61 protein-coding genes and 2 tRNA genes (2 of these 63 only partly in view) are annotated in these 54,975 nt (G+C 64.5%); 29 read left to right on the forward strand and 34 right to left on the reverse strand.

From position 1 onward, the window contains the following. Positions 1-228 carry the 3' portion of an SOS response-associated peptidase gene (locus tag P9239_RS12775; RefSeq protein ID WP_309751311.1) on the forward strand. 480 nt of this gene lie to the left of the window's left edge, so the window shows 228 of its 708 coding nt (coding positions 481-708); its start codon lies beyond the left edge, outside the window; the stop codon is at positions 226-228. On the opposite strand, the gene P9239_RS12780 is transcribed toward P9239_RS12775, so the two are convergent. Together P9239_RS12780 and P9239_RS12785 are read right to left on the reverse strand one after the other, a co-directional pair. Then, positions 225-389: a hypothetical protein gene (locus P9239_RS12780; RefSeq protein WP_309751313.1), complete on the reverse strand. Its 165-nt coding sequence runs from the start codon at positions 387-389 to the stop codon at positions 225-227. The genes P9239_RS12775 and P9239_RS12780 overlap by 4 nt on opposite strands. 124 nt (positions 390-513) lie before the next feature. After that, complete coding sequence (locus P9239_RS12785; RefSeq protein ID WP_309751315.1) at positions 514-1,452, reverse strand: LysR family transcriptional regulator; 939 nt, start codon at positions 1,450-1,452, stop codon at positions 514-516. A 226-nt stretch (positions 1,453-1,678) separates the two neighbouring features. Between P9239_RS12785 and P9239_RS12790 the strand changes: the two genes are divergently transcribed. From P9239_RS12790 to P9239_RS12805, 4 genes are read left to right on the forward strand one after another with little or no spacing between them, the layout of a single operon-like run. Next, entirely contained in the window at positions 1,679-3,148 is a 1,470-nt protein-coding gene (locus tag P9239_RS12790) for an efflux transporter outer membrane subunit (protein WP_309751317.1), read from the forward strand. A gap of 11 nt (positions 3,149-3,159) precedes the next feature. After that, the gene (locus P9239_RS12795; protein ID WP_309751319.1) at positions 3,160-5,340 is read left to right on the forward strand and encodes an FUSC family protein; all 2,181 of its coding nucleotides are present in this window, start codon (positions 3,160-3,162) and stop codon (positions 5,338-5,340) included. Further along, complete coding sequence (locus P9239_RS12800) at positions 5,330-5,530, forward strand: DUF1656 domain-containing protein (protein ID WP_309751321.1); 201 nt, start codon at positions 5,330-5,332, stop codon at positions 5,528-5,530. Before P9239_RS12795 ends, P9239_RS12800 begins: the two co-directional genes overlap by 11 nt. A 41-nt stretch (positions 5,531-5,571) precedes the next feature. After that, positions 5,572-6,435, forward strand: a complete 864-nt coding sequence (locus tag P9239_RS12805; RefSeq protein WP_309751323.1) for an HlyD family secretion protein — start codon at positions 5,572-5,574, stop codon at positions 6,433-6,435. 66 nt (positions 6,436-6,501) lie between these two features. Here P9239_RS12805 and P9239_RS12810 read toward each other — a convergent pair whose 3' ends face one another. The 13 genes from P9239_RS12810 to P9239_RS12870 form a co-directional block, all read right to left on the reverse strand. Then, on the reverse strand, positions 6,502-7,314 hold the full coding sequence (locus tag P9239_RS12810; protein WP_309751324.1) for an ABC transporter substrate-binding protein: 813 nt from the start codon (positions 7,312-7,314) through the stop codon (positions 6,502-6,504). A gap of 262 nt (positions 7,315-7,576) precedes the next feature. Beyond that, positions 7,577-8,590, reverse strand: a complete 1,014-nt coding sequence (astE, locus tag P9239_RS12815; RefSeq protein ID WP_309751326.1) for a succinylglutamate desuccinylase — start codon at positions 8,588-8,590, stop codon at positions 7,577-7,579. After that, positions 8,574-9,950: an N-succinylarginine dihydrolase gene (gene astB / locus P9239_RS12820; RefSeq protein WP_309751328.1), complete on the reverse strand. Its 1,377-nt coding sequence runs from the start codon at positions 9,948-9,950 to the stop codon at positions 8,574-8,576. Before astB ends, astE begins: the two co-directional genes overlap by 17 nt. Positions 9,951-9,965: 15 nt before the next feature. Continuing rightward, a complete protein-coding gene (astD, locus tag P9239_RS12825; RefSeq protein WP_309751329.1) occupies positions 9,966-11,438 on the reverse strand; it encodes a succinylglutamate-semialdehyde dehydrogenase in 1,473 nt (490 codons plus the stop codon). A gap of 12 nt (positions 11,439-11,450) precedes the next feature. Further along, on the reverse strand, positions 11,451-12,479 hold the full coding sequence (gene astA, locus P9239_RS12830; RefSeq protein ID WP_309751333.1) for an arginine N-succinyltransferase: 1,029 nt from the start codon (positions 12,477-12,479) through the stop codon (positions 11,451-11,453). Further along, the gene (gene aruF / locus P9239_RS12835) at positions 12,476-13,522 is read right to left on the reverse strand and encodes an arginine/ornithine succinyltransferase subunit alpha (protein ID WP_309751335.1); all 1,047 of its coding nucleotides are present in this window, start codon (positions 13,520-13,522) and stop codon (positions 12,476-12,478) included. The genes astA and aruF overlap by 4 nt, the downstream gene beginning before the upstream one ends. Positions 13,523-13,556: 34 nt before the next feature. Further along, positions 13,557-14,786 (reverse strand): aspartate aminotransferase family protein, encoded by a 1,230-nt coding sequence (locus P9239_RS12840; protein ID WP_309751337.1) that lies wholly within the window; start codon positions 14,784-14,786, stop codon positions 13,557-13,559. A 132-nt stretch (positions 14,787-14,918) separates the two neighbouring features. Continuing rightward, positions 14,919-15,887, reverse strand: coding sequence for a GlxA family transcriptional regulator (locus P9239_RS12845; RefSeq protein ID WP_309754033.1), 969 nt, complete (start codon positions 15,885-15,887; stop codon positions 14,919-14,921). A 70-nt stretch (positions 15,888-15,957) separates the two neighbouring features. Next, on the reverse strand, positions 15,958-16,773 hold the full coding sequence (locus P9239_RS12850; RefSeq protein WP_309751340.1) for an ABC transporter ATP-binding protein: 816 nt from the start codon (positions 16,771-16,773) through the stop codon (positions 15,958-15,960). 33 nt (positions 16,774-16,806) lie between these two features. Then, the gene (locus P9239_RS12855; protein WP_309751341.1) at positions 16,807-17,520 is read right to left on the reverse strand and encodes an ABC transporter permease; all 714 of its coding nucleotides are present in this window, start codon (positions 17,518-17,520) and stop codon (positions 16,807-16,809) included. A gap of 13 nt (positions 17,521-17,533) precedes the next feature. Then, complete coding sequence (locus P9239_RS12860) at positions 17,534-18,223, reverse strand: histidine ABC transporter permease HisQ (RefSeq protein WP_309751346.1); 690 nt, start codon at positions 18,221-18,223, stop codon at positions 17,534-17,536. Between the two features lie 275 nt (positions 18,224-18,498). Then, positions 18,499-18,897, reverse strand: coding sequence for a hypothetical protein (locus P9239_RS12865; RefSeq protein ID WP_309751348.1), 399 nt, complete (start codon positions 18,895-18,897; stop codon positions 18,499-18,501). A 32-nt stretch (positions 18,898-18,929) separates the two neighbouring features. Beyond that, the gene (locus tag P9239_RS12870; protein WP_309751350.1) at positions 18,930-20,516 is read right to left on the reverse strand and encodes an EAL domain-containing protein; all 1,587 of its coding nucleotides are present in this window, start codon (positions 20,514-20,516) and stop codon (positions 18,930-18,932) included. Between the two features lie 361 nt (positions 20,517-20,877). On the opposite strand from P9239_RS12870, the gene P9239_RS12875 reads away from it, so the two are divergent. From P9239_RS12875 to P9239_RS12895, 5 genes are all read left to right on the forward strand, one after another. Then, complete coding sequence (locus P9239_RS12875) at positions 20,878-21,405, forward strand: N-acetyltransferase family protein (protein ID WP_309751352.1); 528 nt, start codon at positions 20,878-20,880, stop codon at positions 21,403-21,405. A 32-nt stretch (positions 21,406-21,437) separates the two neighbouring features. Then, positions 21,438-22,031 carry a YigZ family protein gene (locus P9239_RS12880; protein WP_309751354.1) on the forward strand — a complete coding sequence of 198 codons (594 nt, stop codon included), beginning with the start codon at positions 21,438-21,440 and terminating at the stop codon, positions 22,029-22,031. Beyond that, a complete protein-coding gene (locus P9239_RS12885; protein WP_309751355.1) occupies positions 22,028-22,360 on the forward strand; it encodes a 2Fe-2S iron-sulfur cluster-binding protein in 333 nt (110 codons plus the stop codon). The genes P9239_RS12880 and P9239_RS12885 overlap by 4 nt, the downstream gene beginning before the upstream one ends. Before the next feature lie 175 nt (positions 22,361-22,535). Next, positions 22,536-22,748, forward strand: a complete 213-nt coding sequence (rpsU, locus tag P9239_RS12890; protein WP_006999077.1) for a 30S ribosomal protein S21 — start codon at positions 22,536-22,538, stop codon at positions 22,746-22,748. Between the two features lie 280 nt (positions 22,749-23,028). After that, positions 23,029-23,463, forward strand: coding sequence for a diguanylate cyclase domain-containing protein (locus tag P9239_RS12895; RefSeq protein WP_309751385.1), 435 nt, complete (start codon positions 23,029-23,031; stop codon positions 23,461-23,463). A 585-nt stretch (positions 23,464-24,048) separates the two neighbouring features. Here the strand turns inward: P9239_RS12895 and P9239_RS12900 are convergent. The 4 genes from P9239_RS12900 to P9239_RS12915 all read right to left on the reverse strand — a co-directional run bounded on the left by P9239_RS12900 (position 24,049) and on the right by P9239_RS12915 (position 27,799). Further along, positions 24,049-24,125 (reverse strand) — tRNA-Met (locus P9239_RS12900). A gap of 56 nt (positions 24,126-24,181) precedes the next feature. Then, positions 24,182-25,711: an oligopeptide:H+ symporter gene (locus P9239_RS12905; protein ID WP_309751387.1), complete on the reverse strand. Its 1,530-nt coding sequence runs from the start codon at positions 25,709-25,711 to the stop codon at positions 24,182-24,184. Between the two features lie 223 nt (positions 25,712-25,934). Continuing rightward, complete coding sequence (locus P9239_RS12910) at positions 25,935-26,561, reverse strand: LysE family translocator (protein WP_309751389.1); 627 nt, start codon at positions 26,559-26,561, stop codon at positions 25,935-25,937. A 47-nt stretch (positions 26,562-26,608) separates the two neighbouring features. After that, the gene (locus P9239_RS12915; RefSeq protein ID WP_309751391.1) at positions 26,609-27,799 is read right to left on the reverse strand and encodes a porin; all 1,191 of its coding nucleotides are present in this window, start codon (positions 27,797-27,799) and stop codon (positions 26,609-26,611) included. Positions 27,800-28,031: 232 nt separating this feature from the next. On the opposite strand from P9239_RS12915, the gene P9239_RS12920 reads away from it, so the two are divergent. Beyond that, complete coding sequence (locus tag P9239_RS12920) at positions 28,032-28,775, forward strand: SDR family oxidoreductase (protein ID WP_309751393.1); 744 nt, start codon at positions 28,032-28,034, stop codon at positions 28,773-28,775. Positions 28,776-28,778: 3 nt separating this feature from the next. Here the strand turns inward: P9239_RS12920 and P9239_RS12925 are convergent, their stop codons facing one another. Next, positions 28,779-29,471, reverse strand: coding sequence for a ribonuclease HI family protein (locus P9239_RS12925; RefSeq protein ID WP_309751395.1), 693 nt, complete (start codon positions 29,469-29,471; stop codon positions 28,779-28,781). A gap of 168 nt (positions 29,472-29,639) precedes the next feature. Here P9239_RS12925 and P9239_RS12930 point away from each other — a divergent pair, with 168 nt between their 5' ends. Further along, positions 29,640-30,149: a PRC-barrel domain-containing protein gene (locus tag P9239_RS12930; RefSeq protein WP_309751397.1), complete on the forward strand. Its 510-nt coding sequence runs from the start codon at positions 29,640-29,642 to the stop codon at positions 30,147-30,149. Positions 30,150-30,183: 34 nt separating this feature from the next. Here P9239_RS12930 and P9239_RS12935 read toward each other — a convergent pair whose 3' ends face one another. Further along, on the reverse strand, positions 30,184-30,429 hold the full coding sequence (locus tag P9239_RS12935) for a hypothetical protein (RefSeq protein WP_309751399.1): 246 nt from the start codon (positions 30,427-30,429) through the stop codon (positions 30,184-30,186). Between the two features lie 128 nt (positions 30,430-30,557). On the opposite strand from P9239_RS12935, the gene P9239_RS12940 reads away from it, so the two are divergent. Then, complete coding sequence (locus P9239_RS12940; protein WP_309751401.1) at positions 30,558-30,794, forward strand: hypothetical protein; 237 nt, start codon at positions 30,558-30,560, stop codon at positions 30,792-30,794. A gap of 52 nt (positions 30,795-30,846) precedes the next feature. Here P9239_RS12940 and P9239_RS12945 read toward each other — a convergent pair whose 3' ends face one another. Both P9239_RS12945 and P9239_RS12950 read right to left on the reverse strand, forming a co-directional pair. Next, on the reverse strand, positions 30,847-31,398 hold the full coding sequence (locus P9239_RS12945) for a DUF2968 domain-containing protein (protein ID WP_309751403.1): 552 nt from the start codon (positions 31,396-31,398) through the stop codon (positions 30,847-30,849). A 455-nt stretch (positions 31,399-31,853) separates the two neighbouring features. Then, on the reverse strand, positions 31,854-32,435 hold the full coding sequence (locus P9239_RS12950) for a hypothetical protein (RefSeq protein ID WP_309751404.1): 582 nt from the start codon (positions 32,433-32,435) through the stop codon (positions 31,854-31,856). 215 nt (positions 32,436-32,650) lie between these two features. Between P9239_RS12950 and P9239_RS12955 the strand changes: the two genes are divergently transcribed. From P9239_RS12955 to P9239_RS12965, 3 genes are all read left to right on the forward strand, one after another. Beyond that, the gene (locus P9239_RS12955; RefSeq protein ID WP_309751406.1) at positions 32,651-32,926 is read left to right on the forward strand and encodes a hypothetical protein; all 276 of its coding nucleotides are present in this window, start codon (positions 32,651-32,653) and stop codon (positions 32,924-32,926) included. A gap of 203 nt (positions 32,927-33,129) precedes the next feature. Further along, positions 33,130-33,504, forward strand: coding sequence for a hypothetical protein (locus P9239_RS12960; RefSeq protein WP_309751408.1), 375 nt, complete (start codon positions 33,130-33,132; stop codon positions 33,502-33,504). Between the two features lie 125 nt (positions 33,505-33,629). Beyond that, the gene (locus P9239_RS12965) at positions 33,630-33,935 is read left to right on the forward strand and encodes a hypothetical protein (RefSeq protein ID WP_309751410.1); all 306 of its coding nucleotides are present in this window, start codon (positions 33,630-33,632) and stop codon (positions 33,933-33,935) included. A gap of 287 nt (positions 33,936-34,222) precedes the next feature. Here P9239_RS12965 and P9239_RS12970 read toward each other — a convergent pair whose 3' ends face one another. The 5 genes from P9239_RS12970 to acs form a co-directional block, all read right to left on the reverse strand. Next, a complete protein-coding gene (locus P9239_RS12970; RefSeq protein WP_309751412.1) occupies positions 34,223-34,615 on the reverse strand; it encodes a DUF3597 domain-containing protein in 393 nt (130 codons plus the stop codon). A 346-nt stretch (positions 34,616-34,961) separates the two neighbouring features. Further along, positions 34,962-35,051 (reverse strand) — tRNA-Ser (locus tag P9239_RS12975). A 43-nt stretch (positions 35,052-35,094) separates the two neighbouring features. Further along, positions 35,095-37,119: a sodium:solute symporter family protein gene (locus tag P9239_RS12980; RefSeq protein ID WP_309751414.1), complete on the reverse strand. Its 2,025-nt coding sequence runs from the start codon at positions 37,117-37,119 to the stop codon at positions 35,095-35,097. After that, positions 37,116-37,460 (reverse strand): DUF4212 domain-containing protein, encoded by a 345-nt coding sequence (locus tag P9239_RS12985; protein ID WP_309751416.1) that lies wholly within the window; start codon positions 37,458-37,460, stop codon positions 37,116-37,118. Before P9239_RS12985 ends, P9239_RS12980 begins: the two co-directional genes overlap by 4 nt. Positions 37,461-37,540: 80 nt before the next feature. Continuing rightward, positions 37,541-39,523 carry an acetate--CoA ligase gene (gene acs / locus P9239_RS12990; protein WP_309751418.1) on the reverse strand — a complete coding sequence of 661 codons (1,983 nt, stop codon included), beginning with the start codon at positions 39,521-39,523 and terminating at the stop codon, positions 37,541-37,543. A 384-nt stretch (positions 39,524-39,907) separates the two neighbouring features. On the opposite strand from acs, the gene P9239_RS12995 reads away from it, so the two are divergent. The 9 genes from P9239_RS12995 (at position 39,908) to P9239_RS13035 (ending at position 47,315) form a co-directional block, all read left to right on the forward strand. Next, entirely contained in the window at positions 39,908-40,831 is a 924-nt protein-coding gene (locus P9239_RS12995) for a DMT family transporter (RefSeq protein WP_309751420.1), read from the forward strand. A 187-nt stretch (positions 40,832-41,018) separates the two neighbouring features. After that, positions 41,019-41,606, forward strand: coding sequence for a TIGR00645 family protein (locus P9239_RS13000; RefSeq protein WP_309751422.1), 588 nt, complete (start codon positions 41,019-41,021; stop codon positions 41,604-41,606). 48 nt (positions 41,607-41,654) lie between these two features. Beyond that, positions 41,655-43,178, forward strand: coding sequence for a fumarate hydratase (locus P9239_RS13005; RefSeq protein ID WP_309751424.1), 1,524 nt, complete (start codon positions 41,655-41,657; stop codon positions 43,176-43,178). A gap of 212 nt (positions 43,179-43,390) precedes the next feature. Beyond that, entirely contained in the window at positions 43,391-43,864 is a 474-nt protein-coding gene (gene bfr, locus P9239_RS13010; RefSeq protein WP_309751426.1) for a bacterioferritin, read from the forward strand. 14 nt (positions 43,865-43,878) lie between these two features. Further along, positions 43,879-44,745: a glutamate racemase gene (gene murI / locus P9239_RS13015; protein ID WP_309751428.1), complete on the forward strand. Its 867-nt coding sequence runs from the start codon at positions 43,879-43,881 to the stop codon at positions 44,743-44,745. Between the two features lie 146 nt (positions 44,746-44,891). After that, the gene (locus tag P9239_RS13020; RefSeq protein WP_309751430.1) at positions 44,892-45,116 is read left to right on the forward strand and encodes a (2Fe-2S)-binding protein; all 225 of its coding nucleotides are present in this window, start codon (positions 44,892-44,894) and stop codon (positions 45,114-45,116) included. Positions 45,117-45,355: 239 nt separating this feature from the next. Next, the gene (locus P9239_RS13025; RefSeq protein WP_309751431.1) at positions 45,356-46,105 is read left to right on the forward strand and encodes a TonB family protein; all 750 of its coding nucleotides are present in this window, start codon (positions 45,356-45,358) and stop codon (positions 46,103-46,105) included. 28 nt (positions 46,106-46,133) lie between these two features. Then, positions 46,134-46,880, forward strand: a complete 747-nt coding sequence (locus P9239_RS13030) for a MotA/TolQ/ExbB proton channel family protein (protein ID WP_309751432.1) — start codon at positions 46,134-46,136, stop codon at positions 46,878-46,880. Positions 46,881-46,892: 12 nt separating this feature from the next. Continuing rightward, positions 46,893-47,315 (forward strand): biopolymer transporter ExbD, encoded by a 423-nt coding sequence (locus P9239_RS13035; protein WP_309751435.1) that lies wholly within the window; start codon positions 46,893-46,895, stop codon positions 47,313-47,315. A 343-nt stretch (positions 47,316-47,658) separates the two neighbouring features. Here P9239_RS13035 and P9239_RS13040 read toward each other — a convergent pair whose 3' ends face one another. Further along, positions 47,659-48,621, reverse strand: coding sequence for a LysR family transcriptional regulator (locus P9239_RS13040; protein WP_309751438.1), 963 nt, complete (start codon positions 48,619-48,621; stop codon positions 47,659-47,661). Positions 48,622-48,787: 166 nt separating this feature from the next. Between P9239_RS13040 and P9239_RS13045 the strand changes: the two genes are divergently transcribed. The 4 genes from P9239_RS13045 (at position 48,788) to hemP (ending at position 51,105) form a co-directional block, all read left to right on the forward strand. Beyond that, positions 48,788-49,654, forward strand: a complete 867-nt coding sequence (locus tag P9239_RS13045) for a pirin family protein (RefSeq protein ID WP_309751440.1) — start codon at positions 48,788-48,790, stop codon at positions 49,652-49,654. A 146-nt stretch (positions 49,655-49,800) separates the two neighbouring features. Continuing rightward, complete coding sequence (locus P9239_RS13050) at positions 49,801-50,208, forward strand: OsmC family protein (RefSeq protein WP_309751442.1); 408 nt, start codon at positions 49,801-49,803, stop codon at positions 50,206-50,208. Positions 50,209-50,241: 33 nt separating this feature from the next. Continuing rightward, positions 50,242-50,730 carry an SRPBCC family protein gene (locus P9239_RS13055; protein WP_309751444.1) on the forward strand — a complete coding sequence of 163 codons (489 nt, stop codon included), beginning with the start codon at positions 50,242-50,244 and terminating at the stop codon, positions 50,728-50,730. Between the two features lie 123 nt (positions 50,731-50,853). Beyond that, positions 50,854-51,105, forward strand: a complete 252-nt coding sequence (hemP, locus tag P9239_RS13060; RefSeq protein WP_309751446.1) for a hemin uptake protein HemP — start codon at positions 50,854-50,856, stop codon at positions 51,103-51,105. A gap of 231 nt (positions 51,106-51,336) precedes the next feature. Here hemP and P9239_RS13065 read toward each other — a convergent pair whose 3' ends face one another. From P9239_RS13065 to P9239_RS13085, 5 genes are all read right to left on the reverse strand, one after another. Next, complete coding sequence (locus tag P9239_RS13065) at positions 51,337-51,750, reverse strand: heme-binding protein (protein WP_309751448.1); 414 nt, start codon at positions 51,748-51,750, stop codon at positions 51,337-51,339. 24 nt (positions 51,751-51,774) lie between these two features. Further along, a complete protein-coding gene (locus tag P9239_RS13070; RefSeq protein ID WP_309754035.1) occupies positions 51,775-53,166 on the reverse strand; it encodes a 4Fe-4S binding protein in 1,392 nt (463 codons plus the stop codon). Positions 53,167-53,198: 32 nt separating this feature from the next. Next, positions 53,199-54,050 carry an FTR1 family protein gene (locus P9239_RS13075; protein WP_309751450.1) on the reverse strand — a complete coding sequence of 284 codons (852 nt, stop codon included), beginning with the start codon at positions 54,048-54,050 and terminating at the stop codon, positions 53,199-53,201. 70 nt (positions 54,051-54,120) lie between these two features. Continuing rightward, complete coding sequence (locus P9239_RS13080; protein ID WP_404980013.1) at positions 54,121-54,453, reverse strand: cupredoxin domain-containing protein; 333 nt, start codon at positions 54,451-54,453, stop codon at positions 54,121-54,123. 69 nt (positions 54,454-54,522) lie between these two features. After that, positions 54,523-54,975 carry the 3' portion of an iron transporter gene (locus P9239_RS13085; protein ID WP_404980012.1) on the reverse strand. 93 nt of this gene lie beyond the right edge of the window, so the window shows 453 of its 546 coding nt (coding positions 94-546); its start codon lies beyond the right edge, outside the window; its stop codon occupies positions 54,523-54,525.

Consider the following 54,975-nt stretch of genomic DNA (forward strand, 5'->3'; position numbering starts at 1 on the left):
AAGGCGGACGAAGGCTTAGTCGACGTGCACGACCGCCGTCCGCTCGTCTTCTCGCCTTCAACGGGCAGACGCTGGCTCGACACGGCGGCGACGCCAGCGGACCTGCATTCGCTCGTGAAGACGGACGGCGTGCCCGCCGCGCATTTCGTCTGGCATCGCGTGACGACGGACGTCAACCGCACGCTGAACGACGAGCCGCGGCTCATCGAGCCGCTGGAAGCGGCTTAGCGGCGGTAACGGTCGCGCTCGTCGTCGATCCGAACGGGCACGAGGCGCCGCTTCGCCTCACGCTCGGACTGTGCGCGCATTGCCTGAAAAAGATCGCGCGAGGCCGGCACGGCGATCAACACCAGAAGCGCGGCAAGGGCAAAGAGAAGAGGCGTGCTCATTCGACTTATTCCCGAAAAGCTGCGTTGAGGGAAGCTCAGACCTTATCAAGCTGCGGTCGGATCGGGAGTAAGCAAGTGTTGCACCGCGCTTTATTCCGTAACTGAAAAGCGCGTCAAACGCCCATCACGTCGCCACGAATTCCTTGAGCGACTCTTCATCGGCGGCGAGCGTCGCGGGCAGCGCCTCGCGCAGGAACTCGACCCACGTGCGGATCTTCGCATCCAGATACTGACGCGACGGATACAGTGCATACACGATCAGCTCCTGCATCGTATATTGCGGGAGCACTCGCACCAGCGTGCCGGCGCGCAATGCGGGTAGCGCCGAGGACGTCGGCAGCACGCCGATGCCCATGCCCTCGCGAATCGCGACGACCATTGCCTCCGCGACGTTCACCGTGAAGGTCGACGGCCCGAGCGTCACGGTCTCCTGTCCGCTGGGGCCGTCGAAGACCCAGCGGCCGGGCGGAAACACCGGCGTGACCAGGTGCAGACACGTGTGGTGCACGAGATCGGACAAGACGTGCGGCGCGCCGTGTTTTTCGATGTACGCAGGCGACGCACACGCAATGCTGAACACCGTGCCGAGCCGAGCGGACACGAGTCCCGAGTCCGGCAGTTCGGAAGCAAGCACGAGCGACACGTCGTAGCCTTCGTCCAGCAAATCCGGCATGCGCTGCGCAAGCGTCAGATCGACCTGCACGGACGGATGCCGCTCCTGATAACGCGAAATCATCGGCACGACATAGTGCTGGCCGAAGCTCGTCATCGAATGCACTTTGAGCCGGCCGGCCGGGCGCGCGTGGGCGTCGCTGGCTTCGGCTTCGGCCTGATCCACATACGCCAGAATCTGCTCGCAGCGTTGCAGATAACGCTCGCCCGCCTCGGTCAGCGCAATGCGGCGCGTCGTGCGATTCAAAAGGCGCGTGCGCAGATGCGCTTCCAGATCCGATACGGCCCGCGACGCGTAAGCCGTCGTCGTATTCAGATGCTGCGCCGCGCCAGTGAAGCTCCCGGCTTCGACCACGCGCACGAAAACGCGCATGTTTTGGAGCGTGTCCATAACCTCTTCGACCCTGATCTGTCTTTCTGCCCATGCATTTTTGCACGAGCTGCAAGATTCGACTTTCTCATGGATTGCAAGAATCCTTTGCGACAGCGCCGGTTATTCGCGGATCGTTGCAAAAATATAATCGCCGCTTGATCGACTCGAGGGTTGGGAGCGGAACGTGCAAGGCCGGGGGTTCAGAATCGCGAGTTGCGCCGCGTTGCTTACAACAATACTAACGATGGCGGGGTGCGCAAGCACCGGCAAGATCGCGCCGCAAGACTCGCTGAAAGACGCTTCGACGCTCGATGCCGGCCGCTCGATCGAAGCCGCCATGCGCGCCGCGAACGCCGACGCCGCCTGGCCGGACGCGCAATGGTGGCGCGCCTATCGCGACCCGCAACTGGACGCATGGATCGCGCGCGCGACGGCCGGCAATCCGTCGCTCGCCATCGCCGCAGCGCGCGTGCGCGAAGCGCGGGAACAAGCGGGCGTCGCGCGCTCCGCGCTGCTTCCGCATGTCGACGGCACCATGAGCGTCACGCGCAAGGCGTGGCCGGACAACGCGTTCTACGGTCCCGGCCCCTACGCCGACGCCACAACGTGGGACAACACCGCCGGCCTCTCGCTTTCCTACGATCTCGACCTCTGGGGCCGCGACGAACACGCCGCCGAGCGCGCGCTCGATGTCGCCCATGTGCGTGCCGCCGACGCGCGGGCCGCGCAACTCGAACTTGAAACGAACGTCGTGCGCGCCTACATCGGCTTTTCGCAGTCGTTCGCGCTGCTCGACATCGCGCAGCAAACGTTCGAGCAGCAGGAGCGTATAGCCGAACTCGCGCGTCGGCGGCTCAAAGGCGGGCTCGGCACGCAACTCGAAGTGAGTCAGGCCGAAGCGCCGCTGCCGGAGTACGAACGCCAGATCGATCTGTACAAGGAAGCGATACAGCTCGCGCGTCATCAACTGGCGGCGCTCGCCGGTGAAGGCCCCGGCGCGGGCGAAGCCCTGACGCGCCCGGCGCTGTCGCTCGCGACGCCGCTGCCGCTTCCCTCTTCCTTGCCGGCGGAACTGGTCGGGCATCGGCCGGATATGGTCGCGGCGCGCTGGATGGTGGCGGCACAGGCGCGCGGCATCGACGTCGCGAAGGCGCAGTTTTATCCGAACATCAATCTGGCGGCGTCCCTTACGCAGATGTTCGCGGGCGGCGCACTGCTCAGTTTCCTGACGAGCAAAGCGACCGGTTATGCCTTCGGGCCGGCAATCTCACTGCCGATCTTTGAAGGCGGACGGCTGCGCGCGCAGCTCGGCGCGGCGTCGGCGCAATACGATCAGGCGGTGGATCACTACAACGCGACGCTCGTCGCGGCGCTCAAGGATATCGCCGATCAGGTCGTGCGCGTGCAATCGCTGGATACGCAACTGGACGCGTCCGGCCGCTCGGTCGCCGCCGCGCGCAAGAACTACGACCTCGCCAACGAAGGCTACAAGCGCGGCCTGACCGATTACGTCAACGTGCTGATTGCGCAATCGCAACTTCTGCGCGCGCAGGACGGCCAGGCGCGCGTACGGGCGCAACGGCTCGGCGCTTACGCGACGCTCACGGCGGCGCTCGGCGGCGGCATCGACGATCCCGCGAACGGGCCGGACGAAGCGACGCTCGCGCCGTCGAAGCACATCGGGCGGTTCGCCCGCGCCGGCGGCGAGAAGTAGAGGCAACGCGCATGTCATCCTCCACAGCCAAGCCCGCGCGCATCACGCCGATGGCCGCGTTCGCCGACTGGGCACGCACCGACGGCCTCGCGTGGGTCTACATCTTCAAGGCCGTGCTCGCGGCGCTGCTCGCGCTCTGGATCGCCATGCGCCTCGACATGCAGCAGCCGCGCACCGCCATGACCACGGTCTTCGTCGTGATGCAGCCGCAAAGCGGCATGGTGCTCGCAAAGAGTTTCTATCGTTTCTGCGGCACGATGGTCGGGCTCGTCGTGATGCTCGCGCTGATCGGCCTTTTCGCGCAGCAGCCCGTCCTTTTCTTGTCGGCGACGGCGCTGTGGGTCGGCATCTGCACGGCGGGCGCGGCGCGCAACCGCAATTTCCGCTCTTACGGCTTCGTGCTCGCGGGCTATACGGCGGCGCTCATCGGCATTCCGGCCGCGCAGCACGCGGACGGCGCGTATCTGTCGGCGCTCACGCGCGTGGGCGAAGTGACGCTCGGCATCGTCTGCGCGGGCGCGGTGAGCGCGCTCGTGTTTCCGCAGCACGCGGGCGAGCAGATTCGCGCGACCGTGCGCCGCCGCTTCACGCAGTTCGTCGATTACGTGTGTCGCGCGATGTCCGGCCACATGGAGCGCGCGCAGATCGAGCGGGCGAATCTCGGCTTCGTCGCGGATATCGTCGGCTTCGAGGCGGCGCGCACTGTCGCCATGTTCGAGCACCCGGAATCGCGGCGTCGCGGCGGGCGGCTCGCGCGCCTCAATAGCGAATTCATGACGGCGTCGACGCGCTTCCACGCACTGCATCAGTTGATGAACCGCCTGCGCGACAGCGCGTCCGCGACGACCATCGCGGCGCTGACGCCGTTCATCCACGAAGTGCCGCCGCTTTTGCTCGACGCAGGCGTGCCCGTGCGCAACGCCGCAGAAGCCGCGCACGCCGCCGCGCGATTGCGCGACTTCAAGGCCGCGCTTCCGAAGCGCGTGCGTTCGGCGCGCGAGACGCGCACGAGCGATCCGGCGTTCGCGCCGCTCGAATTCGATACCGCGACCGAACTGCTGTATCGCTTCGTCGACGACATGCTGGCCTATGCGGAGACCTACGCATCGCTGGCTTCGCCGTCGCATGAACGGGAACGCTCGGCCGCGCGCTACGTGCCGAAGACCAACCTCGTCGCGGCTGCCATTGCCGGCGTGCGCGGCGCCATCGTGATGTTCGTGCTGAGCGCGTTCTGGATCGCGACCGCGTGGCCGAGCGGCGGCACCATGGTGCTGAACGCGGCGGCCGTCTGCGCGCTCGCGTCGTCGTCGGCGCGCCCGACGCTCATGTCGGCGCAAATGGCCATCGGCACCGCACTCGCCGCCGCGGTCGGCATGATCGTGGTGTTCGGCGTGTTTCCGCACATGGACGGCTTCGTGCTGATGTGCGTCGCGCTCGTGCCCGCGCTGCTGCTCGGCACGTTCCTGAGCACGCGGCGTCCGGTGGCCGGCGTGGGCATCGGCTATTGCATCTTTTTCTGTTTTCTCGCAGGACCGGACAACCTCGTTCACTACGATCCGACCGGCTTCATGAACGACGCCATTGCGCTCGTGCTGTCGATGATCGTGTCGGCCGTCGCGTTCGCGATCTTCCTGCCCACCGATGCGCCGTGGCTGCGGCGTCTCTTGCTCGCGGACCTGCGCCGCGAAGTCGTGCTCGCGCGACGCGGCCGGCTCGCGAGCGTGGCGACGCGCTTCGAAAGCCGCACGCGCGATGTTCTTTCGCAGATCGACGCGCTCGCCGCCGGACGGCCCGCGCTGCAACGCGAAGCGCTGCAGTGGCTTTTCGCGGTGCTGGAGGTTGGGCGCGCGGTGATCGATTTGCGGCGTGAAATCGCGGCGCTGTCGGATGCGCCGGATCACAGCGCCTCGCTGCCGTGGCGACGCGAGATCGACGCCACGCTCGATGCCGTCGCGCGCCTCTTCGACCGGCCCGGTGCCGCGCGCTTCGACGCCGCGCTCAAACAAGCCGGCACGGCCATCGCGCAAGTGCAGCGTCTCATCGCCGCGTCGGAGCATCCGCGCGAAGAGCGGCATCGGCTGCAACGCATGCTCAGTCATCTGCATTTCATTCGCACGGCGCTGCTCGACCGCGAGTCGCCGTTCGCCACGCTCGAACCCGATTCACCCCAAGGAGCGCCCCATGCCGCGTGACACCGCGATTCTCGAAGCCTATGTGCCGACGCTGCTCGTCCTCTTTGCCGCGGGCGCGCTCATCACCTGGGTGATCGACCGCGCGCTCGGGCTGACGGGCATCTATCGCGTGGTCTGGCATCCGGCGCTGTTTCGCGCGAGCCTGCTCGTCTGCATTTGCGGCGCGCTCGGGCTCGCGGTGTATCGCTGAAACGCAGGCATTCGCTCACACACGTTTAGAAGAGTTGCATCATGGTTCTCAGGAAAATCATCGGCTTCGTCATGACGATCGTCATTTTCGCGGCCGCGCTCGTCATCGGTCGCATGCTGTGGGTGCATTACATGGACGAGCCGTGGACGCGCGATGGCCGCGTGCGCGCCGATGTCGTCAATGTCGCGCCGGACGTGTCGGGCGCGGTCGTGCAGATGCCCGTGCGCGACAACCAGTTCGTTGCGAAAGGCGATTTGCTGATGGAGATCGATCCGTCGCATTACCGGATCGCGGTCGAACAGGCCGAGGCGAACGTCGCGGCGCGCGCCGCCGAGTTGCGTATGCGCCGCTCGGACGCGGCGCGACGCGCGGACATGGACAGCCTCGTCGTCTCGAAGGAAGCGCAGGAAAACGCGATGCAGACGGCATCGACGGCGGCTGCGCAGCTTCAGCAGGCGCAGGCCGCGCTCGATGCGGCGAAGCTGAATCTGGAGCGTACGAAGGTCTATTCGCCGGTGGACGGCTATGTGACGAACCTGAACGTGTATCGCGGCGACTACGCGACGGCGGGCACGCCGAAGCTCGCCATCGTCGATAGTCATTCGTTCTGGGTCTACGGCTACTTCGAGGAAACGAAGCTGCCACATGTGCGCGTCGGCGACCGCGCGCAGATTCGCCTGATGAGCGGCGGCGAGCTGACCGGACATGTCGAGAGCATCTCGCGCGGCATCTATGACCGCGACAATCCGCAAAGCCGCGAACTGCTTGCCGATGTGAACCCGACGTTCAATTGGGTGCGGCTCGCGCAGCGCGTGCCGGTGCGCGTGAGAATCGACGACGTGCCGCAAGGCGTCATGCTCGCGGCGGGGACGACGTGCACGGTGGTGATTGCGCCGTCGATGTGAGCGAAGGGAACATGCAAAAAAGCCCGCCCCGCCCAAAACCGAAGCGGGCTTTCCCAACTCACGCCCTTACTTCAACACCACCTTCACATCGAAGTACTTCGCGGCGAGCCGGTCGAGCGAGCCGTCGTCCTTCAGTTCCTTCAGCGCGCGGTTGAGCGCATCCTTCAGTGCGTGGTCGTTCTTGCGCACGCCGAAGCCCACACCCGAGCCGAGCAGCTTGTCATCCGTCACTGCCGGACCCGCGAACGCAAACCCCGCGCCCTGCGGCTGCTTCAGGAAACCCTTCGACGCCGCCTCGGCATCCTGAAACGCCGCATCCAGACGCCCGGAGCCGAGATCCGCGTAGATCTGATCCTGCGCCTGATACGACTCCACATCGATGCCCGCGGGCGCCCACTTGGCCTTCGCGTAGGTCTCCTGAATCGAACCCTGCAGCACGCCGACGCGCTTGCCCTTCAGTCCATCGACCGTCGGCAGGATCGCGCTGCCCTTCTTCGCGATCAACTGATTCGGAATCGTGTAGATGGGATCGGTGAAGTCGATCGCGACCTTGCGCTTGTCGGTGATCGTCATATCCGAATTGATGCCGTCGAACTTACGCGCCTGCAAAGCCGGAATCAGCCCGTCGAACGAGTTTTCGACCCACACGCACTTCATCTTGAGCTTCGCGCAAACCGCGTTGCCGATGTCGATGTCGAAGCCCGTCAGTTCGCCTGCCGGCGTCTTCGACTCGAACGGCGCATACGACGCCTCGACGCCAAAGCGCAGTTCCTTCATGTTGTCGGCGGCGTGCGCGGTAAGCGACGCGGCGCCCGCTGCGGTCACGGCGCCGAGCACGGCGAACGCCGCGAGCTTGCGGTTGATCCATTGCGATTTCATCTGCTGCCATCTCCTTCCAGTTGTTTCGTGATCTGTCGTCCGATGCGGCACAAGGCCGGCTACTTCAGCATCGCGGCGTCAATAAAAACGCTCAAACGACGCACAGACTTTTGATGCACCGCATCAAGCACAGGGTCGCGATTGTAGCGCGCGTGCGCCGCGGCCCGAAGGCGGCGGCCCGTGGCCTTCGCTAGAAAAGAGTGGAATGAAAAGAGGCAAACGGATGTCGCGCTCATGCAAGTTCGAGCGCGACGTGGAGACCTTATTGGAGCGAGGCGAGCGTCGCGTCCGTGGTATCGACGACCATGAGGCCGGCGCGCAGCCCGGGCTTCACCTTCGGATTCGGAAACACGATGCGCTCTTCATCGTGCGTCACGCGATAGGTGTAATCGCCGTCGCGCGCGAGTTCGGTGCCTTTCGGGAAGGCCGTGAAATTCGGCACGTCGGCGGCGACATTCAGCACAAATGCTTCGCTCTGCTTGTCGATCTGCGCGACGACGGAAAACACGCGCAGCGGCGTCTCTTCAACCGGCGCGCTGCCCGCGACGAGCCGCCGCAAAGCCGCATCCGATGCCGCGAAGCGCGCGAGATCGTTCTGACCGAACGGCCGCACCTTGCCCAGTTCCAGCGTGCAGGCGAGCGCGCCACACTGCTCGGCGGTGAAGTGCGTAAACGTGTTGCCCTTCTCCCGATGCAGCAGCACCGCTTCCAGACGCGCATCGCGCAGCCAGTCGAACATCGCGCGGGAAAGCGGCGCGCCGGTGTGCGGCAACAGCGCGAACTGCTCGAAGACGGACGCGCGAATGGCCGTGTGCATGTCGATATGCCACCTGGCGTGCGCGACGCCATCGAAGAAGCTGCGCGCCGCGCGTTCGAGTTCGGCTGCGCGCGGCGCTTCGACGCTCGAAGGCAAGCTCGCATGACGGCCGCCGAACAGGCGATTGAGGTCGTCGTCGGCATAGCGCACGCCCGCACGCATCGCGCCGATGTTGCCGAGAATCACCAGCACGCGCGCCGCCAGCGCCGCCGTTCCGGTCGCGATATCGGCGACAAGGCGCGACAGCATTTCGATCGGCGCGGTTTCGTCGCCGTGAATGCCGGCAGACGCGACCACACTATGCGTCGCGGGTTGAGCGGCCGGTTCCAGCAGCAAGGCGCCTTCGCCCTGCCACGTCCAGCGCACGCCGGATGCCGCCGTGCCGGACCGCGTCGAAGGCTCCTTGCCCGCGAGACAGAACGCGAGAAAGTCGTCGAGAAGCTCAGTGCTGGAAGTCATAGATCGCGCCCAGTCCGAGAAGTGTCGTCAGTTCGTCGAGTGCCGTGCGCGATTGATCCAGCAATTGCGGATCGGCGAGATCGGCAGGCGCGAGTCGATCGCGATAATGCGTGTCGATCCACGCGTCGAGGCGGGCGAAAAGCGCGTCGTTCATCCACACGCCCGGGTTCACGGCCGCGCGCTCGGCACCGTTGAGCACGACGCGCAGCCGCAGGCACGCCGGGCCGCCGCCGTTTTTCATGCTCTCGCGCAGGTCGAAGACGAGCACTTCGTCGATAGGCGTTGCACGATTGGCGAGCGAATCCAGATACGCCGCCACGCGCTCGTTCTCGCGGCATTCCTGCGGCACGACGAGCACTTGCGTGCCGTCCGCGCGCGACAGCAACTGGCTGTTGAACAGATACGACGACACCGCATCCGCCACGCTCACTTCGCTCTGCGGCACTTCGAGCGCCGTGAACGCCGCGCCGTGCTGGGCGAGTTTCGCGGCGAGTTCGTCGTAGACCTTGTGCTGATCGACGAACGCGCGCTCGTGGCAGAAGAGCGTCGTGCGATTGCCGACCGCGATGACGTCGTTGTGGAACACGCCGGCGTCGATCACATCGGGGGATTGCTGTGCGAACACAGTCGATGCGTCCGACAGCCCGTGCAGGCGCGCGACCGCGCGGCTCGCCTCCAGCGTCTGCCGCGCGGGGAAGCGCTGCGGCTGCGGCCCCTGGCCGTATTCGCTGCGGCCATACACGAAGAACTCGACGCCCTTCTCGCCGTATTCCCGCGCGAACCGCGTGTGATTGGCGGCGCCTTCGTCGCCGAGCGCGGGCGTGCCCGGCAGCGCATGATGGATGCGAAAGCGCGCTTCGTCCGCGAAGATCGCTGAGAGCGAACGGCGCGTTTCGCCGTGCTCGATCGCGCGATGGAGCTTCGCCGCGAGATTCGCGGGCGTGAAGTGGACGCGCCCATCCGCCGTATCGGCCGACGGGCTCACGGTCGCAGCGTTGGCGGTCCACATCGCGGAGGCCGAACTCGCGGCGGCGAGCAGCTCCGGCGCTTCGCGGGCGGCGCGCTCGATCACGGCGGCGTCCGTTCCGCCGAAGCCGAGACTCTTCAAGAGCCGGATCGACGGACGTTCGAGCGGCGGCAGCACGCCCTGATGAAAGCCCAGGTCCGCAAGCCGCTTCATCTTGCGCAAGCCCTGCTTCGCGGCGGCCTTCGGATTCGCGACGGATTTCTCGTTATTGCGCGACGCCACGTTGCCGAACGAGAGCCCCGCATAGTTGTGCGTCGGGCCGACGAGCCCGTCGAAATTCGCTTCGCTCGCCGCGCGCGCGTCCTGGGTCAGATTGGCTTGCTGTGCCTGCATGTCGGATTCCGGTGCTTAGAACGTGAGACCCGGCGATACGCTCGCGGGCATCTGCAATTGCGCGCTTTCCACGGACGCCATCGGATACGAACAGTAATCCGCCGCGTAGTACGCGCTCGGCCGATGATTGCCCGAGCGCCCGACGCCGCCGAACGGCGCCGCCGACGACGCGCCGTTTGTCGGCCGGTTCCAGTTGACGATGCCCGCGCGAATCGTGCGCTGGAAGTGCCTCCACGCGGTTTCGTCGTCGGCGAGCAGGCCGGCGGAAAGGCCGAAGGCCGTATCGTTCGCGCGCTCGATGGCTTCATCGAAACTCTTGTAGCGCGTGAGTTGCACCATCGGGCCGAAGTGCTCTTCGTCGGGAACGTCGCGGGCGCCGGTCACATCCAGAATGGCGGGCGTGACGAAACCGAGGTTCGCCGCGCGCTGCTGCATCACAAGCAAGGGCCGTGCGCCGGCCTCGATCAGTTGCGTCTGCGCCGCGACGAGCCGCGCCGCCGCCCGCGCCGAGATGACCGCACCCATGAACGGCTGCGGCTCGTCGTCGTAGGCGCCGGTGCGAATGCCCGCGCTCACTTCCGTGAAGCGTTGCAGGAAGCGCTCGCCGAACGCATCGTCCGGAACGAAAAGACGGCGCGCGCACGTGCAACGCTGGCCCGCCGAAAGAAACGCGGATTGAATCGTGTGATGCACGGCCGCGTCGATATCCGCGACCGGCGCGACGACGAGCGGATTGTTGCCGCCCATTTCCAGCGCCAGCACGATTTCGGGCCGCCCGCCGAACTGGCGATGCAACAGCGTGCCGGTATCCGAACTGCCGGTGAAGAAGAGCCCGTCGATCTGCCGATGATTGGCGAGCGCGATGCCCGTATCCTTTTCGCCCTGCACGAGATTGAGCACGCCCGCGGGCAGCCCGGCCTCGATCCACAGCGCGACGGTCGCCGCCGCGACGCCCGGCGCCAGTTCCGAAGGCTTGAACACGACCGCGTTGCCCGCGATCAGCGCCGGCACGATATGGCCGTTCGGCAAGTGCCCCGGAAAGTTGTACGGCCCGAACACGGCGACCACGCCATGCGGCCGGTGCCGCAGCACCGCGACGCCATCGGCCATCGGCGCGCGCTTTTCGCCGGTGCGCTCGTGATACGCCTGCACGGATATGTCGACCTTCGCGGCCATCGACGCGACTTCGGTGCGCGCTTCCCACAGCGGCTTGCCGGTTTCGCGGCCGATGGCGTGCGCGAGCCATTCCTTGTTCTCGTTCAGCAGCGACGCGAAGCGCTTTGCGACGGCAACGCGCTCGTCGAAGCTCAAGGCGGACCACGACGCGAACGCGCGCCGCGCCGACGACACCGCGCGATCCACGTCGTCGGCGGATGCACTCGCGCCTTGCCACACGGTTGCATCGCTTGCCGGATTGCGCGATGCGAACGCCGGGCCCCGCCCGTCCTGCCACTCACCGCCGATATACAACTGGTTTCGAATATCCATGACGTCTCTCAGTTATTTCGCGCGCTGCGAGGTCAGCACGCGCACGGTGTCGCCGTTCTGCACGCGCAATGCGGCGGCTTCGTCAGCGGTCAGCAGGAACGTGCCGTCTTCGACAGCGCAGGTGGTTGCGCCGCAGCGGAAGTCGTCGAGCGAGGTGTTCGACACGAGGCTCTTCGCATCGCTCTGCGCGTCGTCGCGCTCGCCGACGCGCACCGTCGCGAGCACGCTTTCGCGCACCGTGCGCAAGTCCGCGATGTGGCATTCGAGCACCGGACCGGCGTCGAAAATATCGACGTGGTTCTCATAGCGCAGGCCTTCTGCTTCGAGCATCTTGCGCGCGGGCGCGGTGTCGCGGTGCGTGACGCCGACCGTCTGCTGCGCGGACTCCGGCAGCAAGTCCAGATACACCGGGTAACGCGGCATCAGTTCCGCGAGGAACGACTTCTTGCCGTGCGAGCTCAGGTAATCGGCTTCGTTGAAGTCGATCTGATAGAAGTGCGAGCCGACCGCGTTCCAGAACGGCGATTCGCCGTTGTCGTCGAAATGACCGCGCAATTCCGCGCACAGCCGCTGCGGAAAGCGTTCCCGGAACTGCGCGATGAACATGAACCGCGAGCGCGACAACAACCCGCCCACGCCCGCCGTGCGATAACGCGGGCTCAGGAACAGCGAGCAGACTTCGGCATAGCCCGTGAGATCGTGCGAGATGTTGAGCAGCGACATGCGCGTCCACACGCCCATGTCCTTGCTCGCATGCACGACCGTCGACACGCGATAGTTGTAGAACGGCTGTTCCAGGCCGACTTCCGTTTCGATGCCGCACACGCCCGCGACATCGCCCGTCGCGGTGTCTTCCATCACGAAGAAGTAGCCCGCTTCGAACGGCTCGGCGCCGCCCGCGAGCGTGCGGCGCGCGCGCTCGACGCGTGCCGCCAGCGCGGCGCGATCCGGCTTGAACGTGGTGAGCCCCGGGCCCGTTTCCAGTGCCAGCGCGACGAGCGCGTCGACATCTCCCGGCTGCACGCAGCGCACGACGATCATTGCAATTCTCCCGAGGCTTGATGCAGCGGCACGCAGCGCACCGTGTCTTTTTCCGCGACGCCGAGCGCGCCGCACGCATCGGCGCTCAACGCCGCGCCGTCCGAGCGCGTGCCCGTCAGTTCCGCGACGATGCAGCGGAACTCGTGCGCCCCGCCCGCCGCGACGAGATACGCCGCGCCTTTCGTGTCCGTGCCTTCGCGCACCGCGCGCAGTTCGCCGGAACTCGCGGATGCGCTCTTGTCCACGGCGAGCGTCAGCACCGGTCCGGCGTCGAAAATATCGACGAAACGGTCCGGCTCGAAGCCTTCTTCGAGGTGAATGTCGTAGGCGAGCAGCGTACTTGCGTTCGGCTCGCCGAGCACGCGCTGCGCCTCGCCGGGCAGAAGCGGCACGTAGAGCGGATACGTCGGCATGACTTCCGCGATGAACGTGCGGCTGCGCCCGCCCGACTCCAGTTCAACCTGCTCGAAGTCGCGGCCGAAGAACTTGCGGCCGACGGCTTCCCAGAACGGCGACACGCCGGCGTTATCGGTGACGCCGAGCATCAGCGAGAACACTTCGCTCGAAAAGCGCTTGCGGTTCGCCGCGATGTACATCATGCGGGCGCGCGAAAGCAGATGCGCGGTCGCTTCGCCCTCGGGCGTGCGCAGCGACGGATCGATATAGAAGCCGGTGAGCCGGCTCTTGCCCGTCAGTTCGTGCGACATGGTGAGCGCGTGAATCTTGCGGTTCACCTTGAGTTCGCGCGATGCGTGGATCAGCGCGTCGTTGCGAAACGTGTAGAACGGCTCGGAATAGCCCGCCGACGCGACGATGCTCGACGTGCCGTAGAGCTTGCCCGTGCGCGCGTCTTCCAGCACGAAGAGATAGAACTCTTCGCCGGGAAAATCGACTTCGGCGCGAAACGAATCCTCGGAGAGCGCGACGCGCGTTTCCAGCGCGCGCCGGTCGCGCGGCAACGAGTGCAGCACGGGCGCGGCCGAGCGCGCCATGCGCTCCAGCTCGTCGAGATCGGAGAGTCTTGCCGGACGAACGAATAGCATCGCCGTTTCCTGTAAAGCGGTGGTCAACGATGAATCAGCGTGCGACGGCCGTCGCGCCCACGACCTGCTCGATCGCCTTCTCGATGCGCGCGAAGCCTTCGTCGAGATCGGCCATCGGCATGATGAGCGACGGTGCGAAGCGCAGCACGTTCGGCCCGGCGATCAGCATGATGACGCCGTTGGCCGCCGCCGCGTTGAGCACGTCCTTGGCGCGGTCCTTGTAAGCGTCGGCGAGTTCCGCGCCGATCAAAAGACCGCGGCCGCGAATGTCCTTGAACAGGCCGAACCGCTCGTTGATGCGCGCGAGATGCGCCTTGATTGCTTCGCTGCGCACGCCGACGCCTTCGAGCAGTTTCGGATCGCTGATCAACTCGACCACTTTCTCCGCGATGGACGCGCCGAGCGGATTGCCGCCGTACGTCGTGCCGTGAACCCCGACCTTGAAGTGCTGCGCGATGGCATCGGTAGTCAGCATCGCGCCGATGGGAAAGCCGTTGCCGAGCGCCTTCGCGGTCGTGAGAATGTCGGGCGTGACGCCGTATTGCATGTACGCGTAGAAGGTGCCGGTGCGGCCGACGCCGGTTTGCACTTCGTCGAAAATCAACAAAGCGCCGTGCTTGTCGCACGCTTCGCGCAGGCCCTTCAGAAACGCGGGATCGGCGGGCAGCACGCCGCCTTCGCCCTGCACCGGCTCGACGATCACCGCGCACGTCTTGTCGCCGATGGCGGCGAGCGCCTGCGCAAGATCGTTATACGGCAGATGGCGAATGCCTTGCGGCTGCGGCCCGAAGCCTTCCGCATACTTCGGCTGGCCGCCGACGCTCACCGTGAAGAACGTGCGGCCGTGAAACGACTGCGTGAACGAGATGATCTCGATCTTCTCGGGACCGAACTTGTCGATGGCATAGCGGCGCGCGAGCTTCAACGCCGCTTCGTTCGCCTCCGCGCCCGAGTTCGCGAAGAACGCGCGATCCGCGAAAGTCAGGTCCGTCAGGCGTTTCGCGAGACGCAATACCGGCGCGTTCGTATAGCCGTTGCCGATGTGCCAGAGCTTCTCGCCCTGCTCGTGCAGCACCTTCAGCAGTTCGGGATGGGCGTGGCCCAGCGCTGTGACCGCGATGCCGCCGGCGAAGTCGATGTAATCGCGGCCTTCGGTGTCCCATACGCGCGAGCCGCGGCCTCTGTCCGGCACGAAACTGGCGGGCGAAAACACCGGAACCATTACTTCGTCGAACGTACCGCGATTCACATTGATGTCGGTCATGAGCCACTCCTCTACGGGTTCTTGCTGCAGTCGTATTGCAATGCTTTCGATATTAGGCGCTTGCGTGCGTTCCGTCTTGCGCGTTCGCGACATGCTTTCATGCGCTTTCACGCTACGTTTCAGCGCGCCGCCTCAACGCGATTCGGGCGGCTCGATCAACGCCCCGCCGCGCGGTTCGTCGAGCGCGCCGCGCTGCTTTTCAATCCAATTGCGCCGCTCCTCTCGCGGCGTCACGCCGAAGCGGTCACGATACGCATTGGAAAAATGCGCCGCCGAAGAAAACCCGCACGCGAGACTGATCTGCACCACGGACTTGCTCGTGCGCTGCAATTGCGTGCGCGCCTTCGTCAGACGCAGATTGAGGTAATACTTCGAGGGCATCGCGCCGAGATACTGACGGAAGAGCCGCTCCAATTGCCTGCGCGAGATACCGACGAGATTCGCGATGTCGTCCGTCGACAGCGGGTCTTCGATATTCGCTTCCATGAGTTGCAGCGCGTCGTTCAGGCGCGGATGCCGCTCGCCCGGCGCGGTCACGAACGGTATGCGCTGGCGCTCGGTGCCCGCTCGCAACGCGCCGACGCCGAGCGAATCCGCGATGCGCTCCGCCAGATCCTGACCGTGATCGCGAGCAATCATCGCGAGCATGAAGTCGATGCTCGCCTGACCGCCGGCGCAGGTCGCGCGGTCGCGGTCGATTTCGAAAATCTGCTGCGAGACGATCGCGCGCTCGAACTGCTCGGTGAACTGCTGGTACGTCTCCCAGTTCACGGCCACGCGATATTGCGCGAGTTGCCCGGCCATCGCGAGCCACCAGACGCCGTGATGGATGCCGGAGACGAGCGGCGTGCGCGGCGCGACGCGCGCGAGGCTCGCGAGAAAGAGCCGGTAGTCGGCGAACTGCTGGTAGCGCTCGGAGATAACGATCAGCCAGTCGCAATGAACGGCGTCGTTAAACGCGCAGTCGGCGGGAAGCTGCGCGCCGCCTGAAAGCGGCACCGGACGGCCGTCCCACGAACAGACGCGCCAGTCGTAGAGACGATGCCCGTCGATTTCGTTGGCGAGCGTGAGACTGTCGATGATCGGCGCGATGCCGCTCATCGACACTGGCGGCAGCGCCACGATCGCCACTTGCAGCGGCCCGCGCGCCGCGCCTGAAGCACTCGCCACGTTACTTGAGACTGCCCGACAGGAACTGCTTGAGGCGCTCGCTCTTCGGCGCGCTCAACACCTCGGACGGCGCGCCTTCTTCTTCCGTGCGCCCCTGATGCAGGAACATCACGTGATTCGACACGTTGCGCGCAAAGCCCATTTCGTGCGTCACGACGATCATCGTGCGGCCTTCTTCAGCCAGCCGCTGCATCACCTTCAGCACTTCGCCGACGAGTTCGGGATCGAGCGCGGACGTGGGTTCGTCGAAGAGCATGACGTCGGGATGCATCGCGAGCGCGCGTGCAATCGCGACGCGCTGCTGCTGCCCGCCCGAAAGATGCGACGGATACTGCTTTTCCACGCGCGGCGGCAGACCGACTTTCTCCAGATACTCGCGCGCGCGTTCCTCGGCTTCCTTCTTCGAGATGCCGAGCACGTGAATGGGCGCTTCCATCACGTTCTCGATGGCCGTCATGTGCGACCACAGATTGAAGTGCTGAAACACCATCGCGAGCTTCGTGCGCACGCGCTGAAGCTGCTTTTGATCGGCCACTTCGAGATTGCCGTTGCGGTCGGTCTTCCTGCGCACGGCTTCGCCATCCACGACGATCTGCCCCGCGTTCGGCTTTTCCAGAAAGTTGATGCAGCGCAGAAACGTGCTCTTGCCCGAGCCGCTCGCGCCGATGATGCTGATGACATCGCCCGCGCGCGCCGAGAGCGACACGCCCTTCAGCACTTCGTTGTCGCCGTAGCGTTTGTGGATGTCCTCGGCGACGAGCTTCGTCGCGACGTCTTTGGCTTTCGGCTCCAACGCAATCTCCTCGGGTGATGACATGATTCTCCGCACGGCTTGGAATTTTACCGCTCGTCAGGCGCGCGACGGGCTCAGGTACGCGAGCCAGCGCCGTTCCGCGCGTCGAAACGCCGCGACGAGCGCGAACGAAATCGCCAGATACAGCAGCGCCGCGATGCCGAACGAGCCGAACGATTCATACGTGGCGGAATTCGCGTCGCGCGCAACCTTCAGAATGTCCGGCACCGTCGCCGTGAACGCGACGGTGGTCGCGTGCAGCATCAGGATCACTTCGTTGCTGTACAAAGGCAAGGCGCGGCGCAGCGCGGACGGCAGGATCACACGGCGATACATCGTGAACGTGCCCATGCCGTAGGCGCGCGCGGCTTCCACTTCGCCGTGCGGAATCGCGCGGATGGCGCCGGCGAAGATTTCGGTCGTGTAGGCGCATGTGTTCAGCGCGAACGCGAGCACCGCGCAGTTGAAGCCGCTGCGAAAGAACGCTTCGAGCAACGAATGCGTGCGCACGAATTCGAGGCTGTACATGCCCGTGTAAAGCAGCAGCAACTGTACGTAGAGCGGCGTTCCGCGAAACACATAGGTGTAGAGGCGCACGGGTGTGGAGAGCCAGCGGCGCTTCGAAACTCGCGCGCAGGCGAGCGGCACGGCCGCGCAGAAGCCGATGACAATGGACGCCGCGAGCAGCCACAGCGTCACGACGAGGCCCGAGGCGCGCATGCCATCGGAATACAGAAACGGACGCCAGTATTCGGCGAAGATCGAGATCATGTTCGGCTCCTGCTCAAAGATCGGCGTGACGCACGCCCGTCGAATAGCGTTGCTCCAGCGCCATCAGCACGAAGTTCGACGCCGTGGTGATCGCGAGATAGATGAGCGCGGCGATCAGAATGAAGAAGAACATGTTGAAGGTGCTCTTGCCCGCGTCTTGCGCGGCCTTGACGACATCCGCGAGGCCGATGATCGACACGAGCGCCGTCGCCTTCACGAGCACTTGCCAGTTGTTGCCGATGCCCGGCAGCGCGAAACGCATCATCTGCGGAAACAAAATGCGGCCGAACACGCGCATGCCGCTCATGCCGTACGCAATGCCCGCCTCGAGCTGGCCGCGCGGTACTGCGAGAAACGCGCCGCGAAACGTCTCGGTGAAGTACGCGCCGTAGATGAAGCCGAGCGTGAGGACGCCCGCCGTGAACGGATCGATATCGAACTGCTCCCAGCCGAAGCTGTCGGTGACGTGGTTGATCGCGATCTGGATGCTGTAGAAGAGCAGCAGCATCAGCACGAGATCGGGCACCGAGCGGATGAGCGTGGTGTATGCGGTCGCGATGCCGCGCAAGAAGCCGTGCCGCGAGAGCTTCGCCGACGCGCCGATGAGCCCGAGCACCACCGACACCGCGAGCGAAAGCAGCGCGAGCGCGAGCGTCTCTTTTGCGCCCGCCCAGAGCAGCGGACCGAAACCGTACAGCGACATGAGCGCCTCCCTTCGTCGATGAGAGGCGCCCGTCCTGCCGCTGCGTGCGCCTCTGAATTGGCGCGGATAGTCGCAAGCGAAAAATAATCGCTCAAAGAAGATGCGTCATTTTGCTGCGACGCAACATTCTGCACGCGGGCGCGGCGTGCTGTTCGTGCGCCCGCGCGGCAACGTCGCTGCTGTGCGACAGCCGTGAAAACCCGCATCGGTGTGACGTGCGGAATTCGTGCTTTTGCGTCGCTTTTTCGATAGCGGCGATGCGCCGGCCGGCTATCTTAGGCCGAAGCCACGCCGCGCACAATCTGCACGACATGGCCGTTGGCTACCGCGATGTCGGCGCTTTCCTGCAAGAGCGGCAGGAAGCGCTCGGCGAAGGCGGCGTCGCGCGTCTCGGCGCGGAACATCGCGATGACCGCCTTCGCATGACCGACGCGCGCGTCGGACGTGGCTTCCTCGTCGTCCAGCACGTCGTCGAGGGCGGCGATGAGCGTCGACAGCGGCGAGAGCCAGCGATACGCGCTGCCGTTGATCACGATCTGCAGGAATTCGCCGGGCGACACGGGTCCGGACTCGGACTCGTGCGCGTGACGAAGGTGCGCGAGCACCGCGCGATGCAGCGCGAGCAGCGGATGCCGCACGTCGCGGAGAAAGGAAACGGCGGTTTGATCGTCCATGTAGGTGTCCAGTTGGGCTAAACGGTGGCGGCTCAGCGGGCGCGCGTGCTGCCCGCGTAGCGGATGAATTCGGCGGCCGTGAGCGGCGGCGAAAAGAGCCAGCCTTGCCCGAACTGCGCGCCGCGTGCATGCAGATACGCCGCCTGCGCTTCGCGCTCGATGCCTTCGGCGATCACTTGGACGCCGAGCGTCGCGGCCATCTCGATGATATGCGAAGCGACACTGCTCGATGCCGCGTCCTGCCCCACCGTGTCGACGAAAGACTTGTCGATCTTCAGGCCGTCCACGCGAAACGTCTGCAAATGCGACAGGCTCGAATAGCCCGTGCCGAAGTCGTCGAGATAGACCGCGTGGCCCGCCGCGCGAAACGCGCTGATGACGTCCTTCGCGGCATCGGCGTCGAGAAAGCCGCGTTCGGTCGCCTCGATGCGTATCTGCTGCGGCCGCACGCCCTGCCGCGCGAGCGCCGGTTCCAGCACGCCGACAAAGCGATGCGTGGTCAGGTCCGGCGCGGACACATTCACGGAGATGTAATAGTCGGTGTAGCGGCGGAGAAAGTCGCCGAGTTCGAGCAGCACGGTATCGAGCACCTGATCGGTGATCGCCTGAATCAGGCCGCGATGCTCCGCGAGCGGAATGAAGTGGTCCGGCCGCACGATGCGGTCGTGGTGCTTCCAGCGCACCAGCGCCTCCGCGCCGACGCAGCGGCGCGTGGCGAGATCGACGATCGGCTGATACGCGACGATGAATTGATGGCGGCGCACGGCATCGCTCAACTGTCCGCGCGGCGACAGCCTGCGCACGATGAGATGCGCCGCCCAGCCCGCACACAAGAGGCCGGTCGCGATGCCCGTGAGCAGCCACGCCCACGGCAGCGTGCGAGCGCGCCTGCGCCACGTCTCGCGCGGCGTGCTGACGACGACTGCGAGCGGCATCGTCGCCGAGCGGCGCACGGCTACCGACGCGCAATCCAGCACCGACGGCGACGCCCGAAAGGCGGCGAGGACCGCGGACGCATCCGTGGCGGGCGTGCCGGCGATCACGCGCCGCGCTTCGGTGTTGATGACGGCGACATCGCCTGCCCGCGCGATGCGCGCGTCGATGCCGCCCACGTAAAGCGACGGATCGGCGGCGATGTAGACACCGTCCCGACCCATGACGAGCGAGTCCTTGCCGCCGGGCAGCCGCGCGAGGCCGTACCACGCGCTGACGCCATCGCGCGAGCGCCAGTCGGGCGGCGGCAACGTGAGGCCGTCGGCCGCACCCGTCGACACCGCGCCGAGGAGCGACGAGCACTGCCACCGGCCGTTGCCGTCGTACGCACCGGCGTCGCGCAGTGGCGCACGCGCGAGCGAAATCTGGCGCAGCGCGCGCAGATACGACGTCGAACAAGGCGCGTCGCTCACCCTGACGATCTCGCCGAGCGCGCCTGAGAGACGGCGCGTCACCTCTTCGGCGCGGACGAGCGCGGCATCGGCTGTGCGGCCCAAACGCTCGACGCGCGCCTGCCGCTCGCTGCGAGCCGCCAGCGTCAAGCCGATTCCCGCCGGCGCGAGCGCCGCAATCATCACGATGACGATCAGGAGCGCCGCCAGCGCCCCGCGTTGGAGTGTGTTCATTCCGTGTTGTGGTCGCGCGCCGCGAGGCAGGAGGCTCGGGCACGATGTTGCGCCAGGTTGCGCCGCGCATGGTGCTGACGCGGCTGCGTTGCGACGGCTGGCCGGAAGCGCGGCGAACCGGACCGTGAGAAGCAGCCTTGGCGCGTGCTGCCGCGAAACGGCGCGCGAACGCCGGCTCCTTCGACAGGCGCCTTAGTGTAGAGGGCGGCCATGACACGACTCAATGCTTATTTAGTCGAAAAGTCGCCGCTAGAGTGGGCTGACGCACGGGCCGCACGCAATTTCTCCGGCGTGGCGCGGCGTGCGAGAATTCCCGCTTCGAAGCGCGCGCGCTTCCCACCGCCGCCCACCGGAAACCGCCATGACATCGAGCCGCGCGCCAGCGCCTTTCATCCGCGACGCAGTTCCCGGCGACTTCGACGCCATTGTGCGCATTTATTCGCACTACGTGCTTCAGGCGCTCGCGACCTTCGAGGAAACGCCGCCCACGGTCGACGACATGCGCGCGCGCCACGCCGCGATTTCGGCGGCGGGCTTGCCCTATCTCGTGGCGGAACTGAACGGCGAGGTCGCGGGCTACGCGTATGCTTCGGTGTACCGCACGCGCTCGGCGTATCGCCATACGATCGAAGATTCCGTTTATGTCGCCGACGGCTCCGGCGGACGCGGCATCGGACTCGCGCTGCTTTCGGCGCTCGTCGAGCGATGCGAGCGCGGCCCGTGGCGGCAGATGATCGCGGTGATCGGCGACAGTGGCAACGCCGGGTCCATCGCCCTCCATGCGCGGCTCGGCTTCGAGCATGTCGGCGTGCTGCGCGACGTCGGCTTCAAGTTCGGCCGATGGGTAGATACCGTGCTCATGCAGCGCGCGCTGCGCACCGCCGCCTGATTTTCTCTTTGTTTTTGTAGACGCTGCCTGCCTTGCCCACTTACACGCTCGCCTCCTCCGTCAGCGCCGAAATCGACGTGCGCAAGAGCCGCTTCATCGCGCTCGCGATCCCGGTACCCGACCGCGACGCCGCCATGCACGAACTCGAACGCCTGCGCGCCGAGCATCCGGCAGCCACGCACGTGTGCTGGGCATTGCTCGCGGGCGGCCAGTCGGGCATGTCCGACGACGGCGAACCTTCCGGCACGGCGGGGCGTCCAATTCTGGAAGTGCTGCGCCATCACGAAGTGGACGGCGTGCTCGCGGCGGTCGTGCGCTACTACGGCGGCATCAAGTTGGGCGCGGGCGGACTCGTGCGCGCGTACACCGACGCGATCGCCACCGCGATGCAGTCGGCCGAGCGCGTGGAGCGCATCGAGCGTGGCCTGCTCGGCATCGAGATCGACTACGCCGACGAAGCGCGCGTGCGCCGCTGGATCGAACAGCACGAAGCCGAGCTTGTCGACAGCGTGTACGGAATGACGGTGCGGCTCGTCGTGCGCATGGCCGCCGCCGCACGCGGACCGGCGACCGCCGAATTGCGCGATCTCACGCACGGTCGCGCGAACGTGGAGGTGCGCACGTGAGCGAACCGCGCGCTTACAGGATGACGGTCGAGCCGGCCGGCGATACCGTCGACGTTCAGCCGGGCGCGACGCTGCTCGAAGCGGCGTGGCGCGCGGGACTCTCGCTGCCCCGCTCGTGCCGCAACGGAACCTGCCGGACCTGCATGTGCCGGTTGACGTCCGGCGAGGTGGGTTATCGCGTCGAGTGGCCGGGGCTCACGGCCGAAGAAAAAGCCGACGGCTGGATTCTGCCGTGCGTGGCCCTCGCGCGCTCCGACGTGAAGATCCATCAACCGGAGGCGGCGCCACGCGAGCCGGAAGCCAGTCCGCGCCGCTCTCGCGGCTTCTGAGCGAAAACGAGGCCGGGTTAGTCAGGATTTGTCGTCTCGATTCAACGACCTACGATGTGAGTCCCGAGCCGTGTCGCATGAATCCCAGTGCAAAGAGGATGCAGCGCGCCGCTCAAAAAGTGTACAATTGCGCTTTGCCCCAAATTCTGGCAGGGCCAGATCAACCGAGATTTCAATGACTAAAGTACTGTTGAAAGAGAACGAGCCTTTCGACGTCGCCATGCGACGTTTTCGCCGTACCGTCGAACGCACGGGCCTGATTCAAGAACTCAAGTCGCGCATGGCATACGAAAAGCCGACGACCGAGCGCAAGCGCAAGAAAGCTGCTGCTGTCGCCCGTCTTCGCAAGCAGATCCGCCGCGCGCAACTGCCGAAGAAGTTTTATTGATCGATGCGCGCGGCCATCGACGCTGGGTTCGATGCCCGCGTCTGCTGGTATAGCGTGTTCGGTCGGACGGTCGAGGTCGAACGGGTCGCGGTTTCGCTGAATTGGCGGTAAGCACGCCAGGCGCGAAAGCTCGCGGATAGCACGTCTAGCGCGTGCGCCCGGTCGGCCAGCAGCCGAGAGATTCGCAGAAAGCCTGCATGAGTGAATGCTCATGCAGGCTTTTCGTGTTTGGGATTGGGCTCGTGCGCTGCGCCGGGGAAGTAGGGGGTGACTTTTTGCGGTGACGGCGAAGCGATGTGCCATCGTCATGGTCGACCTCGATCGCTTCAAGCAAGTCAACGACACGTTCGGTCATCCCACGGGCGACGACATCCTCGTGCGCATCGCGCAGCGATTGCAGGCGATCGACGGCGAAGAGCGTGAGCTTTGGAACGCGGGCGTGGCCAGTTTTGTCGACAAATGCGTTGAAACTCGACTGCTAGGCGCTTTGCAGCTGCGCTGTGGGTACTGCGCTGCTTTCCCCGTCGTCAGCTTGGCCATGACGCTGACAAAATGGATTTTGACGGCCAGTGTTTTGCGTGCAAAGAACAGGTTGGAAATTGCGTCCGAAATCAGCGCTGCCTTCGAGCAACCGACGATATGCAGAGCGCGTCAGGCCGCACCGAACAGTCACTCCGTGCGGTTAGCGCGCGGGTGGCATGGCGCAGGCACCTAGGCCGAGCGATTCGACGGTGCTTGCGGCACGAAGAGTGTCTGCGACGTTTGTGCGCTCGGCAGTGACCTCAGTCAGCCCGCACCAGACGTCATGGCTAACGCGATAGCAGCGCGGTACCTCCGACGCCTAGCGAGCCATCGCGCCGCTCTTCTGCGACATGCACTCACGTGCCGGAGCGGCGCTGCATCGCTTGCTGATAGACGACAGCGACCGCGGCGCAGCCAAGCACGCGAAGGCGCAATTCGACGCGCTCACGACGGAAATGGACAACTGAGTCAGGCCATCGCCGAACTTGGCATGGCTCCCGCGCTCATCGAGCGGTTCAAGCGCACGCGAGGCGTTACAACGAAGCTTGGCAAACAGGAGAATAGGTAACGAACACTACGCGAAGAGTGCGCAGCGCGTGCGTCGGAGAACCGCTGAACTGAAGGAGGTGCTAGCTGGACAATCAGGAGGAATCCGGCGAACTATCGCCACCCTGTTCGGGTCATCACCGTAGTCAAATGTGATGGGCTTATTACGCTAGCTTCTGCGACATTCCCGAGCGGCTAATAGCGTCAACCGCCGGGAATGTGCAACTGAATGTGGTTGCGGGGGTAGGATTTGAACCTACGACCTTCGGGTTATGAGCCCGACGAGCTGCCAGACTGCTCCACCCCGCGTCTGAAGAAAAAGATTATAGACCGTACCGCTTCGCGCAGTCAAACATTGTTTTTGCTTACGATACCGAAACCGGCTGCATCCGCTCGGCATCATCCACCTTCGCACCCGCCCTCGCCGCGCGATGATGCGCCCGCGACAGCTTGCCCAGCAGCGGCAACAGCACCAGCGCGATCACCGCGCCGCCTGTGGCCAGCCAGCCGAGCGACACGAAAAGATGCGTGTACAGCGGCAAGGACTGCATCGGATCGAGATGGCCGGGCGGCACGCGCGCATAGTTCGCCACGACCGTGCCGAGATATTGCGACACCCCTGTCGCCACGAAGTACGCGCCCATCATGAAGCCGCTCATGCGCGCCGGCACGTAGCGCGCGATCATCGCGAGGCCGAGTCCGGAAACCAGCAGTTCGCCGAGCGAATAGAGGCCGTAGCCCGCCACCATGAACCACGACGACACACGCCCCTCCACCGCGTAGCGTCCGCTCACGCCGAACACGAAGAAGCCCACCGCCACCACCACGAAACCGAGCGCGTATTTCGCCGCCACCGAGACATCGCGGCCGCGGCGTGCGAGCCCCGCGTATCCGACGGCAAGGACCGGACTCAGAATCATGATCCAGATCGGGTTGAGCGCCTGAAACTGCGCCGCGCTCCACGAGAAGAGCCGCACGCCTGCAATCGAAAACGCGGGATCGACATTGCGCAGCGCGAAGAGCGTGAGCGACGTCGACATCTGCTGATAAAAGACGAAGAACAGGATGACCTGCAGCGTCAGAATCAGCGCCGCCAGAAGGCCCGCGCGCTCGCTGCGATCGCATCGGGCGAGCATGTAGCCGAAGATCGCCAGAATGCCAAGCGCGGCGGCCCAGACGCAGCCTCTGGCCACCGTCTGGTGCTGAAGGATGAACACTGTCGCCGCCGCGAATGCCGCGCCGCCCGCCGCGACCGCGAGCAAGCGGCCCCAGCGGATCGGCTGCTCGTCCGGCGCCGAGCCGACATGCGCGAGCGTGCGGCGCATGATCGCGAAATTCAGCATACCGAGCAACATGCCGCCGCAGCACACGGCGAACGCCGCATGCCAGCCCCAATGGTCTTTGATCCACGGCGTCGCGAGCATCGAGAATGTCGACCCGATATTCACCGCCATGTAATAGATCGTGAATGCGCTGTCGATTCGGGCGTCATCGCCTTCGTAAATGCGCCGTACGAGATTCGCCGCGTTCGATTTGAAAAGCCCGTTGCCCACCACGATCACGCCGAGCGACGCATACATGAAGCCGAGCGCATCGCAGGGAAGCGCCAGCATGAAGTAACCGAGCGACAGCACGAGCGAGCCGAATGCCATCGTGCGCCGCGCGCCGAGGATCTTGTCGCCGATCCAGCCGCCAATCGACGGCGCCGAGAAAACGAGCGCGGAAAATGCGCCCCACGTGAGATTAGCGTAGTCGTCGGCGAAACCGGCTTTGTCGATCATAAACAGCACGAGCAGCGCGGCCATGCCGTAATAACCGAAACGCTCCCACATTTCGATCAGGAAGACGGTCGCAAACGCGCGCGTCTGCGACGTGGCGGGCGATTGATTATTCATGGAAAATCCTTCAACCACAAAAGCGATACAGCGCTTTCTGAAACGGGTAGAGATTGAAACGAACTCGTCCTAAAAAGGACGGCGACTGTGCGAAAAGCACGTGATTATCGCTTATCGACGGTCGACAAGGCGTGCATAAGCCGCAACGACTTATTCCGAATCAAAGCGCGAGCCGTTTCGCGCACGAGTGCGGCCACAGGAAAGTGCAAAAGACGCGCGCGTGTCAGGCCGCCGGACGCCGCACAAGAGCGAGCATCACGCCGAAGCCGATCATCAGCGCCCCGCTCACGCGATTGAACCACGTGAAGCCGCGCGCGCCGCGCGAAAGCGACCGGAGCCGCGCGCCGAGCGCCGCGTAGATCACGATCGCGATCAATTCGAACAACAGAAAAATGGCGCCGAGCAAAGCGAAGCTCGTCGCATAGGCGCTGCGGTCGACGAATTGCGGAAAGAAAGCGGTGAAAACGAGAATCGCCTTCGGATTGCCGGCCGCGACGAAAAACTCCTGCTTCGTCAGCTGCGCGAGTCCGGCAGGCGCCGCGCCCGACTCGCCCGTCACGAATTGCGGTCCCGAGCGAATCAGCTTGATGCCGATCCACACGAGATAAGCGGCACCCACGAGCTTGATCGCTGTGAAGAGCGTCTGCGAGGCGAGCAGCAACGCGCCCAGTCCGAGCCCGGCAATCGCAATCATCACGGCGAACGCGGCGAGCCGCCCGAACGACGCGAGCACCGACGCCCGCACGCCTTGTCGCGCGCCGTTCGACAGCGAAAGCATGTTGTTGGGGCCGAACGCCATATTGATGGCGAAGCACGCGGGCACGAACACCGCAAAAGTCTGAATGGACATGGGACACCTTCTAGGCAAGCGACCAGAATATCGCCAAATCACCAGGCTCAGAAGCGGTGGCGAATGCCCGTCGTGAGCATCAACTGATTGCGGCCGCTCGACGGATCGTTCGTGTTGATGATCGCCGGCGCGTCCGACGAGGCGCGCTGGTAGATGGATTCGACGTACACGTCGGTCCGCTTGCCCAGCAGATAATCGACCTGCAACGCGCCTTCGTGCCAGTGCGCGCCGCCGCCGTTGGTGTACACATACATGCCCGCGAGCACGATGGCGGGCGTCAGCTTGTAGATGCCGTTGATTTCGTAGTTGTTGAGCGCGAGCGATGGCAGCGCATCGCCGGTATCGGCGGCGCTCGCGCCGCTGCTGATCGAGCGGGAGAACGCGCCGGCAAGCTGAAAATCGCCGATGCCGTAGCTCATCGCGACACCGAACGTGTTTTGCCGCTGCACATTGGCCGCGATCACCGCGCCTGCCGCGTTGCCGGGCAGCGCGAGGGCGTCGTAGGCGCCGCCCGTCGTGTTACCGCGTCCGTTGTTATGCAGATAGGCCGCGCCCGCGCTGAACGAGCCCAACGTATAGTTCGCGCCGAAGCTGTACGCGCGATTGTCGGCGAACCCGCCCGCCTCGTTCGAAAACGCGTAGAGGCCGCCGAAGCTGAAGCCGCCGTACGTCGCGCTCGTGTATTTCACGGAATTCGCCGCGAGGAACGAGTTGTTCGCGTTGTCGTTGTCGAGCACGTGCGCGAACGCCGTGCCGCCCATGCCGCCCGTCAGCGTGAAGGGGGCGAAATAGTCATGGATGGAGTCGTACTGGCGGCCGAGCGTGATCGTGCCGAGTTCGTCGGTGCCGAGGCCGACGTACATCGGATGATCGTTGAGGCCTTGCCCCGTCGACACCGCATAGCCGCGTTCGAGCCGGAAGATGGCCCGCGCGCCGCCGCCGAGGTCCTCGCTGCCTTGCAGACCCCAGTAACTGCCGTCGATGGTGCCGGTCGTCAGCCGGTACTGCGAATGGCCGCCGACATTGCTGACATACGCGACGCCGGCATCGAGTTCGCCGTACAGCTGCACGGAGCTTTGCGCCCACGCCGCGCCCGGCACGCCGATAAAGGCGATGCACGCCGCGAGCGCCGCCGCGACGTTCGGCCGGGCAGCTCTGTGCGTGGCGGCGTGCGTGGCCAGGTGCGTGGCATCGGCGGCGGACGGCGCGAGCTTGAGTGCGGTTGGACGGACGGACATAGGGAGACTCCAGATTCGATTTCGCGGCTGACGATTGTCGATTCTGCTGGCCATCTTGTCAGTTAAAAAAGCGGCCGGCGCGCGTGTGTGACCCAATACCAACGAATATCGGCGGATGCGCGCCAGCCCCTTCCCAAGTGACGAATTCGGCGCTATTGAGGCGCGGCACGCGTCGCGCGGCGCCTGCCGCTAGAATCGGACCACACCGACTCCTTCGCTCCCGGACCTTCCCATGTCACAGAAGACTCTCGCCATCGTCACCGGCCACACGCGCGGCCTCGGTGCAGCGCTGGCCGACGCGCTGCTTTCGCGCGGCGCCGACATTCTCGCGATCTCGCGCAAACGCAACGCCGGGCTCGCGGCGAGCTGTTCCGGCCGCCTGCACGAAGTCGAACTCGATCTCGCCGATCTGCCCGCGCTCGACGCGTGGCTCGCCGACGGCGCGCTCGGCCGATTTATCGCCGGCGCGGACCGGGTGCTGCTCGTCAACAATGCGGGGATGCTCGCGCCGGTCGGGCCGCTGGCGCATCAGGACGCGAGTGCGGTTGCGCGCGCCGTGAGCGTGAACGTCGCGGCTCCGCTGATGCTGACCGCGGCCTTCGCCGCCGCGAGCGCGGACGCGGCGGACCGGCGCGTCGTCCACATCTCCAGCGGCGCGGCGCGCAACGCATATCCCGGTTGGAGCATTTACTGCGCGACGAAGGCCGCGCTCGATCATCACGCGCGGGCCGTCGCGCTCGACGATAACGGCGGCTTGCGAATCTGCAGCGTCGCGCCGGGCGTCGTCGATACGGACATGCAGGCCGAAATTCGCGGCACCGGGCTGGACCGCTTCCCGTTGCGCGAGCGTTTCGACGCGCTCAAGCGCGAAGGTCAACTCGCGACGCCGGAGCAGTCGGCACGCAAGCTCGTCGATTATGTGCTGAGCGACGCATTCGGCAGCGCGCCGACTGCGGATATCCGCGAACTCGGCTGACCCTCAGGCCGCCGATACCGCGCAGTCCGGCGCCGCCGCCACGGCGAGCGCCTGGCGGGAGAGCCGGTCGGCGTGCGCATTGCGGGCGCGCGGAATCCATTGCAGCCGGACCTCGCCGATTTGCGCGATCAGCTCGCGCACCCGCGCCGCGTGGTGCGCGAGCGCGCGGATGCAGGCGCCATCGGCCGCGTGAACGTCGTCGATGACGACGCGGCTGTCGCCATGAACCGTCAGACTGGAAGCGCCTTCGCGCTGCGCTGCCTCGAGAAGCGCAGTGAGGGCGAGATACTCGGCGGCGCTGCTGTCGCCGTGTCCGGCGCTCGCGGTGATCTCGAGCGTTGCGCCGTTGGGGCTTTTGAGGACCGCGCCGATGCCGATGCGCCCCGGATTCGGCAGCGCGGAGCCGTCGAACCAGCCGATCCACGCGTGCGGGTGCTCCGCACGAGGCTCCGACGGCGGGCGCTGCGCCGGCCGGTTCGCACGCTGGAGCTTGCGCACGCGCTCGGCATCGGCGGCTCTCGCGTGCGCGGCGCGCCGTGCATCGACCAATTCCCGCAGGGACTGCCCGCCCGCCGCTTTCTCCAGCGTTCTAACCAGCGCCGCATGCTCGGAAAACGCCGCGCTCCTCACGAGCCGGCGGCTTTGCATGCGTTCCTTCTTGTACGCGACAGCGAGCAATTCATCGAATTCGATCATGGCGGCGTGCGGGATGAACGAGCCCGCAGCTTAGCAGAAGCACGTCCGCTCACGGGTACGGGTCTTGCTCGACCCCAAGCGCCCCGACAAGAAGAACAAATCAGGCACTCATGCGCAGTCTGCCGATCAGTCAGCCAGCAGACGCCTGTAACCATCAAGGAGCAGATCATGAACCGACCGATGGAGTCATCTTCCGGTGGCGCGAACATCATCGGCAAGGGTGCCGCGACGGCTGCGGGCCCGGGCCCCGACGTCATGGCGGCAAGCACGCTGGATGGCAATTCGGTGCTGAGCAGCGACGGACACGACGTCGGCTCGCTCAAGGAAATCATGCTGGATGTGACGAGCGGCCGCGTGGCGTATGCGGTGTTGTCGAGCGGCGGGTTTCTCGGCATCGGCGACAAGCTGCTGGCCGTGCCGTGGAGCGCGCTGACGCTCGACACCGACAACCGGTGTTTTCGCCTCGCCGCGACGGCCGATCAGGTGCGCAATTCGCCGGGGTTCGGCAAGGACGCGTGGCCGTCCATGGCCGATCCCGTCTGGGCCACCTCGGTGCACCAGCACTACGGCCGCGAGCCGTACTGGTCGAACGCCCCGGCGACGAGCGACGTCAGCGCGACCGGCGCGATTCCGCCCGGCGGCGTCGACGCCCCGGAAGCGGGCGGCGTAAAGCTGTAGCAAACGGGCGCCGCACGCGCCCGTGCAGCGGAGATCAGTCGAGCGGGCGCTCGCCGAGCGGCACGTCGACGTCTTGTGCGTCGTCGCCCATGAGGACGCGAAGGACATCGGTCGCGAACTCTTCGACGGCGAAATGCCATTCGAGCGAGCCGACCGGAAAGTCGTTCGGACTGCACTTGCCCTGCGCGCGACGAATCGCGCCGACGGACAGGCTCAGCGCGCGTGCGTGCTGGAAGTGCGGATCATCCGAATCGAGAAACGGCAGTTGTTCTTTATCCATGACACCCTTCTGGCCCCGGCCGCTGGTATATGACAACGATATCGGCCGGGACCGGACAATCTTTAGTACCGGCTATGTTAAAAATTTTGCCGCCCGCCCCAGCGGCAGGAGCGTGCGGAGAAACGTTGATGCAGACCTATCGAAACGTCGCAGGAAATTCCGGCGTGTCGGCGTTCGAGATCCTGCGCGATGGCATTCGCGTGCGCTTCGCGGACGGGCGGACGTATCTCTACAACTATCGCCAATCCGGGCGCGCACACGTCGAGCAAATCAAACAGCGCGCCCGCGCCGGCCGCGGGCTCAGCAGCTACATTTCGCAGACTCGCGTCCCATACGCCGACAAGCAGGACCCGAGGGACGACTGACGAACGATCCGACGGCGCCAAGTCACCTCGGCATCCGCCCCGCCCTTCGTCCTCAACGCGCCGATGGCAGATGCGGCACGTTTTCGTTGCTGGTCGCGGTGAGCTGGTGCATTTGTCGTTGCAACTTGTTCAGTTGCGCCTGCGCGGCGACGCGACGCGACTCCAGTTGCGCGAGATCCTTGCGCACCTCCTGCCTGAGGGCCACTTCCTGGTCCTGCGCACTGCCGCGTTGCAGATCGACGCGGGACCGCTCCACCTGCGCCTCGGACTCGGCAATCAGCCGTGCGAACTGCTCGTTCTGCGCCTGCAAGTGCGCGCGCCGCAACTCGGCTTCGGCGAGCCGCGCCGCCTGCTCGACGAAATGGCGGAACGCGGGTTCTGCCGCATCGACATCACCTGCTTTCAGCACGCGCCATACCGCGTCTTCGTGGTAAAGCACGGCATAGTAAGTGAGATCGCGCGGATAGAAAAGCAGGCTCGCACTATACGCGAAACTCTGAAAAGTACGGAAAACGGCGAGCGCGGATTGCTGGATCAGCCACTCCACTTCCGCGATCTGCGCCGCCTGCAAAGCGTTTGCGGCGGATTGCGTCGACGCGCTCATTGGACGCAGCGGCGTGACGCGCGTCGCGGGCGCCGCAGTCGTGCGGGGCTCGGAATCCTCTGAGGATTCCTGCTCGTCGGGTTTGTTTTGGGCAGCGAAGCGAACCGGAGCATTCGCCTTCTGGCGGAGAAGAAACGACGGCGCGTTTTCCAGCAATGTACCCCGTCTGCTCAGCAGGCTTTTCACGATGCCTCCATATTGATTTACGGCTACGCCTGTTTCCGAAACGAGTCAGCGCCGCGTTATTCGCAATCGTTTTCTTGAATTCCCGCTTCGATTATTCTGCATGCCGAAGGAGCGGCTATCCGTATCGAGCGAAATTTCGGCTGACGAATTTGAGTATAGGCGAGCGATTTTTAGATGCAATCGCGGCGGTGAAGCGATCGAAACGCGCGGCGCGTCAAATGGGCGAATTCTGCTTCGCCGGGATCATTTGCTTCGCGCACCACAAATATTTACATATGGCGATAGACCGCCTGTAAACCGCTCAGTCTTAGATGGGCGAGTTGCGCGGAACGGGCTTTCGACATCAGCGCTACCATCCTCATGATTCGAATACCCTGAATGCCGCACGGAATGCCGGGTGTATCGGCGAGCCGCGTTTCGAGGTTTCGCATCCGTCCATAAAGGTCGACGATGGGCTCGCCGGGCGTCAGGCGCACGCTCGTGTAGACCGCCTCGCCGTTCGGGAGCGCCGGCGTCAGCAGCCGCTCCGGACCTGCTTGCCCGTCGACGGACGAATCGGCGAGAATCTCGGGCGCTTCGAAATGTAAGCGCCCTTCATTGCGATCCAGAAAATATTCATATACGGCTTCCAGATGCGCGGCAGAAGTTTGTTCGACGCGACGCGCCGTTGCCGCACAGCGATGCAGCTTCCAGTTTTCTCGCTGACTGACGGACGCAATCAGATCGGCAATGCCCGATCTCAGTTCTGCTTGGCGTTTCTCGATGAGTGCATCGAGCATTTTCGCTTCGTCGCTATTGCGATTCGGCAGGCTCTCGCTCCATGCCAATAAATCGTTCAGTGTGATCGACATGAAACACTCCGTTGCATTGGGCCCATTGAATCGAATCCGGGCGGCTCAAGTTCGTTTGGAGCGCGAATTGTAATGAATCGGCAACCGATTCGGTGCGCGCGTATTTATCGTAGTCTGTTTTGAGACACAAGCGGCATTTCGTCTGGAGAGCACGGCATAGCCGATGCTACATCGTGTGCAGCGGCGCAACTCGCGCCCGATACCAGGAGACAGCCATGAAAGCGACCGCAGCGATTGCAGGCGCCGTTCTCGCGCTTGCCAGCACCGCCCCTTTCGCGCAGGAAATGACGCGCGATCAGATGAATCAACGCCCGCAGACGCAGGAACAAAGCGCGTCGCCCGGTGGCTCGAACGATGCCTCGCAGGGCGGCGCACCGTCGGGAACGTCCGGCAGCGGCACGCTGATGCAAAAGCGCGAGCAAGGCATGTCGCCGGATACGTCGCAAGCGCCGGCGCATGGTTCCAAGTCGACCGGAACGATGAAGCAGTAAGTTGGCGCCTGACGAGGCCGCGATGCCGTGCCGGGTGGAGGTCCGGCGCGGCATCGCGCGTCTCGCAATCAAAGCCGAATCTCTGACACATCGACGGAAAACGTAAAGGATCGTTGCCGACGGCGCGAATAGGAAAAGTCCTGCTGCATTTTGTTGGGCCACCCGATTAAATGCCGCATTGTCCTATTCACCGAGGCTCATCCATGAAAGACCTGCACATTTCCGTCGACGCAAACGGCCGCGCAACGATGTCGCATTCCATGCACATCAAAGAGCATTGCCTGAACCGCGCGCGCCTGTTGACGTCGCTCGTCAACATCGTGGCCGCGCCTGGCGGCTTCGAACATTTCTCGTCGTATCCCGAGTCCATGCGCCGCGACATTCTCAGCCTTCTGCACTCGGTCGCCGAGGAACAAATTCCGCTGATTTCAGCGCTGGAAGAGCACACCGCGCGGGCGTCGTACGATCGCGGCGTGCAGGCCGCGCGCGAATTCCTCGTGCAGGAACAGGCGGCCAATTCGGCGCTGCATTTCGACGCCGAAACGCCCCAGCCGGAACAATTGGTCATCGCGCACTGAGCGACGCTCTCGTCCCTTGCATCGGTAAGGCGCGACGCCGCAGTGGCGAGGCGCGTGAGACGTTCACAGCCTCGCCGCCTGACCTTTGCATCTCGCGCTCAAGAACTCAAGACAAGAAGAATCTCATGCTCGTAAGAATGGCCCGCTTTGCAATTCCGCTCTCCTTCGCGTTCCTGACGCTGACCACGCCCGCCTTCGCAAAGTACACCGAAGAATGGCTTGGGGGCGGGAATGTCACGCGCGCGCAGACGATTCCGCACGCAAGCGAAAAGGCGAACGCGGTGGCGAGCCCCACGGTCACGCATGCGCCTCCGCAGCCGAGACATGAGTCGCTGAGCAACTCCCCGTTCGACAAGGACCCGATTGCCGCTTTCGCCGACGATCCGATCGCCCAATTCGCACGTCGTCAGCCCAAGCGGAACCGTCTCTGATCTTTCGCCGAAGCGCGCTGCGATAAGAAAACGCGAATCGTCCGATTCCTCGAAGCGCCGCACCGGGCTATTCTGACGCCCTGTCGCAGGAGGCGGTTCGCAATCACTTCGCCCTGCCATGTGCGCGCTGTATCGCGCATTATCAGAGGCGCGGTTCTGCGGATACGCGCTCCTCTTGCGACGCCCTCTTTCGCGCCGCCGTCTCTTCACACCCTTGCGCGCAAATGAAAAAGCCCGCGACCAGCAATGACATGCTGGTCGCGGGCTTTGCGTTCGTACAGAGACGCTTAGCCGATCAGATCGCCGGGCAGCTTGCCGCCGTTTGCGGCGAGTGCCTGCATCAGTTGCTTGTGCAACCAGATGTTCATCGACGCCGAGTCGTTCATGTCGCCGCCGTACTTGAGTTCCGTGGCGAGTTGCTTGCGGTGTTCGAGACTGCTGTCCACACCGAGCAGCTTCATCATGTCGACAATGGAGACGCGCCAGTTCAGTTGCTGGCTGCTTTCGCTCGCCAGTTGGTCCATTACGGCGGTCACGTCAATGTCGGACAGCGGCGCGGGTGCGGCCGCAGCCACGTCTACCGCAGCGGCCGGTGCCGGGTCCGGCTCGGCGACCGGTGCCGGCTCGGCGGGTTTAGCCTTGTGGAAGATCTTGCCCACGATGTCACCGAAGATGCTCATACTTCTGTCCTTTTGAGTTGACTACGGAAGGTGCAGGCTCGCCGATCTGGTCAGCGACAGAAGCGGCGATAAGCCGCCGGACTTTAACGCCAAGTCGGCCGGGGATCGGTCGCATCGGACAAAACGAGGCGGATTTCGATGAATATTTGCAGTGGTGGTTAGGAGTCCGGTGCCTCGCGGGGTAGACTGTCGCTTCTGGCAGACGTGGCCGTCGCGCGTTGGCGACTAAGGCCGAGGCAACGCGTCGATGAGCACATGAGCGTGGCCGCGCCGCTCGCTGGAATGATGAACCAAAACAAAAATCCCGCAAGCCGGCGGCGGCTTTGCGGGATTCTGAGGATGGTTCTGGCGGAGAGAGGGGGATTCGAACCCCCGATAGGTTTTACCCTATACACGCTTTCCAGGCGTGCGACTTAAACCACTCATCCATCTCTCCGGAAGACAGCGATTATACCAAGTTCCCGCCGCCCGCCTAGTCCCTACGGGTGACGAATGTAGTCGACGAGTGCGCGCGTGTAATCGTCCGGCTTGCGATCGAGAAGGCTGACCGCGATCGCAACCACGAATCCCGCCGGGACGCCGAATACGCCAGAACTGATCGGCTCGATGCCGAACCACCGCCGCCCGTCGAAGCCCGTGAGATGCGTGAAGAACGGATACGTCGACACGATGTAGTACACGCACACGATCAGCCCCGCGATCATTCCCGCCACGACGCCCCGCTGCGTCGTGCGCTTCCAGAACACGCCGAGCACCAGCGCCGGAAAGAGGCTCGACGCCGCGAGCGAAAACGCCGCACCCACCAGAAAGAGAATGTTGCCCGCATTGAGCGACGCCACATATGACGCGAGCAGCGCAACGCCGAGCAGCAGTATTTTCGAAATCGTGACGCGGCGCTGGCTCGTCGCGCGGCGATCCACCATGCAGTAGTAGACGTCGTGCGACAACGCGTTCGCGATGGTCAGCAAGAGACCATCGGCCGTCGAAAGCGCCGCGGCCAGCGCGCCCGCCGCAATCAGCCCGGAAATCACGTACGGCAAACCCGCGATCTCCGGCGCCGCGAGCACCACCATGTCCGGCTGCATCTGAATGCCGGCCCAGCGCACGACGCCATCGCCGTTGATATCGCCGATTCGGATCAGATACGGCTCGATGTGCCGCCATTGCGTCACCCACTGCGGCAGCTCGGAAAAGCGATGCCCGACGATCCCCGTCAGAATCTCATGCTTGATCAGCACCGCGAGCACCGGCACCGTCAGATAGAACAGCGCGACGAAGAAGAGCGTCCAGCCGACGGACCGCCGCGCCGAGGCCACCGAGGTCGTCGTGTTATAGCGCGTGAGAATGTGCGGCAGGCTCGCCGTCCCGATCGACAAACAAAGAATCAGCGAGAGAAAGTTCAGCCGATGCGCGCCCGCGTTTCCAGCCTCCGCGACGTCGGGCGCTAACGCGTCGGTCATCGGCACGGGGGCGGCGACGCGCTCGCTCAACGCATCGCGTTCGCGTGACCATCTCGCCTGCGCATCGGCGGGATCGCGTGGGAACGACGCGAGTTCGCGCTCGCGTTCGCTGATCTCGCGTAGCGGCCCGTTATGCCGCCGCAAATCGGCGATTTCGGCAACCAGACGCGCGTGTTCATCGAAGAACGACTGCGGCAGCGCATCGATGCGTTGCTGCGCGCGCCCCGCCTGCCGCGCGAGATCGGCGCGGGCGCGCGCTTCGTCGGGCGAGACGGCGAGCGCCCGTTCGAGCGTCTCCACACGCTGCATCACGCGGCCATAGTTGAACTGCGGGAACCAGCCGAGCCCTTCACGATGGGCGATCATCGACACCGGAATCAGCATCGCGCTGATCAGGATGATGTACTGCGCAACCTGCGTCCACGTCACCGCGCGCATGCCGCCGAGAAACGAGCACACGAGGATGCCCGCGAGCCCGCAGAAGATGCCGATTGAAAACTCGATGCCGATGAAGCGCGAAGCAATCAGCCCGATGCCCTGAATCTGCGCGACCAGATAGACGAACGAGCACAGAATCGCCGCGACGGCGGCGAGTCCGCGCACGAGGTTGCTCGAGAAGCGCGTGCCGAGAAAATCCGGAATGGTGTAGCGCGCGAGCTTGCGCACATAAGGCGCGAGCAGAAACGCGACGAGGCAATAGCCGCCGGTCCAGCCCATCATGTAAGCAAGGCCGTCGTAGCCGCTCGCGTAGATGGACCCCGCGAGTCCGATGAACGACGCCGCCGACAGCCAGTCCGCCGCCGTCGCCATGCCGTTGAATGCGGACGGCACGCGCCGCCCGGCCACGTAATATTCGACGAGATCCGACGTGCGCGAAAGCAGCCCGATCACCGCATAGACCGCAATCGGCACGAACAGGAACACGTAGCCGACCCACATGCCCGCGCCGGCCGTGCGCTCGATGCGCTCCATCACGAAGATGAAGAGCAGGAAGCCGAGCGTATAGAGCGCGTAGGTGACGATCAGCCGATTGGTGAGCTTCATCGTTGGCCGTCGTCACTCGCTTGGGCGTCTCCGACGGCGCGCACGAGCCGCGCATCGGCGATCTGCATCAACACGATATAGACGGCGATCAGCGTCACATAGACGAGAATCGCGCCCTGCGCGCCGAAGAAGAAAGGCAGCGGAAAGCCGGCGATGCGCACGTGCTGCAGGCGCTCCGCGAAGAGCGGCACGCCGAACGAGACCACGAACCCGACCGCTAGCAGCACCGCGATCAGCGCGACATTGAAGCGCCAGTACGCGCGATGCGCACGCGCCGCTGCCGCCGAGACGCGCGGCGGCGAGGCAAGCGTGGAAGCAGGTGGATCGGCAGGCGTGACCATGCGGTTATGTACCAAAACCGCGTGGCATCGGCAATCGGGATCGACCGCCGCTTATCGGGCGGCGGTCGCTTAGAACAGCTTCAGCGCGCTTCGCCCAGTTGATCGAGAATCGCGGGATTCTCCAGCGTGGACACGTCCTGCGTGATCTCCTCGCCCTTCGCGAGCGAGCGCAACAGACGCCGCATGATCTTGCCCGAGCGCGTCTTGGGCAGGTTCTCGCCGAAGCGAATATCCTTTGGCTTCGCGATCGGCCCGATCTCCTTCGCGACCCACGAGCGCAGTTCGTTGGCGACCTGCTTCGCTTCGTCGCCTTCCGGACGCGCGCGCTTGAGCACGACGAACGCGACGACCGCTTCGCCCGTCGTGTCGTCGGGACGTCCGACCACGGCTGCTTCCGCGACGATCGGATTCGCGACGAGCGCCGACTCAATCTCCATCGTGCCCAGACGATGGCCCGAGACGTTGAGCACGTCGTCGATGCGGCCCATGATCGTGAAATAGCCGGTCTCCTTGTCGCGCACCGCGCCATCGCCGGCGAGATACAGCTTGCCGCCGAGTTCTTCCGGGAAGTAGCTCGTCCTGTAGCGGTTCGGATCGCCCCACACGTTGCGCAGCATCGACGGCCACGGGCGCTTCACGACCAGAATGCCGCCCTGCCCGTTCGGCACGTCCTGGCCGGTTTCATCGACGATTGCGGCCATGATGCCCGGCAGCGGCAGCGTGCACGAACCCGGCACGAGCGGCGTGGCGCCCGGCAGCGGCGTGATCATGTGGCCGCCGGTTTCCGTTTGCCACCACGTATCGACAATCGGACACTGCCCGCCGCCGACGTTCTCGTGGTACCACATCCACGCTTCCGGATTGATCGGCTCGCCGACCGTGCCGAGAATGCGCAGCGTCGAGAGGTCGTAGCTCTTCGGATGCACCTTCGCGTCCGCTTCCGATGCCTTGATGAGCGAGCGGATGGCCGTCGGCGCGGTATAGAAGATGGTAACCTTGTGACGCTGGATCATGTCCCAGAAGCGGCCCGCGTTCGGGTACGTCGGCACGCCTTCGAACATGATCTGCGTTGCGCCGATGGCAAGCGGCCCGTACGCGATATAGCTGTGCCCCGTGATCCAGCCGATGTCGGCGGTACACCAGAAGATGTCGCCCGCCTTCATGTCGAAGGTCCACTTCATCGTCTGCGCGGCCCACAGCAGAATGCCCGCCGTACTGTGCTGCACGCCCTTTGGCTTGCCCGTCGAGCCGGACGTGTACAGGATGAAAAGCGGATGCTCCGCGCTCACCCATTCGGGCTCGCACTGCGCCGCTTCGTTCTCGACGATCTCGTGCAGCCACACGTCGCGCCCTTCGTTCCACGCGATCTTGCCGCCCGTGCGGCGATACACGATGACGTCCTTCACCGCGTCGCAGCCGCCGGCCGCGAGCGCTTCGTCGGCGATGCTCTTGAGCGGCAGCGCCTTGCCGCCGCGCATCTGCTCGTCGGCAGTGATGAGCGCGACTGCGCCGACATCGACGAGCCGCTCGTTCAGCGACTTCGACGAGAAGCCGCCGAACACGACCGAATGCGTCGCGCCGATGCGCGCGCACGCCTGCATCGCGACGACGCCTTCGACGGACATCGGCAGATAGATCACGACGCGGTCGCCCTTCTTCACGCCGCGCTTCTTGAGCGCGTTGGCGAGGCGGCAGACGCGTTCGAGCAGGTCCTGATACGTGACGTTGGTCACGGTGCCGTCGTCGGCTTCGAAGATGATTGCGTTCTCGTTGCCGCGCACCGCTTCCACGTGCCGGTCGAGGCAGTTATACGACGCGTTCAGCTCGCCGTCCGCGAACCACGTATAGAACGGCGCGTTGCTTTCATCGAGCACGTTCGAGAACGGCTTGTGCCACGCGAGCGTCTCGCGCGCGAGCCGCGCCCAGAAGCCTTCGTAGTCGCGCTCCGCTTCGGCGGCGAGCGCCTTGTACGCGTCCATGCCCGAAATCGCCGCGCCGGACGACGCCCTGGCTGACGGCGGAAACACGCGTTTTTCATGAAGAACCGATTCGATCGCAGACATCGACAACCCCCTCCGATGGTGATTCTAAAAGCCGGCGGCGCACTCGACGCTTGAGGCGGGCACGCCGCATGTTGTTGAGGTTCGAAAGCGTCACGCGCACGGGCGTTCTCGCCGAACCCTGTCTCCTGTCGACCGGCTCCGCCGTCTGGCGGATTGCCGGCCGCTTGCAACCTTGCCAGCGCGCTTCGTTTGCGAAACGCGCTTGCCGACTCATTGCAGCCTGCATGAAGATCAAGATAGGCCGCGCAACTTACCCGCTTCTTACGCGACCGCGTGCTGCGGCACGGGGTATACACGGAGTCTGCGCGGCTTCTACAATGCGTCCCCACAATCCTAACTGAACTCGCCGCGCGCTTGTCATGCGCTCGCCGCCGAAATCACAGCTTGAATCGCTACGCCCTCTATCTCATCGCGTCGATGCTGCTCGTCGGAAGCAATGTCGGCATCGGCAAGTCGATCGTCGCGTTCGTGCCGGTGCCGCTGTTCGCGCTGCTGCGCTTCGTCATCGCGCTGGCGGTGCTCTGGCCGCTGCTGCGTCCGTCGAAGATGAAGCGCGTGGCGCGCGCCGAGTGGATCAACCTCTTCCTGCAAGCGCTTTTCGGCACGTTCGGCTTCACGCTGCTGATGTTGAACGGCGTCGCGCGCACGAGCGCGGTCGCGGCGGGCGTCATCACGAGCACGATGCCCGCCGTCGTTGCGCTGTTCGCGTGGATCTTCCTCAAAGAGAAGCCGGGCGGACGGGCGTTCGCTTCGATCGCGCTGGCAGTGGTCGGCGTCGTGGTGATCAACGTCGCGCAAACGGGCGGTGGCGGCGGCAGCGGCGGCGGCGGCTCGCTCGCGGGCAATCTGATGGTGGTCGGCGCGGTGTGCTGCGAATCGCTCTACGTGATTCTGTCGCGGCGTCTGACGCAGACATTGCCCGCCATCGACATCTGCGCGTACACGCACGGCTTAGGCTTTCTGCTGATGCTGCCGCTCGGCCTGCCGACCGCGCTCGCGTTCGACTGGCGCGGCGTCGGCTGGGCCACGTGGGCGCTCGTCGGATGGTATGCGCTGTCGGCGAGCGTCTTCTCGTTCTGGCTCTGGATGAAGGGCATCCGCCACGTGGCCGGCAGCCTCGCGGGCGTGTTCTCGGCCGTCTTGCCGATTGCCGCGGCGTTCTACGGCATCGCTTTCCTCGGGGAGCGGCCGACGCTCGCGCATGGCGTCGCGCTCGCGTGCGTGATGGCGGGCATCGTCCTGGCGAGCCTGAGGCGCCGCACGCCCGTGGCACGCGACGAGCGCGGGAACCGCGAAAGCGGCGCGTAGCTGCGCATTCCATTCAATTGGCACAAAAGTGCTTGTCGCTGCGTTCAGGCAGGCTCGCGCGGCGACACGCTACAATATCGGGCTTTCCCGTCCGGGCACGGTTTCCGCGCCCGCCAGACGCCGCGCACAGTCCGTTCCGCGCTTTTGACGCATTTCTCCGCCGACCGTCCGACCCGACACGCCGCCCATGCCCGCTCCGAAGCACTTCCCCGATTCGCCCGTGCAATCCGGCCCGATGAAGGCGCTGCCTAGATTGATCTTCATGAGTCGCTGGCTGCAGGTGCCGCTTTATCTGGGACTGATCGTCGCTCAGGGCGTGTATGTGGTGCTGTTCCTAAAGGAAGTCTGGCACCTCGTCACGCACGCGATGACGCTCGACGAAACCAACGTCATGCTGGTCGTGCTCGGCCTGATCGACGTGGTGATGATCTCGAACCTGCTCATCATGGTGATCGTCGGCGGATACGAAACGTTCGTGTCGCGTCTCGGCGTGGAAGGCCATCCCGACGAGCCCGAGTGGCTCGATCACGTCAACGCGGGCGTGCTGAAAGTGAAGCTCTCGATGGCGCTCATCAGCATCTCGTCGATTCATCTGTTGAAGACGTTCATCAATCCGGATCAGCACACGTTTCATACCGTGCTGTGGCAAGTCGTGATCCACGTGGCGTTTCTCGTGTCCGCGCTCGTCATGGCGTATGTCGACCGGCTGACCACGCACACGCATCCGCGGCACTTTCACAGCGAGACAGCAACACCCCGAAGCGCACTCGACTAGAGCGTCACAGAGAACGCACGCAGTCTTTCGTCCCCCAGAGCCCAAGCCATGACCGTCATCAAGCAAGAAGACCTGATTCAGAGCATCGCCGATTCTCTGCAGTACATCAGCTACTACCATCCGCTCGACTATATTCAGGCGCTCGGCCGCGCCTACGAGCTGGAGGAAAGCCCCGCTGCGAAAGACGCCATCGCGCAGATCCTGACCAACAGCCGCATGTGCGCCGAAGGCAAGCGGCCGATCTGTCAGGACACGGGAATCGTGACGGTGTTCGTGAAGGTGGGCATGGATGTGCGTTGGGACGGCGCGACGATGTCCGTCACCGACATGATCAACGAAGGCGTGCGCCGCGGCTATCTGAATCCGGACAACGTGCTGCGCGCCTCGATCGTGAGCCCGCCCGAAGGCGCGCGCAAGAACACGAAGGACAACACGCCGGCCGTGATCCATTACGAGATCGTGCCCGGCGACAAGGTCGACGTGCAGGTCGCGGCAAAGGGCGGCGGCTCGGAGAACAAGTCGAAGTTCGCGATGCTCAATCCGTCGGATTCGATCGTCGACTGGGTGCTGAAGACCGTGCCGACGATGGGCGCCGGGTGGTGCCCGCCGGGTATGCTCGGCATCGGCATCGGCGGCACGGCCGAAAAGGCGATGGTGATGGCGAAGGAATCGCTGATGGACCCCATCGACATTCAGGACATCATCGCGCGCGGGCCGCAGGACTGGATCGAGGAATTGCGCGTCGAACTGCATGAGAAGGTCAACGCGCTCGGCATCGGCGCGCAGGGTCTCGGCGGCTTGTCGACCGTGCTCGACGTCAAGATCATGGCCGCGCCGACGCACGCGGCTTCGAAGCCCATTGCGATCATCCCGAACTGCGCGGCGACCCGCCACGCGCACTTCACGCTCGACGGCTCGGGCGCCGCCAAGCTCGACGCGCCGCCGCTCGACGCATGGCCGAAGGTCACGTGGCAGCCGAACACGGAGACGAGCAAGCGCGTCGATCTGAACACGCTGACGCCGGAAGAAGTCGCCTCGTGGAAGCCGGGCCAGACGCTCTTGCTCTCGGGCAAGATGCTGACGGGGCGCGACGCCGCGCACAAGCGCATCGCCGACATGCTCGCCAAGGGCGAAAAGCTGCCGGTCGATTTCACGAATCGCGTGATTTACTACGTCGGCCCGGTCGATCCGGTGCGCGACGAAGCCGTCGGCCCGGCAGGCCCGACCACGGCCACACGCATGGACAAGTTCACCGAGACGATGCTCGCGCAAACCGGCCTCATCTCGATGATCGGCAAGGCCGAGCGCGGCCCCGTCGCCATCGAGGCGATCAAGAAGCACAAGGCCGCGTATCTGATGGCAGTCGGCGGCGCGGCGTATCTCGTCTCGAAGGCGATCCGCGAGGCGAAGGTGCTCGCGTTCGAAGACCTCGGCATGGAAGCCATCTACGAGTTCGACGTGAAGGACATGCCCGTCACGGTGGCCGTCGATCCGAACGGCACCTCGGTTCACAAGACCGGCCCCGCCGAATGGCAGGCGAAGATCGGCAAGATTCCGGTCGCGACGGCGTAAGCATCAGACGCGGAGCGCATCGCGCATGACCTGCGCGGCGCGGCCGGAAGGCCGGGCCGCGCGCCCGGTTTTTTCTATGCAAGCCGCATCGCCGATAAAGTGTTCCATTCTCATCTTCGGCCGCGACAAAAATTTCCTTCTCAACCTTGGCAGGCCCCAGTCCCAAGGTTTATCTTTTCCCCCATGCTCACACGCCCGGAACAAGGACACCTATGCAAGGCGACGCGAAAGTCATCGAATATCTGAACGCGCAGTTGAAGAACGAGCTGACTGCGATCAATCAATACTTCCTGCACGCCCGGATGTACAAGCACTGGGGCCTCGAACAACTGAACAAGCACGAATACGACGAGTCCATCGGAGAAATGAAGCACGCCGACTGGCTGATTCAGCGCGTGTTCATGCTCGACGGCCTGCCGAATCTGCAAGACCTGCACAAGCTGCTGATCGGCGAAGAGACCAAGGAAATCATCGAGTGCGATCTGAAGCTCGAACAGATTTCGCAGTCCACGTGCAAGGAAGCCATCGCGTATTGCGAGTCGGTGCGCGATTACGTTTCCCGCGACATCTTCGACAAGATTCTGAACGACACTGAAGAACACATCGACTGGCTGGAAACGCAACTGGATCTGATCGACAAGGTCGGCATTCAGAACTACCAGCAAAGCATGATGGGCGAGCAATAAGCCAGTAGGCGATCATGTCGGCTGTTGTCGCATCTTTCGGGCAGTCGGGCGCGCGCGCGCCCGTCGGAATTTTCGATTCCGGTCTGGGCGGGCTCTCCGTGCTGCGCGCGGTCCGCGCCGTGCTGCCGCACGAGCGGCTGATCTACGTGGCGGACTCGCTGCACGCGCCCTATGGCGAGCGCGATGACGCGTTCATCACCGGGCGCACCATAGCCATCGGCGAATGGCTCGTCGCGCAGGGAGCGAAGGCGCTCGTCGTCGCGTGCAACACGGCGACGGCGCAGTCCATTGCTCACGTGCGCGAGCGGCTGGCTATCCCGCTTGTCGGCGTCGAGCCCGGCGTGAAGCCGGCGGCGGCGGTGTCGAAGACCGGCGTGGTCGGCGTGCTGGCCACGCAGGCGACGCTGCGCAGCGCGCGCTTTCAGTCCCTGCTCGACCGTTACGCCGGTAATTGCCGCTTTATCTGCCAGCCGGGGCACGGCCTGGTTCAGGCGGTGGAACGGTGCGACACCTCGTCGCCCGAACTCATGGCGCTGCTCGAAGGCTATCTGAAGCCGATGCTCGACGCCGGCGCGGACACGCTCGTGCTCGGCTGCACGCACTACCCTTTTCTCGACCGCGCGATCCGCGAGATCGCGGGCGAACGCCTGCGTATCGTCGACACGAGCGTCGCCGTGGCGCGGCAGCTCGAGCGTCTGCTCGACGCAAGCGGTTTGCGCAACACGGACGCATCGGTGGAACCCACGCCGCGCTTTTACTCGACCGCTGACGGCGAATCGCAGCGCCAGCTCGCGGCGTCGCTGCTGCGAATCGAAGCCAACGTACACCACGTCGATATTCCGACGGCGCATTCGCGCACTGCCGAGAACCCCAGCGCATAAAGGGCTCTCCCCCGAACGGCGACACGCGCCGCTTCCCCCCTCGCCTGACCCCAGCACCCTGTTACAAAAAACTCCAGCCCTCGCTTGCAAACCTCGCGGCAGTGAATGATAATAATTCGCATTAACAGAAGCTATCGCGAACCATCATGATCGTCTGTGTCTGCAAGTCAGTGTCCGACCGGAAGATTCGCGCCGCCATCGCGGACGGCGTCGACACCTTTGATGAACTTCAGTTCGAACTCGGCGTCGCCATGTGCTGCGGGAAGTGCGAAGAAAGCGTGCGTGACGTGATGGCGCAAAGCGGCGTCTGCGCCTCGCGTTGCGGCGTGCAGGCGGCGCCCGTCACGTTCTACGAGCGGCAAGCGGCCTGACGCATTGGCGCCAGTCGGCCGCGCCGCGTCGCCAATCAGCCGCAGTACCTTCTGCAAGCCTTTCAGCCGCGCTCAAAGGAGAAGAAATGGAATTGCTGATTGGTTTCGTGGCTACCCTTTTTATTTCGCTGCTGATATTTCGTAGGTGACTTTGCTTTGTCACTGTCGTAAGCCAGCTTTTGGTCGGGATGTCAGTGACATTGGCCGTCAGGCAAGCAGAGTTCAGAATAACTTCAAGCATGCAGTCCTCGACCCCGTCTCCCGCCGCTTTTCAGTCAGCGCCGTCATCGAGCGTCCATCCTCGGCTACTCGCCGCGTGCGCTCTTGTCCTCGCGATACATGCGGCGCTGCTCGGCGTCGCGCTGACGATGCGTCATGAAGCACCGCCGCGCCCCGTCGAAGCGAAAGCCATCACCGCGCAATTGATCAGCGAGACGCCCCAACCCGCGCCGCAGCCGGTTGCCGTCCAGTCACCGCCCACGCCTCAGCCGCCGAAACCCGTTCCGAAGCCGCAGCCCAAGCCGCAGCCGAAGCCGAAGGTCACACCCAAGGTCGAGCCGAAACCCGCGCCGATGCCGGTCGCGCAAGCACCGTCGCAAATTGCCGCGCCCGCGCCCGAGCCGACGCCCCCTGCTCCGCCCGCCCCGCCGCCGGCCGCGCCTGCGCCCGCCGCGCCCGCCATCGGAAAGCCGACGATGGACCTCGCCGCGCCGAAGAACGTCGCGCACCTGTCGTGCAATATCGCGCAGCCGGACTATCCGGCGATGTCACGCCGCCGTGGGGAAACCGGTACGGCGCTGGTCAAGCTGACGGTCGGCCTCACGGGCAAGATCGACACCGTGACGCTGCAAAAAAGTAGCGGCTCCTCGCGCCTCGACGACGCCGCGCTCGACGCCGTTAGGTCGAGCACCTGCACGCCGTACAAGGAGAATGGCGAGGCGATCCGCGCCACGGCCACCGTCCCGTTCGTATTCAGCCTGAACGACTAGCCGGTTTTTTGGAAACAAGGAAACAGCAATGCAAAACTACGGAATTGCGCACGTCTGGGCGCAAGGCGATTTCGTGACGCGCGGCATCGCGCTCGCGCTCGTCATCATGTCGGTGCTTTCTTGGACGGTGATCGTCGTGAAAGCGTGGAACGTCGTGCGGCTCAAGCGCTTGACGAAGAACGCGGAACAGGCGTTCTGGCATTCCGACGACTTCAACGACGGCATCAACAAGCTGGGCGGCCAGTCGTCGAGCGCGGCGGACAACCCGTTTCTCGCGCTCGCGCTCGCCGGGCAGGAAGCCGCGGACCATCATCACCAGACGCAGCCGCATCTGCACGACCGCATGGATGTCTCGGACTGGATCACGCGCTGCCTGAAAGACGTCATGGACGAAAGCGTCGGCCGTATGCAGGCGGGGCTTGCGGTGCTGGCGTCGATCGGCAGTACGGCGCCGTTCGTCGGACTCTTCGGCACCGTGTGGGGCATCTATCACGCGCTCCTGACCATCGGCGCGACGGGCCAGACTTCGATCGATCAGGTCGCGGGTCCGGTCGGCGAGTCGCTCATCATGACCGCGTTCGGCCTCTTTGTCGCGATTCCGGCGGTGCTCGGCTACAACGCGCTGACTCGCGGGAACAAGAGCATCGTGACGAAGCTCAACCGCTTCGCGCACGGCCTGCACGCATTTTTCGTCACCGGGTCAAAACTGTCGTCGAGCAAGCGCGCGACCAATGCGCAATCCGACAGCCTGCGTCTTGCGACGCGCGCCAGCTAAGCGGAGGTTCGCATGGCCATGAGCCCATTCGCCGGCGATGAAGACGACGGCATGATGAGCGAAATCAACATGACGCCGCTCGTCGACGTCATGCTCGTTCTCCTGATCATTTTTCTGGTGACGATTCCCGCGATGCATCACGCGGTGAAGATCGATTTGCCGCACGCGAGCAGTCAGCCGCAGGACGAAAAGCCCGCGCACGTGGACGTCGCGATTCAGGCCGACGGCACCATTCTCTGGAACGACCAGAAGATCGACGATGCGGCGCTCGACGCGCGCATCGCGCAGGCCTCGCAGGAGTCGCCGCAGCCGGAACTGCACTTGCGTGCGGATCGCAAGGTGCCGTATGAGCGCGTGGCCGACGTGATGTCGGCGGCGCAGGCAGGCGGTTTGTCGAAGATCGGTTTCGTGACGCAGCCGAAGGCAGGGAAATAGGCGTCGAAGAAGAGCGGCAAAGTAAAAGGCCTTCATCGTCGGATGAAGGCCTTTTTTCTTGCGCGCTCGGCGCATTCGGGCGAGGCGATTACTTGGGGCTCGAATAGCCTGAGCCGCCAGAACCGTCACATGCAGCAGCCGTGGTCGACACGGACAGCGCGATCAGCCCTATCAGGCTAACTATCAGAGTAGCCGTCAATTTCCGCATAAGAAGCTCCTTAGCGAAAGAGACTTCAATATAGACCTGCCGATTTTCCCGTACAAGATTCGCGCGATTGAATCTGTCCATCGCAAATGCACGCTTCAATGTCTGAAGCGATGCCCCGCTCGCGCTCGCAGGCGGTCAGACCGTTTCCTGCTCGGGATGCTCGATCACGGGACATTCGCCCGGAAAGCGTTTGCCACCGTCGATGCACTCTACGAGAAAGTCGACGAACGCGCGAATGGCCGGCACCATGCCCTGCCGCGACAGGAACACTGCGTAGAGCTGCGGCGTCGGGAACGTCCAGCCGGGCATGACCGGCGACAACTGCCCGCTTCGAAGCGGCGCGCCGTACATCATTTCGGGCAACGCGGCAATGCCGACGCCGCGCATCACGGCTTCGCGAATCATCGAGAGATCGGCGGTGACGAGCCGCGGCTCGTGCTCGAACTCATAGCGCGTGCCATCGGGCGCGATCAGCCGATACACGTGCCGGCCATCCGCCGACGGCGTGTCGAGCGTGTCGTATTGCGCGAGATCGGCGACGGTCATCGGCGGCGCGTTCGGCTTCAGCAGCGAAGGCGCGGCGACGAGCATTTGCTGCGTGCGCCATAGCGGCCGCGCGACGACGTTGGAACTGGCGGGCGGCTCGGAGCGCACGCGCAGCGCGACGTCGATCGCGTCCTCGAACAGGTCCACGACGCGGTTCGTCACCCGCAGCACGACGCGCACTTCCGGATAGCGATGCATGAAGTCGGGCATCACGGCCGCGAGAAACGTCTGCGCGATGGTCACGGGCACGCTTACGCGCACCGTGCCGCGCGGCGAATCACGCAGGCTCTGCACCACGTTGACGGCGGCCTGCGCCTCGGCGAGCATCGCCTGGCAATGCTGGTAGAACAGTTGCCCCGCCTCGGTCAGGGCGAGCTTGCGCGTGGAGCGCTGCAACAGCCGCACGCCGAGCGATGCCTCCAATTCCGACACTCGCCGCGACAGCCGCGACTTCGAGATGCCCAGCACGCGCTCGGCGGCGGAAAAGCCGCCGTGTTCGACGACGTGCGAGAAGTACATCAGGTCGTTGAGATCGTGCGAGTCGGCTGTCATGTCGTGTCCGGATTGGCCGTTGTCCCCGGCGCGCGGCCGGTTTGTTTATCGCAGCAGGACAATCCATTGCGCTGCCGCGTCTATTACCCTCAAATACGGCCCATATAATAGCTTCGTGTTCTACATTTATCGCTATTCCCCTAATGGCGACGCGAGGCAAACCATCATGAGCCGGACCATTTCGAGCATCATTCCCGCCATGCGCACTGTCGAAGGTGGCGGATTCGTCGTGCATCGCCCGTTTCCGACGCGTCTTCTGATGGACTTCGATCCGTTCCTGCTGCTGGACGAAATGGGCCCGGTCGACTACGCGCCCGGCGAGGCGAAAGGCGCGCCGGATCATCCGCATCGCGGTTTCGAAACGGTCACGTACGTCCTGGAGGGCGAATTCGGCCACAAGGATTCCGCTGGGCACTCCGGCACCATGCGCCCGGGCGACGTCCAGTGGATGACGGCCGGCGCGGGCGTCGTGCATAGCGAAATGCCGGGCGAGGCCTTTACGCAGCGCGGCGGGCGCGTTCACGGCATCCAGTTGTGGGTGAACCTGCCGAAGCGCGACAAGATGATCGCGCCGCATTATCAGGAGATTCCATCGGAGCGGATTCCCGTCGCGACGAGCGAAGACGGCAAGGTGCGCGTGAAGGTGATCGCGGGCGAGGCTCTCGGCGTGAAGGCCGCGATCGAAACACGTACGCCGATTCTCTATCAGCACTTCTCGCTGCAGCCGGGCGGGATGATCGAGCAACGCGTGCCGCGTGATTTTCGCGTGTTCGCCTACAGCTTGTCGGGCACCGCGCTGTACGGTCCGCAGAGCCAGCCCGTCCGCGCGCAACAGATGGTCATCTTCCGCGACGATGCCGACACCATCACACTCGCCGCCGGCGATGAACCGGCCGAGATCCTGCTGTTGGGCGGCGTGCCGCTGAAGGAACCGGTCGTGCGCTATGGTCCCTTCGTGATGAACACGGAAGACGAGATCCGCCAGGCCGTCATCGACTATCAGGCGGGACGCATGGGCGCGATCACGCACTGAGCGGTTGATTCGTCAGTTCGAAACAAGCGAAACGGCGCGGCAAGAACGGGGACATTGCGTCACAATGACCGTTCGGCCGGCGCCGTTTTTCGCGTCCGTCCGCCGTTACGTTATCTCTCGTCATCGACCGAACCGAGGAAACGCGCATGTCCGCTCCTGTCGTGACCGCCACCATCGGCGGCGCCGATTATCAGACTCGCCTCGAAGACGGCACCCATACATGGTTTGCCGACGAGCCAGCCAGCCTCGGCGGCGCGGACTCGGCGCCGCAGCCGTCTGCGTTGCTGCTGTCGAGCCTCGGCGCCTGCACGTCCATCACGCTGCGAATGTACGCGAAACGCAAGGGCTGGCCGCTGGAAGCACTGCGAGTCGAACTGTCGATGCAAACCACGGCGGACGGCACCCTGATCGATCGCCGTATCTCGCTTGACGGTCCGCTCGACGACGAGCAACGGGAACGCCTTTTGCAAATTGCCAATGCCTGCCCGATGCACAAAGTTCTGGCCGGTGCCATCCGCATCGAATCGGGGCTCGTTCCCGCCGAACCGTTGTGACCGGGCGTCACGAACGTCCAAGGAAACGTCGTTTTGAATTTCGAACATCTGATCCAAATCAACGATCCGCAGAACCCGCTCGTCGACTCGCTCACGCGCGAGCAGTTGTGGGAGGGCCTCGTCCTGCGCGCGGAACAGCCGCAGCTTTTCGTGCTGGGGCTCGATAGCTGCGCCATTCTCTCTCGCGAAGGCGACGTGATGGAGCGCGAGCTTCACTACGGCCAGGCCGTCGTGCGCGATCGCGTGACGCTCGATCCGAACAACAGCGTGCGCTACGACATTCTGCCGACCGCAGAGCACGTGGGCGGCTCGCTGACGATGGCCATCGAGCAGCCCGACGCCATGCAGCTCTTTCTGCGCTTCACCTACAGCACGACGCTGCCGGAAACCGATGACTCCACGCCTGACGAACGGCAGACGCGGGAAATCGTGAAGTCGGCGTATCGCGAATCGGATATCGACACCGTGCGGCTGATTCGTCAGTACGCGCATGGGCGCACCGGCGAAAGTCCGCTGCACTGAGACCGTGGGAGATGAAGCGCGGCTATCGGAAGCTGCGTCTTCATCGGAACGTCTTAGTTGCAAATAGGAATAATTATCATTACGATAGAACCATCGAATCAACGACGGCACTCACCGACCGACATGTCCGACACGCTGCGATCCTCCACGCTCAGGCTGCGCCGCCCGGTTGTCCGCGACGCGGCTATCACCCGCCCGAAGGCTTCGGCCGAGGCAATAAAAACGGAGCGCGTGTCGGCGAGCGATGCCAACGGCGAACGCAGCGTGCGCAGCGACGCGCTGCTGCAAGGCCGCAGCCACGTCGCCATCGTGCATAACGGGGAGACCTATCAGTTGCGCGCGACGCGTCTGGGTAAGCTGATCCTGACGAAGTAGCGCGAAAGAACAGCAGTAGTACCGTGTATTGTGGGGACCACCTCGCCAAGAGGTGTTTGGCCTTAGCCAGCAAGGACGACTTGCACGCGAGAATTTAGACCCCTTCGTGCAAACACCAGCCAGTCGTCGGTAGCCAGCGAAGCCGTTTTTTTGCCGCACACCTACGCTCAAACAAACGGCGCGATCTCTGGCGAGACCGCGCCGTTTTTCTATCTGCGACTGCCCGCCGACTCAGACGTTTTCGATTCCCAGCGCGGCGATGCCTGCGCGCGCGATCTGCGCATCCTGATCCGATTTCACGCCCGACACGCCCACCGCCCCGACGATATCCGTGCCGACGAAGATCGGCACGCCGCCTTCGAGCATCGCGGTCATGGGCGCGGACAGAAACGCGGTGCGCCCTTGCTTGATGGTGTCTTCGTAGACCTTCGTCTCGCGGCGCCCCAGCACGGCCGTGCGCGCCTTGCCCGTGGCCATTTCCACCGTGCTCGCGCCCGCGCCTTCCAGCCGATGCAAATGCAGCAGATGCCCGCCGTCATCGACGATGGCGATGGTCACGTTCCAGTTGTGGTTCTTCGCGTGCGCCTCGGCGGCGGCGGCCATGGCTAACACGTCATCGTCGGTCAGTGCGGGTTTCGTTCTCACTTGGCGCTCGCTCGTGTGCTGACGTTATCGGGAAAAGCCCCAGAACATCAGGTACCAGGCGCTGTCCACCACGGCCAGCGCAGCGATCAACCATAGCATCGAAATGAGCCGGGGACCAAGCGCCGACGCATAGCGTCCGGTCACGCGCCACGCGAGCCAGGCGCTCCACACGTTGGCAATTGCCAGCAGCGCGATGCGCAGGTCCGCGACCCACCACAGCGCCACGTGCTCGGCGCGCAGCAGCGAAACCGTCGTCGCCGAAAGTCCGAGGAACACGCCGACGCCCGCAATCGGAATCAGCGCGAGCGTGAGGTGATGCACGCGCGTCGCGCTCAATCTTCCGAGCATACGCGCGCCCATTGCGATCAGCGCGAGCAGCGTCGTGCCGTAGACCAGCGCCGTCGCGAGGATATAGCCGACGACCATTGTGCCGTCGAGCCACGAGAAGACGTCGTTCTGCTCCGGATAATGCGTGAACAGGAACCACGGCGCGTTGGTATCGAGCGGCCAGAGAATGTTGTGATCGATCAGCCAGCCCGCGAAAAACTGCTTGAGATCGACGAACCACGTGCTGACCGTCCAGTGAAACGCGCCGATAGCGATGCCGAGCAGGCCGTAGAGAATCAGCGCCGTGTCCCACGGATTCGCCGCCTTGTCGCCGAGCTTCACGACTTCCTCTGCGGGCGAGCGCCAGCTCAGCGCGATCGCGTCGCGGTGACCGCTGCAGCGCCCGCACATGTGGCAGTCCGCCGCGCCCTTCATGTTGCGCAGCGGCACGAGTGGCGCGCAGTTGATCGGAATGACGCGATGTCCGTGCTCGCCCTGCTTGTACGACCGGCGCCACGCGTCTTCGCTGACCTTGTAGTGAAACGGCGCGAGACGCGCGAGCAGCGAGAACACGCCGTTGACCGGGCACAGGTACTTGCACCACACGCGCTTTTCGCGGCCGTACAGCAGGCCGATGATCATCGCCGCGACGGTCGAGCCGCCGAGCACCAGCAGCACCGCCTTCGGATACTGATAGACGCTGACCATCTGGCCGTAGATGGTCGTCAAACCGAACGCGACGAACGGCCAGCCGCCCCAGCGCATCCAGCGCGGAATGGCGCGCCCGCGCCCGAAGCGGCTCGCGAACTCGGTCAGCGCGCCTTCCGGACACAGCACGCCGCACCAGACGCGGCCGAGCATGACCATCGACAGCAGCACGAACGGCCACCAGATGCCCCAGAACACGAACTGCGCCGCGAGCGTCAGGTTGTTCCAGAGATGCGCGGACCCGTCGGGCAGCGGCAGCACCGCAGGAACGATGATCAGAAACGCATACACGGCAACGACGACCCATTGAATCCCGCGGATCGTGCTGCCGTGCCGTTGCATCCAGTGACCGGCTTGCTGAAGCCGGCTCTGGCCTTGCATGCGTGGTTGCACGCTGTCTTGCATCGAGGAGCTCATGCTGGGCGCCCGGCCGCCTTCTGTTTCTGCGCCATCTGGCTATTCGAACGGCGCAACAAGAGATAGATCACGATCCAGTACACCGCATAGGCGACGAGATTCATCCCCGCCGGATGCGCGCGATACCCCGTCAGCGTCGCGACGAGCGAGCCGAAGGTGCTGGAGTCGTCGAGGATCGCGGACGTGCTCCACACCTGATTCACGATGACGGGCAGCACTTCCATGTCGATTAGCTTGTCGACGCCCGTCTCGAAAAGTCCCGCCGCGAGAAACAGCAGCATGATTTCGGTCACGCGGAAGAACGCGCGCCACGAGAACACCTTGCCGCCGAGCTGGAGCACGTAAAAGGTCAGGAGCGCGAGCCCGAAGCCGATGATGATCGCCGCGTACTGCGAAGCCGCGACGTGCCCGGACTGCCCGAAGCCGACGCCATACAGGAAGACGGCCGTTTCGCTGCCTTCACGCGCAATCGCGAGCGCGACCAGCAGCGCGATGCCCCACCAATGGCCGTCCTGCGTGGTCTTTTTGAGCGAAGTCTCCATGTCGCGCTTGAGCGTGCGGCCGTGGCGCTTCATCCACAGCACCATCTGCACGATCAGCAGGCACGCGACGAGCACCATCGCCGTCTGGAAGTAATCCTGTGCATTGCCGGACAGGACTTCGGTGAAGCCGATGAGGGCGGCGCCGAGGCCGACGGCCGCGAGCAAGCCCGCCGCCACGCCGAACCACAGATAAGGCAGGCCGCGACGCGCCTGATGATCGCCGTTCTTGAGCCACGCATGCAGAATGCCGACGACCAGAAGCGCCTCGACGCTTTCCCGCCAAACGATGAAAAGTACCTGCCCCATTATCGAACTCCCTGCCCGTTCTGCTGTATCGGCCGCGCTTCGCCCGTGAACGCGCCGCGCGGCTCAAACATCACTTTGCGACGATCACGCCCTGCGCCGTCTGGTGAAAATCGTCGAAGAACTTGTACTCGCCCGGATCGAGCGGCGCGATCACCACGAACGAATCGGCGCCCGGCGCGAGCACCTTCTCCTTGCGCAACTGCACGCTTTCGAATTCCGCCGCGCCCTTGCCAACGTTATGCACTTCGATCTTGATGCGCTGCCCCGCCGGCACTTCGATGCGCGCCGGATTCAGCTTGCCGTCGTTCATTTCGAGCTTGAACGTCGGCAGATCGGCTGCGCTCGCCGTAGCGACAAACATCGCGGACACCATGAGCGCAAGCACCTGAATTTTCGATTTCATTCGTCCTTTCCGAAGATGCACGCGCCCGCCAGCCGATGAAACTCCGGGCGCGCAAATCAAGCGACCTGCTTAGTAGCCGCCCTTCTTGCCGATGCCCGCGAACGGGAAGTCGTACTCGATGGTGAACGGCTTGAACCACGCACCGACGCCCGTTTCCTTGTCCGTGTGACGGCCGAACGCCATGTGGCCCATTTCCGACGGCGGCGAGACATGCAGCTTCAGGTGATACTTGCCCGGGCCGAAGAGCTTGACGTTGTCGCCGTAGTGCGGGCCGTCGCTGGCCACCATCGGCATCAGATCGCCCTTGATAGTCTGCGTCGTGCCGACCTTGCTCAACTCGTACGTGACGTTGAGGTAAGGCATCCAGTCGCCTTCGGCGAAACCGGTCGGATTGTTCTTGACCGCGTGAATATCCGCTTCCAGGTGGATGTCCGAATCCGACGCCTTGCGCATCATGCCTTCAGGCGCCATCGTGATCGGCTGAAGGTAGACGGCCCCCGTTTCCATGCCGCCTTCGATATG

This window comes from Caballeronia sp. LZ062 (assembly GCF_031450785.1).
In the GTDB taxonomy this organism is placed as follows: domain Bacteria; phylum Pseudomonadota; class Gammaproteobacteria; order Burkholderiales; family Burkholderiaceae; genus Caballeronia.

Coding starts and splice junctions, on each gene's coding strand:
- P9239_RS12855 (WP_309751341.1), bottom strand. CDS start 17,520: ATGATCTCGATCTTCGCCGAATACTGGCGTCCGTTTCTGTATTCCGAT.
- P9239_RS12955 (WP_309751406.1), top strand. CDS start 32,651: ATGAAAGCGACCGCAGCGATTGCAGGCGCCGTTCTCGCGCTTGCCAGC.
- P9239_RS12795 (WP_309751319.1), top strand. CDS start 3,160: ATGTCATCCTCCACAGCCAAGCCCGCGCGCATCACGCCGATGGCCGCG.
- P9239_RS12980 (WP_309751414.1), bottom strand. CDS start 37,119: ATGAAGCTCACCAATCGGCTGATCGTCACCTACGCGCTCTATACGCTC.
- P9239_RS13080 (WP_404980013.1), bottom strand. CDS start 54,453: ATGAAATCGAAAATTCAGGTGCTTGCGCTCATGGTGTCCGCGATGTTT.
- P9239_RS13025 (WP_309751431.1), top strand. CDS start 45,356: ATGCAGTCCTCGACCCCGTCTCCCGCCGCTTTTCAGTCAGCGCCGTCA.
- P9239_RS12960 (WP_309751408.1), top strand. CDS start 33,130: ATGAAAGACCTGCACATTTCCGTCGACGCAAACGGCCGCGCAACGATG.
- P9239_RS12950 (WP_309751404.1), bottom strand. CDS start 32,435: ATGTCGATCACACTGAACGATTTATTGGCATGGAGCGAGAGCCTGCCG.
- P9239_RS13040 (WP_309751438.1), bottom strand. CDS start 48,621: ATGACAGCCGACTCGCACGATCTCAACGACCTGATGTACTTCTCGCAC.
- murI (WP_309751428.1), top strand. CDS start 43,879: ATGTCGGCTGTTGTCGCATCTTTCGGGCAGTCGGGCGCGCGCGCGCCC.
- P9239_RS12840 (WP_309751337.1), bottom strand. CDS start 14,786: ATGACCGACATCAATGTGAATCGCGGTACGTTCGACGAAGTAATGGTT.
- P9239_RS13030 (WP_309751432.1), top strand. CDS start 46,134: ATGCAAAACTACGGAATTGCGCACGTCTGGGCGCAAGGCGATTTCGTG.
- P9239_RS12865 (WP_309751348.1), bottom strand. CDS start 18,897: ATGGACGATCAAACCGCCGTTTCCTTTCTCCGCGACGTGCGGCATCCG.
- P9239_RS12905 (WP_309751387.1), bottom strand. CDS start 25,711: ATGAATAATCAATCGCCCGCCACGTCGCAGACGCGCGCGTTTGCGACC.
- P9239_RS12800 (WP_309751321.1), top strand. CDS start 5,330: ATGCCGCGTGACACCGCGATTCTCGAAGCCTATGTGCCGACGCTGCTC.
- P9239_RS12920 (WP_309751393.1), top strand. CDS start 28,032: ATGTCACAGAAGACTCTCGCCATCGTCACCGGCCACACGCGCGGCCTC.
- rpsU (WP_006999077.1), top strand. CDS start 22,536: ATGACTAAAGTACTGTTGAAAGAGAACGAGCCTTTCGACGTCGCCATG.
- P9239_RS12845 (WP_309754033.1), bottom strand. CDS start 15,887: ATGAGCGGCATCGCGCCGATCATCGACAGTCTCACGCTCGCCAACGAA.
- P9239_RS12910 (WP_309751389.1), bottom strand. CDS start 26,561: ATGTCCATTCAGACTTTTGCGGTGTTCGTGCCCGCGTGCTTCGCCATC.
- P9239_RS12780 (WP_309751313.1), bottom strand. CDS start 389: ATGAGCACGCCTCTTCTCTTTGCCCTTGCCGCGCTTCTGGTGTTGATC.
- P9239_RS12965 (WP_309751410.1), top strand. CDS start 33,630: ATGCTCGTAAGAATGGCCCGCTTTGCAATTCCGCTCTCCTTCGCGTTC.
- P9239_RS13075 (WP_309751450.1), bottom strand. CDS start 54,050: ATGGGGCAGGTACTTTTCATCGTTTGGCGGGAAAGCGTCGAGGCGCTT.
- P9239_RS13005 (WP_309751424.1), top strand. CDS start 41,655: ATGACCGTCATCAAGCAAGAAGACCTGATTCAGAGCATCGCCGATTCT.
- bfr (WP_309751426.1), top strand. CDS start 43,391: ATGCAAGGCGACGCGAAAGTCATCGAATATCTGAACGCGCAGTTGAAG.
- P9239_RS12810 (WP_309751324.1), bottom strand. CDS start 7,314: ATGAAATCGCAATGGATCAACCGCAAGCTCGCGGCGTTCGCCGTGCTC.
- P9239_RS12805 (WP_309751323.1), top strand. CDS start 5,572: ATGGTTCTCAGGAAAATCATCGGCTTCGTCATGACGATCGTCATTTTC.
- P9239_RS12940 (WP_309751401.1), top strand. CDS start 30,558: ATGCAGACCTATCGAAACGTCGCAGGAAATTCCGGCGTGTCGGCGTTC.
- astD (WP_309751329.1), bottom strand. CDS start 11,438: ATGGATATTCGAAACCAGTTGTATATCGGCGGTGAGTGGCAGGACGGG.
- P9239_RS12985 (WP_309751416.1), bottom strand. CDS start 37,460: ATGGTCACGCCTGCCGATCCACCTGCTTCCACGCTTGCCTCGCCGCCG.
- P9239_RS12860 (WP_309751346.1), bottom strand. CDS start 18,223: ATGTCGCTGTACGGTTTCGGTCCGCTGCTCTGGGCGGGCGCAAAAGAG.
- acs (WP_309751418.1), bottom strand. CDS start 39,523: ATGTCTGCGATCGAATCGGTTCTTCATGAAAAACGCGTGTTTCCGCCG.
- aruF (WP_309751335.1), bottom strand. CDS start 13,522: ATGCTATTCGTTCGTCCGGCAAGACTCTCCGATCTCGACGAGCTGGAG.
- P9239_RS13070 (WP_309754035.1), bottom strand. CDS start 53,166: ATGCAAGGCCAGAGCCGGCTTCAGCAAGCCGGTCACTGGATGCAACGG.
- P9239_RS13035 (WP_309751435.1), top strand. CDS start 46,893: ATGGCCATGAGCCCATTCGCCGGCGATGAAGACGACGGCATGATGAGC.
- P9239_RS12875 (WP_309751352.1), top strand. CDS start 20,878: ATGACATCGAGCCGCGCGCCAGCGCCTTTCATCCGCGACGCAGTTCCC.
- P9239_RS12785 (WP_309751315.1), bottom strand. CDS start 1,452: ATGGACACGCTCCAAAACATGCGCGTTTTCGTGCGCGTGGTCGAAGCC.
- P9239_RS12945 (WP_309751403.1), bottom strand. CDS start 31,398: ATGAGCGCGTCGACGCAATCCGCCGCAAACGCTTTGCAGGCGGCGCAG.
- P9239_RS12925 (WP_309751395.1), bottom strand. CDS start 29,471: ATGATCGAATTCGATGAATTGCTCGCTGTCGCGTACAAGAAGGAACGC.
- astA (WP_309751333.1), bottom strand. CDS start 12,479: ATGATCGTCGTGCGCTGCGTGCAGCCGGGAGATGTCGACGCGCTCGTC.
- astE (WP_309751326.1), bottom strand. CDS start 8,590: ATGACTTCCAGCACTGAGCTTCTCGACGACTTTCTCGCGTTCTGTCTC.
- P9239_RS12970 (WP_309751412.1), bottom strand. CDS start 34,615: ATGAGCATCTTCGGTGACATCGTGGGCAAGATCTTCCACAAGGCTAAA.
- P9239_RS12930 (WP_309751397.1), top strand. CDS start 29,640: ATGAACCGACCGATGGAGTCATCTTCCGGTGGCGCGAACATCATCGGC.
- P9239_RS12915 (WP_309751391.1), bottom strand. CDS start 27,799: ATGTCCGTCCGTCCAACCGCACTCAAGCTCGCGCCGTCCGCCGCCGAT.
- hemP (WP_309751446.1), top strand. CDS start 50,854: ATGTCCGACACGCTGCGATCCTCCACGCTCAGGCTGCGCCGCCCGGTT.
- P9239_RS12870 (WP_309751350.1), bottom strand. CDS start 20,516: ATGAACACACTCCAACGCGGGGCGCTGGCGGCGCTCCTGATCGTCATC.
- astB (WP_309751328.1), bottom strand. CDS start 9,950: ATGCAGGCACAGCAAGCCAATCTGACCCAGGACGCGCGCGCGGCGAGC.
- P9239_RS12790 (WP_309751317.1), top strand. CDS start 1,679: ATGGCGGGGTGCGCAAGCACCGGCAAGATCGCGCCGCAAGACTCGCTG.
- P9239_RS13020 (WP_309751430.1), top strand. CDS start 44,892: ATGATCGTCTGTGTCTGCAAGTCAGTGTCCGACCGGAAGATTCGCGCC.
- P9239_RS12850 (WP_309751340.1), bottom strand. CDS start 16,773: ATGTCATCACCCGAGGAGATTGCGTTGGAGCCGAAAGCCAAAGACGTC.
- P9239_RS13050 (WP_309751442.1), top strand. CDS start 49,801: ATGTCCGCTCCTGTCGTGACCGCCACCATCGGCGGCGCCGATTATCAG.
- P9239_RS12935 (WP_309751399.1), bottom strand. CDS start 30,429: ATGGATAAAGAACAACTGCCGTTTCTCGATTCGGATGATCCGCACTTC.
- P9239_RS13045 (WP_309751440.1), top strand. CDS start 48,788: ATGAGCCGGACCATTTCGAGCATCATTCCCGCCATGCGCACTGTCGAA.
- P9239_RS13000 (WP_309751422.1), top strand. CDS start 41,019: ATGCCCGCTCCGAAGCACTTCCCCGATTCGCCCGTGCAATCCGGCCCG.